Source organism: Bradyrhizobium sp., assembly GCF_030646015.1.
Classification (GTDB): domain Bacteria; phylum Pseudomonadota; class Alphaproteobacteria; order Rhizobiales; family Xanthobacteraceae; genus Bradyrhizobium.
Map to the genome: position 1 here is coordinate 1 of NZ_JAUSLT010000140.1, position 55,184 is coordinate 55,184.

At 64.5% G+C, this 55,184-nt stretch carries 59 protein-coding genes and 1 tRNA gene; 36 read left to right on the forward strand and 24 right to left on the reverse strand.

The window, feature by feature from the left end:
* On the forward strand, positions 1-852 hold an 852-nt coding region (locus Q7T45_RS21500), incomplete at its 5' end, for a DUF1499 domain-containing protein (protein ID WP_304873383.1).
* 46 nt (positions 853-898) lie between these two features.
* Here the strand turns inward: Q7T45_RS21500 and Q7T45_RS21505 are convergent.
* From Q7T45_RS21505 to ribB, 3 genes are all read right to left on the reverse strand, one after another.
* Positions 899-1,816, reverse strand: a complete 918-nt coding sequence (locus Q7T45_RS21505) for an MBL fold metallo-hydrolase (protein WP_304873385.1) — start codon at positions 1,814-1,816, stop codon at positions 899-901.
* A gap of 161 nt (positions 1,817-1,977) precedes the next feature.
* Positions 1,978-3,192 (reverse strand): acyl-CoA dehydrogenase, encoded by a 1,215-nt coding sequence (locus tag Q7T45_RS21510; RefSeq protein ID WP_304873386.1) that lies wholly within the window; start codon positions 3,190-3,192, stop codon positions 1,978-1,980.
* 125 nt (positions 3,193-3,317) lie between these two features.
* Positions 3,318-4,394 carry a 3,4-dihydroxy-2-butanone-4-phosphate synthase gene (gene ribB, locus Q7T45_RS21515; RefSeq protein WP_304873387.1) on the reverse strand — a complete coding sequence of 359 codons (1,077 nt, stop codon included), beginning with the start codon at positions 4,392-4,394 and terminating at the stop codon, positions 3,318-3,320.
* Positions 4,395-4,632: 238 nt separating this feature from the next.
* Here ribB and Q7T45_RS21520 point away from each other — a divergent pair, with 238 nt between their 5' ends.
* From Q7T45_RS21520 to Q7T45_RS21530, 3 genes are all read left to right on the forward strand, one after another.
* Positions 4,633-5,625 carry a tripartite tricarboxylate transporter substrate binding protein gene (locus Q7T45_RS21520; RefSeq protein WP_304873390.1) on the forward strand — a complete coding sequence of 331 codons (993 nt, stop codon included), beginning with the start codon at positions 4,633-4,635 and terminating at the stop codon, positions 5,623-5,625.
* Positions 5,622-6,125: a tripartite tricarboxylate transporter TctB family protein gene (locus Q7T45_RS21525; RefSeq protein ID WP_304873391.1), complete on the forward strand. Its 504-nt coding sequence runs from the start codon at positions 5,622-5,624 to the stop codon at positions 6,123-6,125. Before Q7T45_RS21520 ends, Q7T45_RS21525 begins: the two co-directional genes overlap by 4 nt.
* Before the next feature lie 145 nt (positions 6,126-6,270).
* Positions 6,271-7,788, forward strand: a complete 1,518-nt coding sequence (locus tag Q7T45_RS21530) for a tripartite tricarboxylate transporter permease (protein WP_304873393.1) — start codon at positions 6,271-6,273, stop codon at positions 7,786-7,788.
* Positions 7,789-7,916: 128 nt separating this feature from the next.
* On the opposite strand, the gene Q7T45_RS21535 is transcribed toward Q7T45_RS21530, so the two are convergent.
* Together Q7T45_RS21535 and Q7T45_RS21540 are read right to left on the reverse strand one after the other, a co-directional pair.
* Positions 7,917-8,213, reverse strand: coding sequence for an HU family DNA-binding protein (locus Q7T45_RS21535; protein ID WP_304873396.1), 297 nt, complete (start codon positions 8,211-8,213; stop codon positions 7,917-7,919).
* A gap of 237 nt (positions 8,214-8,450) precedes the next feature.
* Positions 8,451-10,166, reverse strand: coding sequence for a cation:proton antiporter (locus tag Q7T45_RS21540; protein WP_304873398.1), 1,716 nt, complete (start codon positions 10,164-10,166; stop codon positions 8,451-8,453).
* A gap of 333 nt (positions 10,167-10,499) precedes the next feature.
* Between Q7T45_RS21540 and Q7T45_RS21545 the strand changes: the two genes are divergently transcribed.
* A complete protein-coding gene (locus tag Q7T45_RS21545) occupies positions 10,500-11,735 on the forward strand; it encodes a PLP-dependent aminotransferase family protein (RefSeq protein WP_304873400.1) in 1,236 nt (411 codons plus the stop codon).
* Between the two features lie 195 nt (positions 11,736-11,930).
* Here Q7T45_RS21545 and Q7T45_RS21550 read toward each other — a convergent pair whose 3' ends face one another.
* Entirely contained in the window at positions 11,931-12,857 is a 927-nt protein-coding gene (locus tag Q7T45_RS21550) for a tripartite tricarboxylate transporter substrate binding protein (RefSeq protein WP_304873402.1), read from the reverse strand.
* A 110-nt stretch (positions 12,858-12,967) separates the two neighbouring features.
* Here Q7T45_RS21550 and Q7T45_RS21555 point away from each other — a divergent pair, with 110 nt between their 5' ends.
* Entirely contained in the window at positions 12,968-14,656 is a 1,689-nt protein-coding gene (locus Q7T45_RS21555) for an FAD-dependent oxidoreductase (RefSeq protein ID WP_304873510.1), read from the forward strand.
* A 43-nt stretch (positions 14,657-14,699) separates the two neighbouring features.
* Here the strand turns inward: Q7T45_RS21555 and hpaD are convergent, their stop codons facing one another.
* From hpaD to Q7T45_RS21570, 3 genes are all read right to left on the reverse strand, one after another.
* On the reverse strand, positions 14,700-15,554 hold the full coding sequence (gene hpaD / locus Q7T45_RS21560; protein ID WP_304873403.1) for a 3,4-dihydroxyphenylacetate 2,3-dioxygenase: 855 nt from the start codon (positions 15,552-15,554) through the stop codon (positions 14,700-14,702).
* A gap of 31 nt (positions 15,555-15,585) precedes the next feature.
* Entirely contained in the window at positions 15,586-15,864 is a 279-nt protein-coding gene (locus tag Q7T45_RS21565; protein WP_304873406.1) for a helix-turn-helix domain-containing protein, read from the reverse strand.
* 117 nt (positions 15,865-15,981) lie between these two features.
* Positions 15,982-17,271, reverse strand: a complete 1,290-nt coding sequence (locus Q7T45_RS21570) for an amidohydrolase/deacetylase family metallohydrolase (RefSeq protein ID WP_304873409.1) — start codon at positions 17,269-17,271, stop codon at positions 15,982-15,984.
* A gap of 312 nt (positions 17,272-17,583) precedes the next feature.
* On the opposite strand from Q7T45_RS21570, the gene Q7T45_RS21575 reads away from it, so the two are divergent.
* Positions 17,584-17,817 carry a hypothetical protein gene (locus Q7T45_RS21575; RefSeq protein WP_304873411.1) on the forward strand — a complete coding sequence of 78 codons (234 nt, stop codon included), beginning with the start codon at positions 17,584-17,586 and terminating at the stop codon, positions 17,815-17,817.
* Positions 17,818-18,023: 206 nt separating this feature from the next.
* On the opposite strand, the gene Q7T45_RS21580 is transcribed toward Q7T45_RS21575, so the two are convergent.
* A complete protein-coding gene (locus Q7T45_RS21580) occupies positions 18,024-18,842 on the reverse strand; it encodes an aldo/keto reductase (RefSeq protein ID WP_304873414.1) in 819 nt (272 codons plus the stop codon).
* Between the two features lie 172 nt (positions 18,843-19,014).
* Between Q7T45_RS21580 and Q7T45_RS21585 the strand changes: the two genes are divergently transcribed.
* On the forward strand, positions 19,015-19,143 hold the full coding sequence (locus Q7T45_RS21585) for a hypothetical protein (RefSeq protein ID WP_304873416.1): 129 nt from the start codon (positions 19,015-19,017) through the stop codon (positions 19,141-19,143).
* 31 nt (positions 19,144-19,174) lie between these two features.
* Here Q7T45_RS21585 and Q7T45_RS21590 read toward each other — a convergent pair whose 3' ends face one another.
* The 7 genes from Q7T45_RS21590 to Q7T45_RS21620 form a co-directional block, all read right to left on the reverse strand.
* Positions 19,175-19,567, reverse strand: a complete 393-nt coding sequence (locus Q7T45_RS21590) for a hypothetical protein (RefSeq protein ID WP_304873418.1) — start codon at positions 19,565-19,567, stop codon at positions 19,175-19,177.
* Positions 19,568-19,692: 125 nt separating this feature from the next.
* Positions 19,693-20,529 (reverse strand): energy transducer TonB, encoded by an 837-nt coding sequence (locus Q7T45_RS21595; RefSeq protein ID WP_304873420.1) that lies wholly within the window; start codon positions 20,527-20,529, stop codon positions 19,693-19,695.
* A gap of 15 nt (positions 20,530-20,544) precedes the next feature.
* Entirely contained in the window at positions 20,545-20,997 is a 453-nt protein-coding gene (gene exbD, locus Q7T45_RS21600) for a TonB system transport protein ExbD (RefSeq protein ID WP_304873422.1), read from the reverse strand.
* A 3-nt stretch (positions 20,998-21,000) separates the two neighbouring features.
* Entirely contained in the window at positions 21,001-21,747 is a 747-nt protein-coding gene (exbB, locus tag Q7T45_RS21605) for a tonB-system energizer ExbB (protein ID WP_304873511.1), read from the reverse strand.
* 97 nt (positions 21,748-21,844) lie between these two features.
* On the reverse strand, positions 21,845-22,360 hold the full coding sequence (gene hutX, locus Q7T45_RS21610) for a heme utilization cystosolic carrier protein HutX (protein ID WP_304873424.1): 516 nt from the start codon (positions 22,358-22,360) through the stop codon (positions 21,845-21,847).
* Positions 22,361-22,405: 45 nt separating this feature from the next.
* A complete protein-coding gene (locus Q7T45_RS21615) occupies positions 22,406-22,741 on the reverse strand; it encodes an antibiotic biosynthesis monooxygenase (RefSeq protein ID WP_304873425.1) in 336 nt (111 codons plus the stop codon).
* Between the two features lie 139 nt (positions 22,742-22,880).
* Positions 22,881-25,238, reverse strand: a complete 2,358-nt coding sequence (locus Q7T45_RS21620) for a TonB-dependent hemoglobin/transferrin/lactoferrin family receptor (protein ID WP_304873426.1) — start codon at positions 25,236-25,238, stop codon at positions 22,881-22,883.
* Between Q7T45_RS21620 and Q7T45_RS21625 the strand changes: the two genes are divergently transcribed.
* The 12 genes from Q7T45_RS21625 (at position 25,135) to Q7T45_RS21680 (ending at position 36,165) form a co-directional block, all read left to right on the forward strand.
* Positions 25,135-25,455, forward strand: coding sequence for a hypothetical protein (locus Q7T45_RS21625; RefSeq protein WP_304873521.1), 321 nt, complete (start codon positions 25,135-25,137; stop codon positions 25,453-25,455). The two genes, Q7T45_RS21620 and Q7T45_RS21625, sit on opposite strands and share 104 nt — an antisense overlap.
* Positions 25,456-25,498: 43 nt before the next feature.
* Positions 25,499-25,705: a hemin uptake protein HemP gene (gene hemP, locus Q7T45_RS21630; RefSeq protein WP_370691333.1), complete on the forward strand. Its 207-nt coding sequence runs from the start codon at positions 25,499-25,501 to the stop codon at positions 25,703-25,705.
* An 8-nt stretch (positions 25,706-25,713) separates the two neighbouring features.
* Complete coding sequence (locus Q7T45_RS21635) at positions 25,714-26,682, forward strand: hemin ABC transporter substrate-binding protein (RefSeq protein ID WP_304873427.1); 969 nt, start codon at positions 25,714-25,716, stop codon at positions 26,680-26,682.
* Positions 26,679-27,686, forward strand: a complete 1,008-nt coding sequence (locus tag Q7T45_RS21640; RefSeq protein ID WP_304873428.1) for an iron ABC transporter permease — start codon at positions 26,679-26,681, stop codon at positions 27,684-27,686. The genes Q7T45_RS21635 and Q7T45_RS21640 overlap by 4 nt, the downstream gene beginning before the upstream one ends.
* Positions 27,683-28,489: a heme ABC transporter ATP-binding protein gene (locus tag Q7T45_RS21645; RefSeq protein ID WP_304873429.1), complete on the forward strand. Its 807-nt coding sequence runs from the start codon at positions 27,683-27,685 to the stop codon at positions 28,487-28,489. The genes Q7T45_RS21640 and Q7T45_RS21645 overlap by 4 nt, the downstream gene beginning before the upstream one ends.
* 210 nt (positions 28,490-28,699) lie before the next feature.
* Positions 28,700-29,020, forward strand: coding sequence for a helix-turn-helix domain-containing protein (locus tag Q7T45_RS21650; RefSeq protein ID WP_304873430.1), 321 nt, complete (start codon positions 28,700-28,702; stop codon positions 29,018-29,020).
* On the forward strand, positions 29,017-31,035 hold the full coding sequence (gene hyfB, locus Q7T45_RS21655) for a hydrogenase 4 subunit B (protein ID WP_370691334.1): 2,019 nt from the start codon (positions 29,017-29,019) through the stop codon (positions 31,033-31,035). The genes Q7T45_RS21650 and hyfB overlap by 4 nt, the downstream gene beginning before the upstream one ends.
* Entirely contained in the window at positions 31,026-31,982 is a 957-nt protein-coding gene (locus tag Q7T45_RS21660) for a respiratory chain complex I subunit 1 family protein (protein ID WP_304873431.1), read from the forward strand. The genes hyfB and Q7T45_RS21660 overlap by 10 nt, the downstream gene beginning before the upstream one ends.
* Positions 31,983-31,987: 5 nt before the next feature.
* A complete protein-coding gene (locus tag Q7T45_RS21665) occupies positions 31,988-32,650 on the forward strand; it encodes a hydrogenase-4 component E (RefSeq protein ID WP_304740969.1) in 663 nt (220 codons plus the stop codon).
* Entirely contained in the window at positions 32,647-34,098 is a 1,452-nt protein-coding gene (locus Q7T45_RS21670) for a hydrogenase 4 subunit F (RefSeq protein WP_304873432.1), read from the forward strand. Before Q7T45_RS21665 ends, Q7T45_RS21670 begins: the two co-directional genes overlap by 4 nt.
* Positions 34,099-34,117: 19 nt before the next feature.
* Positions 34,118-35,629, forward strand: a complete 1,512-nt coding sequence (locus tag Q7T45_RS21675) for an NADH-quinone oxidoreductase subunit C (RefSeq protein ID WP_304873434.1) — start codon at positions 34,118-34,120, stop codon at positions 35,627-35,629.
* A 2-nt stretch (positions 35,630-35,631) separates the two neighbouring features.
* Positions 35,632-36,165, forward strand: a complete 534-nt coding sequence (locus Q7T45_RS21680; RefSeq protein ID WP_304873435.1) for an NADH-quinone oxidoreductase subunit B family protein — start codon at positions 35,632-35,634, stop codon at positions 36,163-36,165.
* Between the two features lie 169 nt (positions 36,166-36,334).
* Here the strand turns inward: Q7T45_RS21680 and Q7T45_RS21685 are convergent, their stop codons facing one another.
* A complete protein-coding gene (locus Q7T45_RS21685; RefSeq protein ID WP_304873436.1) occupies positions 36,335-36,646 on the reverse strand; it encodes a helix-turn-helix domain-containing protein in 312 nt (103 codons plus the stop codon).
* Between the two features lie 110 nt (positions 36,647-36,756).
* On the opposite strand from Q7T45_RS21685, the gene Q7T45_RS21690 reads away from it, so the two are divergent.
* The gene (locus Q7T45_RS21690) at positions 36,757-37,524 is read left to right on the forward strand and encodes a class I SAM-dependent methyltransferase (protein WP_304873438.1); all 768 of its coding nucleotides are present in this window, start codon (positions 36,757-36,759) and stop codon (positions 37,522-37,524) included.
* Here Q7T45_RS21690 and Q7T45_RS21695 read toward each other — a convergent pair.
* From Q7T45_RS21695 to Q7T45_RS21705, 3 genes are all read right to left on the reverse strand, one after another.
* A complete protein-coding gene (locus Q7T45_RS21695) occupies positions 37,510-38,424 on the reverse strand; it encodes an alpha/beta fold hydrolase (RefSeq protein WP_304873440.1) in 915 nt (304 codons plus the stop codon). The two genes, Q7T45_RS21690 and Q7T45_RS21695, sit on opposite strands and share 15 nt — an antisense overlap.
* Positions 38,425-38,504: 80 nt before the next feature.
* On the reverse strand, positions 38,505-38,783 hold the full coding sequence (locus Q7T45_RS21700) for a hypothetical protein (RefSeq protein WP_304873442.1): 279 nt from the start codon (positions 38,781-38,783) through the stop codon (positions 38,505-38,507).
* A 172-nt stretch (positions 38,784-38,955) separates the two neighbouring features.
* On the reverse strand, positions 38,956-39,687 hold the full coding sequence (locus Q7T45_RS21705) for a CBS domain-containing protein (RefSeq protein ID WP_304873443.1): 732 nt from the start codon (positions 39,685-39,687) through the stop codon (positions 38,956-38,958).
* A 187-nt stretch (positions 39,688-39,874) separates the two neighbouring features.
* Between Q7T45_RS21705 and Q7T45_RS21710 the strand changes: the two genes are divergently transcribed.
* From Q7T45_RS21710 to Q7T45_RS21735, 6 genes are all read left to right on the forward strand, one after another.
* A complete protein-coding gene (locus tag Q7T45_RS21710) occupies positions 39,875-41,395 on the forward strand; it encodes a DASS family sodium-coupled anion symporter (protein WP_304873445.1) in 1,521 nt (506 codons plus the stop codon).
* Between the two features lie 141 nt (positions 41,396-41,536).
* A complete protein-coding gene (locus Q7T45_RS21715) occupies positions 41,537-42,262 on the forward strand; it encodes a CBS domain-containing protein (protein WP_304873447.1) in 726 nt (241 codons plus the stop codon).
* A gap of 268 nt (positions 42,263-42,530) precedes the next feature.
* A complete protein-coding gene (locus tag Q7T45_RS21720) occupies positions 42,531-42,779 on the forward strand; it encodes a hypothetical protein (protein WP_304873448.1) in 249 nt (82 codons plus the stop codon).
* A gap of 75 nt (positions 42,780-42,854) precedes the next feature.
* Positions 42,855-43,691: a universal stress protein gene (locus tag Q7T45_RS21725; RefSeq protein WP_304873451.1), complete on the forward strand. Its 837-nt coding sequence runs from the start codon at positions 42,855-42,857 to the stop codon at positions 43,689-43,691.
* Between the two features lie 31 nt (positions 43,692-43,722).
* The gene (locus Q7T45_RS21730) at positions 43,723-44,718 is read left to right on the forward strand and encodes a zinc-dependent alcohol dehydrogenase family protein (RefSeq protein WP_304873453.1); all 996 of its coding nucleotides are present in this window, start codon (positions 43,723-43,725) and stop codon (positions 44,716-44,718) included.
* A gap of 26 nt (positions 44,719-44,744) precedes the next feature.
* Entirely contained in the window at positions 44,745-46,268 is a 1,524-nt protein-coding gene (locus tag Q7T45_RS21735; RefSeq protein ID WP_304873456.1) for a bifunctional aminoglycoside phosphotransferase/ATP-binding protein, read from the forward strand.
* Positions 46,269-46,391: 123 nt separating this feature from the next.
* Here the strand turns inward: Q7T45_RS21735 and Q7T45_RS21740 are convergent.
* A tRNA-Pro gene (locus Q7T45_RS21740) sits at positions 46,392-46,468 on the reverse strand.
* Positions 46,469-46,536: 68 nt separating this feature from the next.
* On the opposite strand from Q7T45_RS21740, the gene Q7T45_RS21745 reads away from it, so the two are divergent.
* The 5 genes from Q7T45_RS21745 (at position 46,537) to Q7T45_RS21765 (ending at position 50,827) form a co-directional block, all read left to right on the forward strand.
* Complete coding sequence (locus Q7T45_RS21745) at positions 46,537-47,529, forward strand: L-threonylcarbamoyladenylate synthase (protein ID WP_304873459.1); 993 nt, start codon at positions 46,537-46,539, stop codon at positions 47,527-47,529.
* Between the two features lie 39 nt (positions 47,530-47,568).
* Positions 47,569-48,999, forward strand: a complete 1,431-nt coding sequence (locus Q7T45_RS21750; RefSeq protein WP_304873461.1) for an FAD-binding oxidoreductase — start codon at positions 47,569-47,571, stop codon at positions 48,997-48,999.
* Entirely contained in the window at positions 48,996-49,457 is a 462-nt protein-coding gene (locus Q7T45_RS21755; RefSeq protein ID WP_304873463.1) for a GNAT family acetyltransferase, read from the forward strand. The genes Q7T45_RS21750 and Q7T45_RS21755 overlap by 4 nt, the downstream gene beginning before the upstream one ends.
* A gap of 15 nt (positions 49,458-49,472) precedes the next feature.
* Entirely contained in the window at positions 49,473-50,054 is a 582-nt protein-coding gene (locus tag Q7T45_RS21760) for an NUDIX domain-containing protein (protein WP_304873465.1), read from the forward strand.
* Between the two features lie 137 nt (positions 50,055-50,191).
* Positions 50,192-50,827, forward strand: coding sequence for an aspartate/glutamate racemase family protein (locus tag Q7T45_RS21765; RefSeq protein WP_304873467.1), 636 nt, complete (start codon positions 50,192-50,194; stop codon positions 50,825-50,827).
* A gap of 118 nt (positions 50,828-50,945) precedes the next feature.
* Here Q7T45_RS21765 and Q7T45_RS21770 read toward each other — a convergent pair whose 3' ends face one another.
* On the reverse strand, positions 50,946-51,710 hold the full coding sequence (locus Q7T45_RS21770; RefSeq protein WP_304873468.1) for an SOS response-associated peptidase: 765 nt from the start codon (positions 51,708-51,710) through the stop codon (positions 50,946-50,948).
* A 63-nt stretch (positions 51,711-51,773) separates the two neighbouring features.
* On the opposite strand from Q7T45_RS21770, the gene Q7T45_RS21775 reads away from it, so the two are divergent.
* The 4 genes from Q7T45_RS21775 (at position 51,774) to Q7T45_RS21790 (ending at position 53,622) form a co-directional block, all read left to right on the forward strand.
* On the forward strand, positions 51,774-52,289 hold the full coding sequence (locus tag Q7T45_RS21775; protein ID WP_304873470.1) for a hypothetical protein: 516 nt from the start codon (positions 51,774-51,776) through the stop codon (positions 52,287-52,289).
* Between the two features lie 4 nt (positions 52,290-52,293).
* Positions 52,294-52,719 (forward strand): NUDIX hydrolase, encoded by a 426-nt coding sequence (locus Q7T45_RS21780; protein ID WP_304873473.1) that lies wholly within the window; start codon positions 52,294-52,296, stop codon positions 52,717-52,719.
* 69 nt (positions 52,720-52,788) lie between these two features.
* Positions 52,789-53,178, forward strand: a complete 390-nt coding sequence (locus tag Q7T45_RS21785) for a TIGR02301 family protein (protein WP_304873475.1) — start codon at positions 52,789-52,791, stop codon at positions 53,176-53,178.
* Between the two features lie 177 nt (positions 53,179-53,355).
* Positions 53,356-53,622 (forward strand): hypothetical protein, encoded by a 267-nt coding sequence (locus Q7T45_RS21790; RefSeq protein ID WP_304873478.1) that lies wholly within the window; start codon positions 53,356-53,358, stop codon positions 53,620-53,622.
* Between the two features lie 197 nt (positions 53,623-53,819).
* On the opposite strand, the gene Q7T45_RS21795 is transcribed toward Q7T45_RS21790, so the two are convergent.
* A complete protein-coding gene (locus tag Q7T45_RS21795) occupies positions 53,820-55,154 on the reverse strand; it encodes a dihydroorotase (protein ID WP_304873480.1) in 1,335 nt (444 codons plus the stop codon).
* Positions 55,155-55,184: the final 30 nt, after the last annotated feature.

Below are 55,184 nucleotides of genomic sequence, written 5' to 3' on the forward strand. Positions count from 1 at the left end.
ATGGCCCGCAGGTTTTCCGCTCCCTATCAGTCGGAGCCCGTGTCCAGCCTCGCCACATGGGCGCGCAATCTCGCGGTGTTTTCGGTGGTCGCCGTGCTGGTTTCCATCGCCATCGTCCGTTTCGGTTTTCTCGAGGTCAAACCGGCGCTCACGACGTTTTTCGGCGCGCTGGCCTGCGCGGTGCTTTCCATTCTGACGGGCTTCGCCGCCTTCGCCGCGATCTGGCAGAATGGATCGCGCGGCATGGGCCGCATCCTGCTGGCGTTCATGATCAGCGCGGTCGTGCTGGCCTATCCCGCCTATCTCGGCCTGCAATACCGCAAGCTGCCGAAGATCCACGACATCACCACCGACCCGATCGATCCGCCGCGCTTCGAGGCGCTGGCGCGCTTGCGCAGCGGCGACGGCGCCAACCCCGCGGTCTATGCCGGGCTCTATTCCGCCGAGCAGCAGCGGCTGGCCTATCCCGATGTCGAAACCGTCGAACTCGAGGTCCCCGCGCTTCGGGCCTATGAGGTGACGCTCGCGCTGGTCAACAAGCGCAAATGGCGCGTGGTCGACGAGCGCCCGCCGCAGCCGCGCCGGGACGGCCGCATCGAGGCGATCGCGCAAACGCCGATCATGGGATTTCGCGAAGACGTCTCGATCCGCATCAAGCCGGACGGCGAAGGCTCGCGCGTCGATATCCGCTCCTCGTCGCGCTATTTCGAAAGCGACCTCGGCAGCAACGCCGCGCGGGTGACCAAACTGATCGAGGACATCAACACAGCCGCCGACCAGGCCAAGCCGGCGGTGAAGAAACCGCAGACGCCGGCCAAGGCGCAGGCGAAGAATGTGAAGAAGGAACGCTGACGGCCGTCATTCCGGGGCGCGCGTCAGCGCGAACCCGGAATGACAGCTACACCAACCGATAATTTCCGCCGATCACCGGATCGCCATCGGTCGCGACCACGCCGCGCCCGGCCAGATCTTCCAGATGCGCCAGCACGGAATAGCCGGCGGCATTGGTCAGTCGCGGATCGATGCCGATATAGACCGCGCGCACGATGGTCGGGATATCCGCCTCGCCCTTGGCGAGCCGATGCAGGATCGAGGCTTCGCGCGCGTGGCGATGCCTGGTCAGGAAACGCACATAGCGCTGGGCATCCGGAATTTCCGGGCCGTGACCGGAAAAATACAAATCCTCGTCGCGCGCCGCCAGCGTTTCCAGCGATGCCATGTAATCGACCATCGATCCATCCGGCGGCGCCACGATCGAGGTCGACCAGCCCATCACGTGATCGCCGACGAAATTGATCTTTCGCTCGGCCCAGGCGAATGCCAGATGATTGGCGGTGTGGCCCGGCGTCGCCACCGCTTCCAGCGCCCAGCCGGCGCCTTCGATCGTGTCGCCGTGCTTCACTTCGATATCCGGCTTGAAGTCGCGGTCGGCGCCGGATTCCGGATTGTGCTTCTCGCTCTCGTAGCGCGGCCGCGAAGCGCGATGCGAACCCTCGGCATAGACGGTGGCGCCGGTGGCGGCCTTGATCCTGGTGGTGTTGGGCGAGTGGTCGCGGTGGGTATGGGTGACCAGGATATGCGTCACGGTCTCATTGCGCACGGCGTCGAGCAACGCCGCCGCATGGGCCTCATCGTCCGGGCCGGGATCGATGATCGCGACCTTGCCGGTGCCCACGATGTAACTGACCGTGCCGGTAAAGGTGAACGGGCTCGGATTATTGCAGAGCACGCGCCGCACGCCGGGGCGGACTTCTTCGACCACCCCGGGTTTCAGGGGAAAGTCGCGGTTGAACGGGATGTCGTCGTTGTCGGCCATGGGGCTGCCTGTGTGGTACGCCGCGCTTCCCACCGAACCCTCATGCTGAGGAGGCCCCGTGGGGCCGTCTCGAAGCATCGGGCAAGATCTGTCGCGCGGCCATCCTTCGAGACGCCCGCTAAGGCGCGGGCTCCTCAGGATGAGGTCGGAGTGTGTTGAGCCTACGAAAACGCCTGAATGCCGGTGATCGCCCGGCCCAAAATCAGCGCGTGGACGTCGTGGGTGCCTTCGTAGGTGTTGACGGTTTCCAGGTTCTGCGCGTGGCGCATCACGTGGTATTCGATCTGGATGCCGTTGCCGCCGTGCATGTCGCGGGCCATCCGCGCGATGTCGAGCGCCTTGCCGCAATTGTTGCGCTTGACGATCGAGATCATCTCCGGCGCCATCTTGCCTTCGTCCATCAGCCGCCCCACCCGCAAGGAGGCCTGCAGGCCGAGCGCGATGTCGGTCTGCATGTCCGCGAGCTTCTTCTGCACCAGCTGCGTCGCCGCCAGCGGGCGGTTGAACTGCTTGCGGTCGAGCGTGTACTGCCGCGCACGGTGCATGCAGTCCTCGGCGGCGCCCATCGCGCCCCAGGAAATGCCGTAGCGGGCACGGTTGAGACAGCCGAACGGTCCCTTCAGGCCGGAGACGTTGGGCAGCAGCGCGCTCTCGGGAACCTCGACGCCTTCCATCACGATCTCGCCGGTCACCGAGGCGCGCAGAGAGAGCTTGCCGCCGATCTTCGGCGCCGACAGCCCCTTCATGCCCTTCTCGAGAATAAAGCCGCGGATCTGGTTGTTGTGCTCGGCCGATTTGGCCCACACCACGAACACGTCGGCGATCGGCGCGTTGGAAATCCACATCTTGGTACCGGTGAGCCGGTAGCCGTCCGAGGTTTTCTCGGCGCGGGTCTTCATACCGCCGGGATCGGAGCCGGCATCCGGCTCGGTCAGGCCGAAACAGCCGACCCATTCGCCGGTGGCGAGCTTGGGCAGGTATTTCTTGCGCTGGTTCTCGTCGCCATAGGCATAGATCGGGTGCATCACCAGCGAGGACTGCACCGAATTCATCGAGCGATAGCCGGAATCGACGCGCTCGATCTCGCGCGCCACCAGGCCATAGGCGACGTAGCTCGCATTGGCGCAGCCATATTCTTCCGGCAGGGTAATGCCGATCAGGCCGAGTTCGCCCATCTCGTTGAAGATCTCGCGGTCGGTCTTCTCGTCGAGATAGGCCTTGGTGATGCGCGGCAACAGCTTGTCCTGCGCATAGGCGCGCGCGGTGTCGCGGATCATGCGCTCGTCTTCGGTGAGCTGCTCGTCGAGCATGAACGGATCGTCCCACTGGAACTCGACCGAAGCCGGCTTGTCCTTGGTCTGAGGGCGCACGCTCATGAGAATTCCTTTCGATCCTTACGCATTTGGCCGACAAAATAGAGCGCTATGAGGCCAAGCGCAATTGGATTGGGTGTTTACCGTTGCGTCATTCCGGGTCGCACAACCGGCCTGAAATCACAACCTTAGCCTTCAAGCTGCTCGTTGGAGAGAATCTCGATGCCGAAACCGGACAGCCCCTTGTAGTCGTGCACCGACGACGTCAGATGACGGATCGAGGTGACGCCGAGATCGCGCAGGATCTGCGCGCCGACGCCGACCTCGCGCCATTGCTTGTTGCGGTCGGCTTCGGCGGATTTGTCTTCCGGCAAGGGCGCGACCGGAACGCCGGCGGCGCCGTCGCGCAGATAGATCAGCACGCCGCTGCCGTTCTTCTTGAAGTGTTCCAGCACCGCCTGCATGCGCTTCGGACCGGTGAAGATATCCTTGACGATATTGGGCTTGTGAAAGCGCGTCAGCACGTTTTTGCCGTCGCCGATGCCGTTATAGACGAACGCGACATGCGCGATGGAATCGAACGGCGAGCGATAGGCGTAGCCCTGCAGCAGGCCGATCGGGCTTTCGGTGGTGAAGGTCGAGACCCGCTCGATCAGTTTCTCGCGCGCCTGGCGATAGGCGATCATGTCGGCAATGGTGACGTGCTTGAGCTTGTGGGTGGCGGCGAACTTCGCCACCTGCTCGCCCTTCATGACCGTGCCGTCGTCGTTCATCAACTCCGAGATGACGCCGACCGGCGGCAGGCCGGAGAGCTTGCAGAGGTCGACCGCGGCCTCGGTATGGCCGGAGCGCAGCAGCACGCCGCCGTCGCGCGCGATCAGCGGGAAGATATGGCCGGGCCGGGCGAAATCATTGGCGCCGGCGTTCGGATTGGCCAGCGCGCGGCAGCAGGAGGCGCGTTCCTCGGCCGAAATTCCGGTGCCGTTGTCCGGCTTGTAGTCGATCGACACCGTGAAGGCGGTGGTGTGGTTGGACTCGTTGTGCGCCACCATCGGATCGAGCCGCAACCGCCGGGCATCTTCGGTGGTGATCGGCGCGCAGACGATGCCGGAGGTGTGGCGGATGATGAACGCCATCTTTTCGGAGGTGCACAGCGACGCCGCCACGATCAGGTCGCCCTCGCCTTCGCGGTCGTCGTCATCGGTGACGACGACGAGTTCGCCATTGGCAAAAGCCTGCAGAACTTCCTGGATCGGATCGGCCATTTTCATGCGTCTCGCTTTGGTGCCGGGCAGCATCAGCCGGACTTGTTCGCCGGACTTGTTAACCGGACTTGGGACCCCGCGCCAGCATCATTGCGCAGGGCAGAACGGCGCCGGAGGGGCAGCGCGGACCGTCCTGCGGCGGCGCGCCGGGCTGGAAAAATCGTTGACGAGGTCCGGTCTCGATCGTCATGGTCGGGTGCCGCAAAAAAACAACAAGCAGGCATCGGGAAGAAACATCATGCAGTTTTGCTTGAATTTCCGTCGGGCGGCATTGGCCGCCGTCGCGTTGCTGGCGGGGTCGGCCGGATTTTCAACCTCCCCGCAGGCCGCCGACGAATGGCCGACCCGTGAAATCACCTTCTACGTGCCCTACGCGCCCGGCGGCTCCACCGATCCGATCAGCCGTAAATATGCCGAGCTGCTGGAGAAGCAACTCAAGGTCAAGGTCATCGTCGAGAACAAGCCCGGGGCCTCGGCCACCATCGGCACCGGGGCGGTGATCCGCGCCGCGCCTGACGGCTACACGATCGGGCTCGGCTCGACTTCCTCGCTGGCCTATCAGCCGCTGGAAATGAAGGGCCTGGCGTGGAAATCGGCCAATGACTACCAGTCGATCGCCAAGCTTTCCGACCTGCCCGCGATCCTGGCAGTGCCGGCGAATTCCCGCTGGAAAACCTTCGACGATTTCATCGCCGAGGCCCGCGCCAATCCGCGCAAGCTGAAGGTTTCGGTGTCCGGATTGCGTTCCATCAATGACATTGCAGTCCAGCAGTTCAACAAGCTCGCCGGCCTGCGCATCGTCACGGTACCGTTCACCGGCGGCGGCGGCGAAGCCACGCTGGCGGCGCTGGGCGGACGGGTCGACGGCACCGTCGGATTCGCACCGGGCATGAAGGGCCAGATCGACGCCGGCAAGCTGCGCGTGCTCGCGGTGTTTCAGCAGGGCAAATACGACCTGCTGCCGGACGCCAGGCCGATCGGCGAGACGCCATGGAAAGAGACGTTTCCGGTCGGCTATTACGTGATCGCGCCGAACGGCCTGCCGAAGCCGGTGCTCGAGAAACTGATGGCGGCCTCCAAAATCATCGTCGCGAGCGACGAATTCAAGACCTTCCTCAGGACCAACGGCTACACATGGGATCCCAAATTTGGCGACGACATGAAGAAGGAGCTTGAGGACTACGACGGCAAGTTCCGCGCCGTCATCAAGTTCCTGGACGACGACAAGTGACCGCCAACAGCTTCCGGCTGCCGCCGGCGCGACGCATCGTCGGCGTGCTGGCGCTGCTGCTGGCGGCGGTTTACGCGATCGATGCCTGGCAGACGCTGTCGATGGGGCGCTGGCACAAGCCCGGCGCCGCGATCTTCCCGATCGCGCTTGGCCTGTTGCTGGCGATCGCGGCGATCTCGGTGCTGCTGGAGAAGCATGGCGGCGCCGGCGATCCGATGCCCGCAACATTTTCGCTGCCTGCCGGCGCCGATCTGCGCCGGCTGCTGAAAGTGATGGCCGCGTTCTCACTCTACTTCCTGGCGATACCGCTGCTCGGCAACATGATCGCCTCGGCGTTGTTTCTGCTGGCGACGATGTGGTTGCTCTCGGATGATCCCGACAAATCGGTGATGCGGCTGTCGCTCTATGCGGTGGCGATGGCGCTGATAATCGAGGTGTTCTTCGTGCGGCTGCTCAAGTTGCAGATGCCCGCGGGGGTGTTGAAGCCGTGGCTGTTTTAGATTTTTGCCAAGGAAACGGTGCGCGCCCTCTCCCATGGGGAGTGGGTTGGGGTGAGGGGGTACGGTCTATCGTTCGATAGTAACCCCTCACCCGGCGCTGCGCGCCGACCTCTCCCAAAGGGAGAGGTGAAGGAAGAAAGCAACAATGAACTCCCTGCAGGGCCTGCTCTACGGCCTCTCCATCGCCGCGACGCCCGCCAACCTGCTCGCCGCCTTCGCCGGAGCGTTCGCGGGCACGGCGATCGGCGTGCTGCCGGGTCTCGGCCCGGTCGCCGGCGTGGCGCTGATCCTGCCCCTGACCTTCTCGCTCGATCCGACCGCCGGCCTGATCATGATGGCCGGCATTTTTTACGGCTCGATGTATGGCGGCTCGACCACCGCGATCCTGCTCAACATTCCCGGCGAGTCCGCGTCCGTGGTCACCGCGATCGACGGTTATCAGCTCGCCAGGAAGGGCCGCGCCGGCGCCACGCTGACCATCGTCGCGGTCGGCTCGTTCGTCGGCGGCACGCTGGCCGTGATCGGCGTCATGATGTTCTCGTCGCTGCTGGCCAATGTCGCGATCCTGTTCGGCCCCGCGGAATTCTTTGCGCTCACCGCCGGCGGCCTGGTGGTGATGTCGCGCATATCCGGCGGCACGCTGGCGTCCGCGCTGCTGCCGATGACGCTCGGGCTGATGCTCGGCACCGTCGGCCAGGAGGCCGTCACCGGCGAAACCCGCTTTACCTTCGGCCTGCCCGAACTCGCCGAAGGCGTGTCGCTGGTGCCGGTCGTGGTCGGGCTCTACGGCTTTGCGGAATTGATGCTGCTGATCGAGGACCGGGTTCATGCCGCCGCCAAACCTGAGTCGGTATCGATGCGCCAGTTGCTGCCGACCCGCAGCGAATGGAAGCGCGCGGTGCCGTCCTGGCTGCGCGGCACTTTTTTGGGATTCCTGTTCGGCCTGGTGCCGGGGCCGGCAGCGACACTGGCCTCGTTTGCCGCCTACCGGTTGGAGAAGGCCACATCGAAATACGCCGCCGAGATCGGCACCGGCGCGATCGAGGGCGTCGCCGGACCGGAGGCCGCCAACAATTCCGCCGCCACTGCCTCGCTGGTGCCGCTGCTGGCGCTCGGCATCCCCTTCACGCCGATCGCGGCCCTGATGATCTCGGCGATGCTGGTGCAGGGCATCCAGCCCGGGCCGCTGTTGATCACGCAGCATCCGGAAATCTTCTGGGGCCTGATCGCCTCGGCCTATATCGGCAATGTGATGTTGCTGCTGCTCAACATCCCGATGGTCGGGGTCTGGGTCAGCCTGCTCAGGATCCCGCATTTCCTGTTCATTCCGCTGCTGCTGGTGCTGTCAGTGATCGGCACCTACAGCGTCCGCAACAGCGTCTTCGACGTCTGGGTGCTGCTCGGCGCCGGCATCGTCGGCTATGCCTTCAACAAGCTGAAATTCCAACTCGCGCCGCTGGTGGTCGGTCTGATCCTCGGCCCCAACATCGAAAAGCATTTTCGCGAGGCGCTGTTTCTCAGCCAGGGCGATCCCTGGATCTACCTGGAAAGCCCGATCGCGGTCACGGTTTGGCTCGCGGTCGCAGCCATCCTGATCGCCGGCTTTGTCGCGCGACGCCGCGCGGCGTTCAGGGATGCGATGGCGCAGGAGAGCAGTTTGTAGAAGTCGGATTCACGCAGTAGCCCGGATGGAGCGCAGCGCAATCCGGGGTAAGTGCATCATCTTGCGACGGCCCCGGATTACGCTGCGCTCCATCCGGGCTACAATTTGCCGGAAACCTTACGCCGTCTTCACACCGCGTCTTTGGCAACCTTCAGCGGCGACGCCTTGACGGACTTGCTGGCCGGCTTGGCCGCGAACTGCATGGGCTCTTTGGTGAAGGGATTGATACCGGCGCGGGCTTCAGTCGCGGGCTTGTTCACGACCGACATCTTGGCGAAACCGGGAATGACGAACTCGCCGGATTCATTCAGCTCCTTGTAACCGACGACTGCCATCTGCTCGATGACGGCCTTGACGTCTCCCTTTGAAACCTGGGTGCCCTCGGCAATTGCATCGATCAACTGATTCTTGGTCATCTTGGCCATCGTAAATTCCTTTATGTGTGGGGGATGGAACGGATCTGGAGCGCGCGGACTATGCTTAAGTAACTCGGTCCGGAACGCGGTAAAAACCACGCAGCGCGCTTCTCGTTCATGCCTGCGGTGATGAAGTTAGGAGGCTTAAAACCCATCGACGCCCAAAACGCAAGGTGCAACTGGGCATAAGTTCCGCATCTGAAGCCACAGCGTCGGCGTGGCACTCCCTGCAAGCGGGGAGCGGGTTTACGGCAGCACTTCCTTGCGTTCGGCGAGCTGCGCGTCCATTTCCGCGCGCTTGTCGTCCAAGAGGCCGGCGGCGGCGGCTTCGATCACGGTGTAGAGTTCCTGGGCATCGCTGATCCGGGTTACCGTCACGTAATCCGCGCCGGCGGCGTAGAGATCGGCGACGTCGGCCAACAGGTCGGCGGTGGCGACGATCTTGGCAGTCGGATTGAGCGTGCGAACGTGGCGGACCAGCTTTTCGTTATCGGCGCCCTTCAATAGCGAATCCGGCACACTGAGGATGATGAGCTCGGCCTTGCCGACGCCGGCATGCACCAGCGTGTCGACGTTGCTGATATCGCCATAGATCACGTGCAGGCCGCGATCCGCCAGGGTGCGGAACACGTTCGGATTGAAATCGATAACGGTGAGCTGATCGAGGAACACCGGATTGCGCCGCTCGATCTCGCTCAGCAGCGCGCTGGCGGCACGGAAGAAGCCGAGGATCACCACCCGCCTCGCCTCGCCGTGCCCCTCCTCGTGGCCGGCATCATGCGCATGGACATGATCGAGATCGCGGATCCCGATCCGCTTCAAGGGACCGATCGAGGCCCGCGTGATCTGGTCGCTGCGCATGATCGCGAACGTGCTCAGCACCGCCAGGATCACGAAGGCGAACGACACCGCGCTGGCGGTCTGGGTCTGGATGTGCCCGGCGACGACGCCGGTCTGAATCACGACCAGCGAGAATTCGCTGATCTGCGCCAGGTTGATCGCCGGCAGCAGGCTGGCGCGCAGGCCCTGCTTCATCAAATAAAGCGGCGTGAACGTGGTCGCCACGCGGCTGATCACCGTGAAGGCTGCGATGACCAGCGCGAGCCAGATCACCCCCATGCTCGGGATCGGGATCGTCATGCCGAGCGCGACAAAGAACAGCGTGATGAAGAAATCGCGAAGCGTGGTGACCTTGGCGGTGACATCGAGCGCATAGGGGAAGGTCGACAGCGACACCCCCGCCACCAGCGATCCCATTTCGCGCGACAGATGCAGCCGCTCGGCGATCTCGCCGATCAGGAAGCACCACGCCAGCGCGCCGAGCAGGATCAGTTCGGGACGGCGCGCGATCTGGTGAAACAGTTTTGGCAGGACGTAGCGGCTCAGCACCAAAGCGGTCGCCACCAGCACGCCGACCCGGCCGACCGAGAGCAGGATCACGCTGACCTGGAGGTCGGCGAGGCTCGGCTGCACCGCAAGGAACAGGATGGCGAAGATGTCCTGCAGCACCAGCACGCCGAGCGTGATGCGGCCGGGCAGCGTGTCGAGCTCGCGCTTCTCGTACAACACCTTGACGATGATGACCGTCGAGGAGAGCGCGCAGGCGATGGTGAGATACACGGTGTCGAAGCCGCCGAGGCCGATGCCCATGAAGAACACGACGCCGAGCACACAGGCGCCGACCAGCTGGCCGCCGGCGGCAAACAGGATCACCCGGCCGGCCCGCACGATCTTCTTCAGGTCGATTTCCAGCCCGATCATGAACAACATGAAGATCAGGCCGAGTTCGGAAATGACGGCGATCGATTCCTGCGACTTGACCCAGCTCATGCCGAATGGACCAATGACGAACCCGGCGATAAGGTAGGCGAGGATCAGCGGCTGGCGGAAAAAATGGGCCAGAAGGCCGATGCCCCAGGCGAACAGGATGCAAAAAGTGATATCGCGAATAAGCTCGTGCATAAATCCGGCCTTCCCCTCGCCGCAACCTAAAGGCCGGGGCGTCAACGTCAAACAAGTAATGTGTCGCATCCGGACCGGCCGGTTCTTTCCCGCGATTCTGGCTGATATGTCGATCATCTCCCGGCCCCGCGGCGCAAGCCCGGCCGGCCGCGGTCGGGCCGAATTTCGCCAGTTCCCGGACCGCGATACCCACCGAAGCCCCGGCGTGTCCGGGCCTTTACGATCCAGCGCCGGCCTGTGAAGGTGACCGGCAAGAAACCGGCAAGAACCAGCCCTCCGGCAAACCCGGGACATCCGGCCATAACCCAAGAAAATCAAACGGGGATGACGTCCATGACCTCAGCGCAATTCGACTTCGCACCCTTGCTTCCGGCCGGATTGCCGGCGCCGGCCGCGAAGTGGACGGGCCTGGCCAAGTACAGTTTCGTCGGTGGCAACAACGATCCGGACCAGGTCCCGGTCGATGAGCTGGCCGATGCCGTCAATGCCGTGCTCAGGCGCGAGGGCAGGACGCTCGCCACCTACGGGCTCGCCAGCGGCCCGCAGGGGTACCGCCCCCTGCGCGAATTCCTCACGACAAAACTCAAGCGCGACGCCGGCATCGACTGCGCCGCCGACGACATCCTGATCGTCTCCGGCTCGCTGCAGGCGCTCGATCTCGTCAACGCGACGCTGCTGGCGCGCGGCGACACCATCATCACCGAGCAGGACACCTATCAAGGCGCGCTGAACCGGCTGACCCGGCTCGGCGTCAACATGGTCGGCATCCCGCTCGACGAGAACGGCATGCGGATGGATGCGCTGGCGGAAGCGCTGGCCGCCCTCAAGGCCAAGGGCGTCACGCCGAAATATATCTACACCATTCCGACCGTGCAGAATCCGACCGGCACCATCATGCCGGAGTCGCGACGCGCCGAGCTCTTAAAACTGTCGCAGCAATATGGCGTGCCGATCTTTGAAGACGACTGCTACGCCGACCTGATCTGGGACGGCAAGCGCCCGCCCGCGATTTACGCGATGGACAAGACCGCCGGCGTGATCCACATCGGCTCGTTCTCGAAATCGATCGCGCCGGCGCTGCGGGTCGGTTACATCGTGGCGCCCTGGGCCATGCTGTCGCGGATGCTGGCGCTGAAGACCGACGCCGGTTCCGGCGCACTGGAGCAAATGGTGCTGGCGGAATACTGCGCGCCGCATTTTGCCACCCATGTACCAAAACTCAACCGCGGCCTGCGCGCCAAGCTCGAGACGCTGATGGAAGCACTCAACGAACAGTTCGGCACAGCGGCGGAATTCGAGGATCCCAAGGGCGGCATCTTCCTGTGGGTGAAACTTCCCGACAATGTCGACACGCTGAAACTCTATCAGGCCGCATTGGCGGCCGGCGTCGCCATCAATCCGGGACCGGAATGGTCCACCGACAAGGCCTATGCCGGCAGCCGGCTACGGCTGTGTTTCGCAAGCCCCTCGCACGAGCAGATCCGCGAGGGCGTCGCGGTGCTGGCCGAAGTGTGCCGGAAGGAGTTCGGGGTGCCGGCGAGAATCGCGAATGTGGAGAAGCACGCCTGAGGACGACACCCGTCCCCTCATGGTGAGGAGCGCGTCCGGCAGCGCCCTTGCGCTGCCCTGCGCGCGTCTCGAACCATCTGGCACATCGCTTGCTGCCATCCTTCGAGACGCCGCGCGAAAGTGCGCGCGGCTCCTCAGGATGAGGTCAGCATCTATTTACACGCTCTGAGGTTGAAACAGCGAGCGCCGCGGTCCCTATTCGCTCTTGATCCCAGCGTCGGCGATCAGCTTGCCCCATTTGGCGCTTTCGCTCTGGATGAACTGCGCGAAAGCTTCGGCCGAAGACGGCGCGGGCTCGGCGCCGAGAATGCGGATTTTCTCGATCGCCGCGGGATCCTTCAAGGCCTTCACGAAAGCCGCATTCAGCCTTTTGACGATATCAGGCGGCGTAGCAGCGGGTGCGACGATGCCAAACCAGCCGACGGATTCAAATCCGCCCAGGCCCTGCGCCGAAAGCGCGGGAACCTCAGGCAAGAAGACTACCGGCTTGGCGGCGGACACGCCCAGCGCCTTCAGCTTTCCATCGAGGATCAATTGCCGTGACGCCGGGATATCCAGCACGGCCAGCGGGATGTGACCGGCGAGAACGTCGACCGAAGCCGGCGCGGTGCCGCGATAGGCGACGAGCTGAATGCGCACGCCGGCTTTCTGGTTGAACAGCGCCGATGTCAGATGCATGGCGGTGCCGTTACCGCCATGGCCGATCGACAGCTCGGCCGGGCGCGCCTTGGCCGCCGCGACGACGTCCGCCACCGAGGCGAAGCCCGATTGTTGCGACGCCACCAGCACGAAGGGAATTTCGGCAAGCATCGTGACCGGCGCCAGATCCTTCACAGGATCGAACGACATCGCCGCCCGATTGAGATGCGGGTTGACCGTCAGCACGCCGGCAGCGGCGACACCGAGCGTATATCCGTCCGGCGCTGCCTGGGCGACGGCGCCGATGCCAATGTTGCCGCCGGCCCCCGCGCGGTTCTCGACCACGATCGGCTGACGCAAATCTTCCGCGAGCAGCGGCTGCAGGGCGCGGATCACGATATCGGCGCTGCCACCGGGCGGAAACGTGACGATGATCTTGATCGGCTGATCCGGGTATGCGAATGCCGAACCGGGCGCAAGCAACGGCAGGCTCAACAACGAAGCAAGAATGCAAAGGGCTATTTGCCGGGCCGCCTGGAGCATCTATCCTCTTTCCGCCATTTTCTGGAATACTGCACAGGCGAGCATCGATTATGCACGATCATCCCGCAGCGACAAGCCAGCCGGTCAAGACGCGCGTCCTGATCGTCGGGGCAGGTCCCGTCGGCCTCACCCTGGCGATGGATCTGGCGCGCCGCGGCATTGCCGCTGTCGTCGTCGAAATCAGGAGCGCCGGGGAGCCACCAAGCGTGAAATGCAATCACGTTTCGTCACGCTCGATGGAAGTATTCCGCCGGCTCGGCGTGGCGCCACAGCTGCGCGATGCCGGCCTGCCGGCGGACTACCCGAACGACTGCGCCTATCGCACCACGACGACCGGCATCGAACTGTCGCGCATCCCCATCCCCTGCCGCCGCGATCGCTATACCGCCACGGACGGACCGGATACCGATTGGCCAACCGCGGAACCGCCGCACCGGATCAACCAGATCTACATGGAGCCGGTGCTGTTCGCGCATGCGACCGGCATCGACGGCCTGACCATCCTGAATCGGACGGCGTTCGAGGATTTCCATGAGACTGCCGACGGCATCGTCGCGACCGCGCGCAATCTCGACACCGACACGACCTTTCAGATCGATGCCGAGTTCATCGTCGGTTGCGACGGCGCGCGCTCCATCGTCCGCAAGATGATCGATGCCACGCTGCAGGGCACGCCCGTCATCCAGCGTGTCCAGTCGACCTATGTCCGCGCCCCCGCTTTGCTCGCCCTGATGGACGAGCCCGCCTGGATGACGCTGTCCCTCAATCCGCGGCGTTGCGGCACCGTGGTGGCGATTGACGGCCGTGAAAACTGGCTGATTCACAATCACCTCAATCGCGAGGAGGAGACCTTCGAGTCGGTCGACCGCGACCTGTCGATCCGCGCCATCCTCGGCGTCGGCCCCGATTTCGAATACAAAATCCTGAGCAAGGAAGACTGGGTCGGACGCCGGCTTGTCGCCGACCGGTTTCGCAAGGGACGCGCCTTCATTTGCGGCGATGCAGCGCATCTGTGGATGCCCTACGCCGGATACGGAATGAATGCAGGGATCGCCGACGCGACAAACCTGGCGTGGCTGCTGGCCGCTTGCCTGCAGGGCTGGGCGGACCCGGCCATCCTGAACGCGTATGAGGCCGAAAGGCTGCCCATCACCGAGCAGGTTTCCCGCTTTGCCATGGACATGGCCGGCAAGGTGCTGGGCCAGCGCCGGGCCGTGCCCGACGAAATCGAGCAGCCGGGCGCCGCTGGCGATGCCGTTCGCAGCCAGGTGGGACAGGCAGCCTATGATTTGAACGTGCAGCAATATTGCTGTGGCGGCCTCAACTTCGGCTATTTCTACGATCGCTCGCCGATCATCGCCTATGATGGCGCCGAGCCGCCGGCCTATACGATGGCCGACTTCACGCCATCGACCGTACCCGGTTGCCGGGTGCCGTTCTCGACCTTGCCGGACGGCCGCCCGGTCTACGACGCGCTCGGGCCGGGCTACACCCTGCTGCGGCTTGATTCAGACATCGTGATCGCACCTCTCATCGAAGCGATGCGCGACGGCGGGATTCCGGTCGAAGTGGTCGATGTACAAAGCGGCGATTCAAGGCATCTCTACGATCGCAAGCTGTTCCTTGTCCGAACCGACCAGCACGTGGCATGGCGCGGCGACGCCATTCCCGACAGGCTACAAGACCTCGTCGACACCTGGCGCGGCAGAACGAACCCTCGTTCGGCAGTCACGGGATAGACGGAATTGAACGCCGGCGCGCGGCCCGTGCGCCCGGTCCGGATCATGCGCCGACGTGAAACTCGACGTTGACCTGGCCGCTGCCGCTGGACGGAAAATAGTCGCACAACTGCTCGGCGGCGCCGTCAAAGCCGTCCCAGCCGAGCGCCGCGAACAGCATGATGGTGTCGGCCATGCCGCCCTCGCCGTTGCACTTGACGGCGTAGTCCGGGAGCATGTCGGTAAATTCGCGATAGCGGCGCTGCTGCCACAGTTCGAGTACGCGCAGGTCGACCTGACGGTTGAATTCGCTTGCCACCGAGGTCCAGGCCTCCGGCCCGAGTTTCCTGTTGGGCCACAGCCGGTGCGACAGCGATCCGCTGGCGAGCACGGCCACCCGCTCGCCGGACCGGTCGATGGCGCGCCGCGTCGCCTCGCCGAGAATGCGGCTCTCCTCCACCGAGGTGAACAGCGGCGTGGCGACCGAGACCACCTTGGCCCAGCCGTCGGGGTTCATGTAGTGCATCGGCACGATGGTGCCGTATTCCAGCCCGAGGCTCGCGACCTTGTGCGCGATCACGCCAAGCCCGGCCTCGCCGGCCTCCTTCGCGATTGCTTCGGCGAGCGCGGTATCTCCCGGCACGTCGTAGCCCAGATCCTGGATCATCTGCGGGGCTTCGTGGCTGGTGAACGAGCCGTGATGCCGCGGATTGGCGTTGATGTGGTAGCCGAAGTTGGAGAGCCAGTGCGTATCGAACACCACGAAGGTCGAGACGCTGCGCTCTCGCGCGCGGCGGCCAAGCTCGCGCAACGCCCGCACCGCGCTTTCGCGCGCCGACCTGAGCGGGCTGCCCTCGGCCTCCGACAGCATCAGCGACGGGACGTGGCTGACCTTGGCGGCAAGAACGAGCTGTCCCATCGGCGTCTTCTCCTGTTGGCGGCTGGGTTCGCTAGTTCACACGGATCGCATGGGCGATCCGCAGCAGCAGCACGATCGACACGTTGCCCTTGCCCGCCTCGATCTGGGCCAGGTAACGCTCGGAAATGCGGGAACGGCGGGCAAGCTCCCGACGCGACATGTTGCGGAGCATGCGCGTGTCGCGGACACGATCGCCGAGTTGGGCGAGAAATTCGCTTTCCGAATAGCCGGACGCTTCGCCCGACGCCGTCGCCTCGGCGGCAAAGCCGGCGGGTGTATCCGCCGCCATCCGGGTTGCGCAGTTTGCCACGATTCCAAGCCCTCGCAACTGGCATGGTCGCCAGCCGCCACGGCGCTTGCATTGATACAAATCAAATCGCCGTCCGGCCCCCCGCCCGCCCGGGGAAGCGGCCGGCTCTTCCGCGCCTTACCGCACTGCGAACGGCGCCTGATAGGGCCTGCCGAACGGCACGCCGTTGATCACGGTCTGCACCGGTTTGAGCAGCGCCTTGCCGTCGCGCTTGTTGTTGCGGGTATCGACGAACGAGGCCGGCCCCTCCACCAGTTCCATGACCGCGACGTCGGCGGGCGCCCCGATCTGCAGCGTGCCGAGCTTCGGCGCCCGGTTGATGATTTTGGCCGGCGTCGCCGTCGCCATCGTCACCACCTGCTCCAGCGAAAAGCCCAGCGCCATGAACTTGCTCATGACGTTCGGAAGGTACGGCATGCCCGGCGAATTGGCGGAATAGACGTGGATGTCGGACGAGATGACATCGGGCGCGCAGCCACCGGGAATCGCCACTTGGGCGACGGTGAAATCAAAGCTGCCACCGCCATGGCCGACATCGAACATCACACCGCGCTGCTTGGCGGCGAGCGCTGCCGGCAATAGCTTGCCGTCCTGCACGATGTTGGTGAAGACGCCCGCGATGTTCGGCGCACCGGAATAGGCGTGGGTCAGCACGTCGCCGGGCCGCAGCAGATCGAGTATCTGCGACATCAGCTCCTTGGTTTCGACGCCGCCGATATGCACCATCATCTTGGCCGGCCAGCCGCATTTCTCGCAGGCCTGGATCGCCCGCTTCAGCGGCTCCAGGCCGTGCTTGGCGATCACATTCTCCGACATCCGCACCTTGACCCCGAGCAGGAAATCCTGGTTTTCCGCCAGCGCCATGGCGCAGGCTTCCATCTGGGCGTGGTCGATATTGTAGAGTTCGGCGACCGGGAATCCTGACAGCCCATGATTGGCGATGTGGACGAATGCATAGATCCGCGTCCGCGACTGCGCCACGATGTAACGGCGCAACGCCGCGAGGTTGTTGACGCCGGCATCGCCGGCCGAAACCGTGGTGGTCGTGCACTGAAACTGCGCCAGTTCGTCGGCGGGAATCCCGATCGCCGAGCCATAGGGGTAAACGTGGCTGTGCAGGTCGATCAGGCCGGGCGTCACCAGTTTACCCGATGCGTCCAGCGTCTTCGCCGCGCGCGCGGCCGGAATCTCCGTCTCGATCGCCTCGATCATGCCCCAGCGAATACCGATATCGCGTTTTCCCCGCAGCGACTGGCTGGGATCGAGCACGTCGCCGCCCTTGATGACGAGGTCGAATTTGTCGTTCGGACCCATCGCGGCACTGGCCGAATTGGTGTAGCGCGGGGACAGCGCCGCGGCGGCCGCCCCGGTTAGCGCAAGGAAATTCCGGCGTGACAATGCGGTCATGGCAAACCTCCCCCTGATATTGTTTTTATCGGTGGATGATGCTCCGGACACAGGCGTTGCGCAAGCCACACCGGCAATGGGCATTCGCCCACGCCAGCCTCGATACTCAGTGGCCACTCGGCACATCGACCGGAGAGCCGCTGCGCGCGGACCGATTCCGCGGGTGCTGTCGCGAAAAGATCGATGCCCGTCGCAACGGATGCGCGCAACATGCGTTAACCGTGGCGGAATGGCTGTTCAGAACTCTCTTCGGGTTCCCCCGGAACATTCTTCGCGATGCGATGTTTTATTCCCGCTCAACCGGAGGAAAGCATGAAGAAATTTGCATTAATGATCGCGGCGCTCGCCACCATCTTCATGGCGGCACCGTCGTCGAATGCCGACGCGCAGACCGTCGTCATCAAGCGCGGCGGCCATCATCACGGCGGCTATCATCGCGGACACGGCGCCCGCGCCCAGATACACCGCCCCCATCGCGGCTATCACCGCGGCCGTGGCCATGGCAGCAAGGTCATCGTGATCAAGAAGCGCCATCATCACTATTGAGGCGAGACGACAATGGCCCCGCGAGGGGCCATTTTTCGTTAGCGATAAGGCAAACGACGAGCTCTTCCCTTCTCCCCTTGTGGGAGAAAGTGGCGCGGACGCAGTCCGCGCCGGATGAGGGGTTCTCGCGAACCCAAGAACCCCTCACCCGTCGCCTCACTTCGTGAGGCGCCACCCTCTCCCACAAGGGGAGAGGGTAAGAAACATCAATCCCACACCGGCGCGAAGCCGGGATTGACGCAGCGTCTGTCTTTCGGCAGCGCCGCGATGGCTTTCATGTCTTCATCATCAAGCCCGATATTCTGCGCGTCGAGATTGGCCTGCTGGCTTTCGGCGCGTGACGCTTTCGGGATCGCGGCGACGCCGTCCTGATCGAGCAGCCATTTCAGCGCCACCTGGGCTGCGCTGGCGCCATGCTTGCGGCCGATCGCCATCAGCGTCGGGTCCGACGCCACCCTGCCCTGCGCCAGCGGGCAATAGGCCACCAGCGGGATGGCTTTGGCGGCGAGATACTGGCGCAGCGGCGTCTGGTCGAGCATCACATGATATTCGACCTGGTTGCAGGCGATCGGCGCCTTGATGTCCTCGACCACGGTCTTGAGCAGCGCGAGGTTGAAATTGGCGACGCCGATGGCGCGGGTGAAGCCTTCCTGTTTCAGCATGGCCAGGGTTTCGAACATCGCCGGCAGGTTCATGCGCTTCGACGGCCAGTGCACGAGATAAAGATCGACGTGGTCGAGCTTCAGCTTCTTCAGGCTGGCGTCGAAGGCGTGGCGGATGCCATCCGGCGCGAGATTTTCATGCCAGACCTTGGTGGTGACGTGCAGGTCTTCCCGCGCCACACCGGAGGCGGCGATGGCATCGCCAATGGCTTCCTCGTTGCCGTACATTTCCGCGGTGTCGATATGCCGGTAGCCGAGGCCGAGCGCGCCTTCGACAGCCACGCGGCAGGCATCGCCCTGCAGGCGAAAGGTGCCGAGGCCAAGCCGCGGCAGGCGGATGCCCTGGGTTTGCAGATATTCCATGGAGTGCTCCTGACGACTTGAAACCGCCGGATCGGCAAGCCGCGATGCCGCTTGATGGAAGGGCGGTTTAGGGAAAGTCGGTTGAAGGATAATCTAGGACACCGGGCGCGCTGTTTGATAGCCTGCCCGCCAGCCAAACTGCAAATCGGGATCGGGTCGCATAGCAATGAGAATGGGCAACGCGCTACAACGATGGCTGGATTCCCACGGACTGCTTGCGATCGCCGCCGGCGTCCTCGGCGTGATCACGGTGCTGTCCGTGCTGCTGGTGCTCGCCGGCTATCTGTTCGTGGCGCCCTGATACGCGTGCGCCTGACCACGGCCAGGCCGGGTCACTTCCAGTTGCAGATGGCGCCTGACTTGCACGGCCACACCTGAATCCGCGTATCGGATGCCTGCGCATCGAGCGGGTTGCCGTGCCGCCGGGCCAATTTCGTGCGCGAGGCCCCGCGCGGTTTGTCCACAGTCTGATGCGCGACATGGGTTTTCGCCGGGATGCCGCGTGCGACACGGGCTGACGGCGCCGGGATGGCGCGTTCGGCGCGCGCCTCGATCCGGACCGGCGCGAATTGCGTGGCGGGTCCCAGTGGTTTTGGCGAAAGCACCGCCTTGGAGAGGTCGAGAGTGAGCAGCTCGCCCGGACGGTATTCGTCCGCGGCCGACATACCGCTCCATGCCACCAGCATGGCGCCGAGGATAGCAGCGAAAATCTTGTTCAGGCCCATGCGAGCCTCCTGAAATACCCGAAAAGAACCCTACACCCCATTTAGGAAGTGCGGCGGGTAAGTCCAGCCGTTATTGGCCGGCAAGGTTACCGGGCCGGTTCCCTTTTTCGGGAACAATTCGCGTGCTAGCGGACCGAAAACTGGATCGGCACGCTAAAACTCATCGAGGCCTGCTTCATATCGGGCGGGAACGCCGGGAACGGCTGAGCGCGGCGCACCATCGCCAGCGTCTCGGCATCGAGTGCCGCGTGGCCGGACGATCCCCCGAGCCCGCTCGACAATACCTGGCCGCTACGACTGAGGCTGAAACGCAGGCGCGAGACACCCTGCTGGCCGGCGGCCTTTGCCGCGGGCGGATATTGCTTGAAGCGCTGCAGATGCGCCGCGACCATCTGGTTATAGGAGGCTACCGCGGCAGCGCTCGCCCCCGCGCTGATGGCGGAAGCTGCCGGCGCCTGCCTTTCGGCCCGGGGCGTCGCGGTGGTGCGCGGCGCCGGCGGGGCCTCCGTCGGCTTCCTGGCTTCCTTGCGAACCGGCCTCGGTTTCTCCTGCACGGGCTTCGCGGGGTCCGGGACGATCCTGGCGGGCTCGGGTTTCGGCGGCGCCGGCTCCGGCTTCGCTTCGGGCGGCGCCTCGACTTCGGGTGTCAGTTGCGGCGGGGTCGCTTCGAGTTGTTCCCGCACCGTCTCCGGCGTCGCCTGCTCGACCGGCGGCGAGGCGTCGGCCGCCTGCATCTCGGGCCCCGGCGCGATATCCATCGGCGTCGGCTGCGGCGACGCCGTCACCGGCGCCATGTCCACCAGGATGGTCGGGATCATCACCCCCGGCGGCGGCCGCTGCGTGTACCAGGCCATGCCGAGCGCGATCAGCGCCGCATGCGCTGATACGATCAGGGTCGCGGAGGTGCCCCAGCGCAGCGCCCCGTTCGCGTCGGATGTGTCGTGCAGAACGAAAGCGTTCATGTCAGTTCTTGCCAATCAGCTTCGGCCGTCGAGGCCGACCAGCGCGATCTTGAGATAGCCGGCGTTGCGCAACAGGTTCATCACCTCCATCAGGTCGCCATAGCTGACGGCCTTGTCGGCGCGCAGGAAAATTCGTTCGTCTTTCCTGTTGCTGGTAGCGCTGTCGAGCGTGCCGGTCAGGGCATCGCGGGCGATGATGTCCTCGCCGACGGCCACCGTGAGGTCCGGCTTGACGGTGACGAACACCGGTTTGTCCGGCCGCGGCGCCGGCTCGATGGCGCTGGCCGGCAGCTCGACGCCGAGATCGACGGTGGCGAGCGGCGCCGCCACCATGAAGATGATCAGCAGCACCAGCATGACGTCGATGAACGGCGTGACGTTGATCTCGTGGACCTCGGCCAGATCGTCGTCGGTGCCGCGCTGGCGTCCGCCGAATCCTCCCGATGGGGTGCCAAATCGCGCGCCCATGATCTACTCCGCGGCCCGCGATAGGCGAAAGCCGCGGCGGTCGCCTTCCCTTGATATCAGCAGCATCACCTGCACCGAGGCGTCGCCGAGCAGCGCGCGGTAGGCCCCGATCGAGCGTCCGAGACGATTGTAGATCACGACCGCCGGAATCGCCGCGACCAGGCCGAGTGCGGTCGCCAGCAGCGCTTCGGCGATGCCCGGCGCCACCACCGCGAGATTCGTGGTCTTCGCTTCGGAGATGCCGATGAAGGCATTCATGATGCCCCACACCGTGCCGAACAGGCCGACGAAGGGGGCTGTGGCGCCGATGGTGGCGAGCACGCCGGTGCCGCGCGCGATCCGGCGCGACATCGCGGCCTCGACCCGCTCCAGCCGCAGCACGATGCGTTCCTTGAAGCCGTCGTCGGTCCCGCCGTCGGACAGGCTGGCCTCGCGCGCCGCGGACTGGATGATCTGCGCGACGGCGTCGCGGCCGTCGCGGCTGTCATGCCCGGCATCGGCCAGCAGGCGCTCGCTCTCGAGCTGGGCCAGCCTGCGCTTCGCGATCGATGTCGCGCGGCTGATCTCGATGGTCTTGGCCAGCCATACCGTCCAGGTGATCAGCGACGCCACGGCCAGCCCGGCCATGACCGCCTGCACCACGATATCCGCATTCACGAACATGCCCCACGGCGACAGGTTGCGCGGCAGCAGCACTTTATCGGTGGCAGCGACGCCCGCGCCGGGCAGCGAGGCTGCGCCGAACGCCATCAGGGCGACGGCTTTCCGGACCCGGCCGATGGTGGTGTCGATCGTGGTTGGCTGCATGGGGCTGCTCCGCGAATGAGGCTGCGGCCTGGTTGGGCCTTCAGGCGATGGCGGGCGCGGCGATCTGCTCGGCCAGCGCCCTGAACCGTTCGAGCTGGTCCTGCCGCAACGCCCGGGTCTCGTCGCGTCCGACGAACACCTTGAACATGACGCCGCCATCGACATTGAGGAATGCGATGAACGCCGAGGACTTGCCCATGAACGGCCGCTCGACAAAGGCGACCGCGCCGCAGCGATCGTGCCGGAAGTGGCCGTGCAGGCCTTTCGGCTGCATCAGGTTGAAATAGCCGCGGCTTATTTCGCCGGCCGGGATCGCGCCGGTGAATTCGAAGATCGCGTCGTCGGTGTGCACGATCAGCGTCACCTCGCCCCATTGCGCAACGTCCTGCATCGCGGCAACGAACGCGTCGCCGCGGCCGATCCGCACCATTTCCGCGGGCAGCGCCTCGATCACGGCGCGGGGCGCGATTTTTCGCTCCCGCGCCACGTCCTCGATGACCGCACCCGGATTCTGCGCCATATGCGCCCTGAGGTCGGCGAGCTCCGTGCTCAACATGGTCAACTCCTTGTGCTGGTCAATTTATTGTATCAGTCGCAGGGCTCAGGCCGCTGCGCTCGCTTTGCGCTCGCTCTGGATCACCTCGAACCCCTCGAATTTGGGGTGGCCGAGATAGACGCTTTCGCCGGTCTTGTTGTCGGCGCGGGCATGGGCGCGGCGGAATTCATCCGACCTGGTCCAGGCTTCGAACGCGGCCTTGTCGGCCCAGGTCGTGTGCGTCGAATACAGCGTATGGTCGTCGGCCACCGGACCCTTGAGGAGATGAAACTCGACGAAGCCGGCCATACTGCCGAGATAGGATTCGCGGGTCGCCCAGATCGTCTCGAAGGCCTTTTCGGAGCCGATCTTCACCTGGAAACGGTTCATTGCGATAAACATCAAGACTCTCCTGCTGTGGGGCATCATCGCCCGATGGAACGAATGGGGTTGGTCGGCGAAACCAAAACGCGCCGAGGCCGCGCTGGGGACATCAGCGCGGCGCCGGAGCGATCAGTTCTGAAATTTCAGTCCGTCCGATTCATGCTCCGCCAAAATGAACTTTCAGTCCGGCCTTGTAGACCGTGCCGGGACCGGGGCTCGAGAACAGCACGTCGTTCTGCGTGGTGCCGTCGGTCGAGGATCCCGGGATCGCATAGGGCCGGTAGTACTGGTTCAACAGATTGTCGACCGACGCAGTGAAGACGATGTCCTTGGTCGCCTGCCAGCTCAGGTACAGGTTGACCAGTTCGTATCCCGTCGACGGCAGATAGCCTGTCGGCAGGTCGTTGTTGGCGCCGAACGACGACCATTGCGCCGACAGCACCAGCGTGCGGTCGAGCAGCCTGACACCGCCCGTGGTCGTCACCTTGCGCGGCGTGATGGTGGCCAGGCCGACATTGGTCTGTGTGTTCTTGCCGCGGATCAGGTGGCCGGCGACGCCGACGAACCAGGTGCCCGCATCGTACATCGTCTCGGCTTCGAAGCCCTCGATCCTGGCATGGGCAATGTTCTGGTACTGGTAGTGCCTGGAGTACGAAACGAACGGCGGCACCGGTTCCGGCGCCGAGGCGACCAGATCGATATAATCGTCGACATCGTTACGGAACACGTTGAACTTGCCGCGGAAGCTGTCGCCAGTCGTGAACACATCGTTGTACTTCAGGTTAAGTCCCGCTTCCTTGTTCTTGCCGACCTCGGGGCGCAGGTTCGGATTGGGCAGGAAGCAGAACAGTCCGCTGCTACCGTCCGCGCAGGTAAAGAAATTCGGCCCCCCACCGGTGGCGTGCGCACCGGCGATCAGCGTCTCCGTGATCGAGGGGGCGCGATAGCCTTCGGCATAGCTGATATAGGGTGTGAAGCCTGCCACCGGCGTCACGCCGACGGTGATCTTCGGCGAGAAACGATCGCCGCCCGTCGATACGGTTGCCGAATCCAGATCGTAACGGTCGTAGCGGATCGCGCTGACGACTTCGAGCCAGGTCGAATAGTTGTTCTTCAACTGGACGAAGCCGCCGGAAACCGTGCGCAAGCCGCCCGGCGTGGTGATATTCGAATTGCCGCGGCTGTCGCTGGTCTTGACGTCATCCTGAAACGCATCGACGCCGTAGGTCAGGGCATTGCGCCAATCGCCGACATTGAAGCGGGTGGTATTGTTGACATCGATCCCGATGGTGTCGAGCACGTAGCCGCGCCTGTCGCCGACGCAGCCCGAGATATTGTTGCCGAAATTGCCCGCCCCGCACAGCGCCGCGCCGGCGGTGCTGCTGTGATAGGTCTTGACCTGATTGTTCTCGGTGCGATTGCCGTACAGCGTGGCGTTCCAGTCGAACCACATATCGTCCGGCCTGGAGTATTTCCAGGTCAGCGTGCCGGTATAGTTCCTGGTATCGGACGCATAGACCGACGAACCCTGATACAGCGCGCGCTGTGCCGCCGTCAGCACCGGGCCGCGGTTGAACTGCCCGATGTCGTACTGGTAGTCCTGAAACACCGTGCCGAACTTGATCTCATGGCCTTCGGCGGGACGCACCGTCAGCTTCATCAGGCCGCCGGCGATTTCGTTGCCGGTGTTGCCGATTTCGGTGCCATTGCCATCCTTGTAGTTGGATTGTTTGCGATAGACCACGCCACCGAATATATCGACGTTCGGATCGGCGCGAACGCCTGCGAACACCGAGCCCAGCCAGCGATCCTTGTTGGTGCCATAGGAGCCGGTCATGTCCACGCCCCAGCGTTCGCCGGGGCGAAGCGCGTCATTGATATCCTTGGTGCGGAACGAGACTACGCCGCCGATCGCGCCCGAGCCGTAGATGTTGGCGGTTGGGCCGCGCACGATATCGACGCCACCAACCAGTTCCGGATCGAGGAAGAACGAGCCGTTGGCGTTGTGCCCGGAGCGCTGATAGTTCTGCCGCGCGCCGTCGACCACCACGGCAACGCGGCCGAAATCCTGCAAGCCGCGAATATTGATCGCGGTCGCCGGATCGTCGCCGCGATCCTGGAACGACACGCCGGGCACGTTGTAGAAAATATCCGCCAGCCGCTTCGGCTGCAGCCCCTGGATCTGTTCGAGCGTCACGACGCTGACCGGAGCCAGCGCATCGATGGCGCGCTCTTCGGTCTTCGAGGCGGCGACCGTGATGGTGTCGAGCGACTGCACCGGCGTCCCGCCGATCTGGGCGCGCGCGTTCAGGACCGGCGCTGGCGCGACCTGCACATTCTGCGGCTTCGGCTGGCGCCTGGACTGTCTCTGCGCTTGTTTTTGCCGATCCGGGGAACGGCCGGCGCCATCCGTGGCTGCAGCCTGGGCGAAACCAGCATCCGCAAAACCCAACGACAATGAAAATATCGACGCGCCCAAAATCAAGGCGCGCGAACGCCCAGCCCTGTCAGCCATCATAACCCCAACCCTGTTTTATCTGTTGTGGGCTCGGCTGGCGGGCGCCGCATCCGAATGCAGCTGCTTGCTGGCTACCAATTCGAGGCGCGGGCACCCCGCCCGCATCTCGCCATCATTGGTTACGGGCCGGCGTCTGCACGGTCAAGAAAAAGACTGCGCAGTTTATATCGATTGTAAATTGCAACAGTTGGATTGCGGTTCGATCGACCTGTAAGACTGCAGCTCCCATCGGCTGGTGCAAAGGTGCAAGCAACGAAATGTCCGCAGCTTCTCGAGACGATATGGAGCGCGGGGGCCAGCATGCCGTCACCACCTCTCCCGCGACGCGATCCCTGACCATCACCGGCAATCGACTGGACAGCCGCGATCTGTTTTCGGGCGACCGCGAGATCATCATTGCGCATGGCGAGGACGCCTACCGTCTGCGGCTGACGTCCCAGAACAAACTGATCCTGACCAAGTGAGACCGGCAATGAGCTTTTGTCGCAATCATATGCTTCCGGTGATCCGGTCCGTGGTCGTGGCCTGTTGTCTCGCGAGCGGCGGCACCGCCCTCGCCGCCGGCGTCACGGTGCACGACGCGCGCGACCGCGACGTGACCATTGAAAATTCGGCGCGCATCGTATCGATCGGCGGCGCCATCACCGAAATTCTCTACGCGCTGGGCTTTGAAGACCGCCTCGCCGGTGTCGACGCGACCAGCCTGTTTCCGACCGCCGCGCTGCGCGACAAGCCCAATGTCGGCTACATGCGGCAGCTTTCGGCGGAAGGCGTGCTCGGTCTCAATCCCTCGCTGGTGCTGGCGATGCAGGGGTCCGGCCCGAAGGAAACCATGGACGTGCTGGAGGCGGCGAAAGTGCCGCTGGTGCTGGTGCCGGAAATCATTTCGGAACAAGGGCTGCTCGACAAGATCAGGCTGATCGGCCACGCCATGGGCGCGGATGCGCGCGCGACCTGTCTCACCACCGCCGTGTCGAGCGATCTGACACAATTGCGCGAGCTTCGTGCCAAGGTGACAAAACCGGTGCGGGTGATGTTCGTGATATCGCTGCTGAGCGGCCGCGCGATGGTCGCCGGGCGCAGGACCGCCGCCGACGAGATCATCAGGCTGTCAGGCGGCGTCAACGCGATCGACGGCTATGACGGCTACAAGATGATCAACGACGAGGCGATCGTCGCGGCCAGGCCCGACGTGGTGCTGTCGATCCAGCGCGGCAAGGATTCGGTGGAGGACGAAGCCGTGTTTGCCCATCCGGCCTTCGCGATGACCCCGGTCGTGGCCAACAAGGCCTTCATCTCGATGGACGGGCTCTATCTGCTCGGTTTCGGACCGCGCACCGCAGCAGCCGCGCGCGATCTGTCGGTCAAGCTCTATCCGGCGCTGGCGCCGCAAGCCGAAGCCTTTGCGCCTGCCGCGCTCACGGCCAATTGCCGGCAATGACCGTGCTTGCGGGAGCCGCCCTCGTCGCGCTGACGGTGGGTGCCGCGGGCATTCCGCTCGGCCGGCTCCCCGCGGCCCTCGGCTTCTGGCCGGAGCACCCGGTTGGTCCGCTGGCGTCGCGCGACCAGCTGGTGCTGTGGTCGATCCGGATTCCGAGAATAGCCGCGGCCGCCATGGTCGGCGCCCTGCTCGCGGTGTCCGGCGCCATCATGCAGGGCCTGTTTCGCAATCCGCTGGCCGATCCGGCGCTGGTCGGCGTGTCCTCCGGCGGCGCATTCTTTGCCGCCGCCGCGATCGTGTTCACCGACAGCCGGCTCGGCGAAAGCCTTCGCTTCATGCAGAATGAATTGCTGCCGCTGGCGGCGTTCGCAGGCTCGCTGGCGACCACCGTGATCCTCTATGCCATCGCCAGCCGCGCCGGCCGTACCTCGATCGCGATTTTCCTGCTCGCGGGCCTTGCGATCGCCGCCATCGCCAATGCCGGCATCGGCCTTCTGGTGTTCGTCGCCGACGATCGCCAGTTGCGCGACATCACGTTCTGGCTGCTGGGATCGCTGAGCGGCGCGACCTGGACCAAGGCTACCACCATCGCGCCGGTGCTGGCGCTCGGTCTGATGGCGTGCCTGTGGATCGCGCGCGGGCTCGATGTGCTGGTGCTCGGCGAAGCCGAAGCCTTTCACAGCGGCGTCGACGTCGAGCGGCTGAAGCGAATCTCGATCGTGCTGGTCTCGGCGATGACCGGCGTCGCGGTCTCGATCTGCGGCGTGGTGGGGTTTGTCGGCATCGTGGTGCCGCATCTGCTGCGGCTGGTGATCGGACCGGCGCACCGGCTGCTGCTGCCGGCCTCCGCTTTGCTCGGCGCCACCCTGCTGGTCGGCGCCGACACGCTGGCCCGCACCATCGTGGCGCCCGCCGAAATGCCGATCGGCATTCTGACCGCGGCGATCGGCGCGCCGTTCTTTCTCGTGATGCTGCTGCGCCAGCGCGGGCTGGTGGCGCTGTGACCGCCCTGCTCGAGGCCCGCGCGGTTTCGATGGATATCGGCGGCGCGACGCTGGTCGAAAATGTCGACCTGCGCGTCGAGGCCGGCGAGACGGTCGCCATCGTCGGGCCGAACGGCGCCGGCAAGTCGACGCTGCTGCGGCTGATCTCCGGCGACCTGCGCGCCAGCAGCGGCGCGGTGCGGCTGAAGCAGCGCGATCTGCCCAGCTACCCGTCGCATCAACTTGCCCTGCATCGCGCGATGCTGTCGCAACATGTCAGCGTCAGCTTTCCCTTTACGGTGGAAGAGATCGTCCACATGGGTGCCGGCGACCATGGCAGCGCGTTCGCCCGGCCGCTGGTCGACGCCGCCTTGCACGAGGTCGGCCTGGAAGAATTCCGCCATCGCAAGCTGCCGACACTATCGGGGGGCGAACAGCAGCGCGCGCACTTTGCCCGCGTGCTGGTTCAGCTCGCTTGCGGCGAGGCCGTGCATGGACCCGGCCTGCTACTGTTGGACGAACCGACCTCGAGCCTCGATTTGCGTCACCAGATCGACCTGGTGGAGACCGCGCGGCGCCGCGCGGCCAACGGCACCGCCGTCGTCGCGATCCTGCACGATCTCAACCTCGCGGTCCGCTTCGCCGACCGGATCGTCGTGCTGCACCGGGGCGCGAAGGTGGCCGACGACATCCCCGAGCGAACGGTGACCGATGATTTGATCCGGACGGTGTTCGAGATCGAGGTCAGGGTGCAGCGGCATTCCGACGGCACGCCGCTGCTGCTGCCGCAACTGATGACGGCCATCGGCTCGCGCGCGAGCTAAAATCCCTCAACGCCAGGCTTCCGCTTCCGTCCGGCCGCCGCATCGGACCGGCACGACATCGCCAGCTTCGCGGCGCGGTTGCCGGATCACCCCGAAGGCATTCCTTAGAATAGATATCCTAAACATCATTTGTTGACACTTTAACATCATTAGTTATGATGCAATGGTGACGTTTGATATCGGCTGAAGTCCCGGCAGCGAGGCAAGGGGATGATCACAGCGGCGCAATTGCGGGCTGCCAGGGTGTTGCTCGGCATCGATCAACGCCAGCTCGCAGAGCTGTCCGGGCTTTCCGCGCCCACCATTCAGCGCATGGAGGCCAGCGAATCGATGGTCCGGGGCAATGTCGATTCGCTGGTAAAGCTGATTACGGCGCTCGAAGGCGCCGGCATCGAGTTGATCGACGAAGGGGCGGTCAGCAATGCCGGGGGACGCGGGGTGCGGCTGAAGGTCAATTCCGGATCGTCACGGACCTATCTGGACCATCAGATCGAGACCAAGGCATCGAGCGGAACGAGGGCGCGCAGATGATGTCGGCGGTCGCTCTGCAAATGGCTTGTGTTGCCGGATTGCTTGGCCTGGCAATTCTGGCGATCGCATTGAGCCGCAGCAAGATCGCGACCGCGGTCATCTACACCATCACTCTGATCATTTGCCTCGCCGCCCTGGCGGGGTCGCTGCGCTGGCTGCTCGGCGGCCCGGCCGATGCCACCGGCCTGATCCTGCCGATCGGATTGCCGTGGCTCGGCGCGCATTTCCGCATGGATGCGCTGGCGGCGTTCTTCCTTGTCGTGGTCAATCTCGGCGGCGCAGCGGCCAGCCTCTATGGCCTCGGCTACGGCCGCCACGAATCGTCGCCGCACCGCGTGCTGCCGTTCTTCCCCGCCTTCCTCGCCGGCATGAACCTGGTGGTGCTGGCCGATGACGCGTTTTCCTATCTGCTGTGCTGGGAATTCATGTCGCTGGCTTCCTGGGCGCTCGTCATGGCGCACCACCGCGAGGCTGGCAACGCCCGGGCGGGGTACATCTATCTGGTGATGGCGAGTTTTGGGACGCTGGCCCTGCTGCTGGCATTCGGCCTGTTGGCGGGGCCAACCGGAGACTACGGCTTCGCCGCCATCCGCAACACGCCGCATACGCCGTACGTGGCAGCTTTGGTGCTGATCCTGATGCTGATCGGCGCCGGCTCGAAGGCCGGCCTGGTGCCGCTGCACGTCTGGCTGCCGCTGGCCCACCCGGCGGCGCCGAGCCACGTCTCGGCGCTGATGAGCGGCGTCATGACCAAGGTCGCGATCTACGGTTTCATCCGCGTCGTGTTCGATCTGCTGGGCCAGCCGAGCTGGCCGGCCAGTGTGATCGTGCTCGGCCTCGGCAGCATCACCGCCGTGATGGGCATCCTCTATGCCATGATGGAAACCGACCTGAAGCGCCTCCTGGCCTACAGCACCATCGAAAACGTCGGCATCATCTTTGTCAGCCTCGGGCTTGCGCTGGCGTTTCAGGCCAACGGCCAGAAGCTGCCGGCGGCGCTCGCCTTCACCGCCGCACTGTTTCACGTGCTCAACCACTCGTTCTTCAAGAGCCTGCTGTTCTTCGGCGCCGGCGCCGTGCTGACCTCGACCGGTGAGCGCGACATGGACAAGCTCGGCGGCCTGATCCACCGCATGCCGCTGACCAGCTTCGTCGTGCTGATCGGCTGCGTCGCGATCTCGGCGCTGCCGCCGTTCAACGGCTTCGTTTCGGAATGGCTTATTTTCCAGGCCGTGCTGCAAAGCCCGGAGTTGCCGCAATGGGCGCTGAAGATCATGGTGCCCGCGGTCGGCGCAATGCTGGCGCTGGCGGCGGCGCTGGCCGCGGCGTGCTTCGTCAAGGTGTTCGGCGTGACCTTCCTCGGCCGGCCGCGCAGCCCGGCGGCGGAAACCGCCGTCGAGGTCGACCGCATCTCGCTGGCGGCGATGTTCATCCTCGCCACGCTTTGCCTGCTGGCCGGAATCCTGCCGGGACCGGTGATGGACGCGCTCTCACCTGTTGCCGTCGAAATCCTCGGCGGCCGCCTGCCGGTGCAGGCCCATGTACCCTGGCTGTCGATCGTGCCCGTCAGCGAAAGCCGCGGCTCCTATAACGGATTGCTGGTGATGGTGTTCATCGCGATCTCCGCCTCGCTGGCGGTCTACTTCATCCACCGCTTCGCCTCGCATGCGCTGCGCCGCGGCCCGGCCTGGGGCTGCGGTTTTGACGATGCCGTTCCTGCCGCGCAGTATTCCGGCGGCAGCTTCGCGCAGCCGATCCGCCGGGTGTTCGGCACGCTCTTGTTCCACGCCCGCGACCATGTCGACATGCCGGCTCCCGGCGATACCAGGCCGGCGCGGCTTCGGATCGAATTGCACGATCTGGTCTGGGAGAGACTGTATCAACCGGTCAGCGGCGCGGTCGGGTTCTCCGCCGACCGGCTCAACGCCCTCCAGTTCCTGACCATCCGGCGCTACCTCAGCCTGGTGTTCGCCACCCTCGTCACCCTGCTTCTGGTGCTCGCGATATGGTCGTGATCTCGGACATCATCGTGCAGGGACTGCAGATGCTGCTGGTGCTGCTGATGGCGCCGCTGCTGACCGGCTTCGTGCGCAAGATCAAGGCGCGGCTGCTGCGCCGCCAGGGCGCCTCGATGTTTCAGCCGTACCGCGACCTGTTGCGGCTGCTCCGCAAGGAGGTGGTGCTGGCCGACAACGCCTCGTGGCTGTTCCGCGTCACGCCCTATGTGACCTTCGCGGCGATCTGGGTCGCCGCCGCGCTGGTGCCCACCTTTGCCACCGGCCTGGTGTTCAATTGGACCGCCGACCTGATTGCCATCGTGGCCCTGCTGGGAAGCGCACGCTTCTTTCTGGCGCTGGCGGGCATGGACGTCGGCACCAGTTTCGGCGGCATCGGCTCCAGCCGCGAGGTCATGATCGCCGCACTGGCGGAGCCGGCGATGCTGCTGATCGTGTTCTGCATGGCGCTGGTCGCCGGCTCGACGCAGTTGTCGACCGTCGCCAACTTCATGGCCTCGTCCTATGTCGGGCTGCGGGTGTCGCTGGGCATGGCGGTCATCGCGCTGATCATGGTGGCGCTGGCCGAGAATGCGCGCATCCCGGTCGACAATCCGGCCACCCACCTCGAACTCACCATGGTGCATGAGGCGATGGTGCTGGAGTATTCCGGACGCCATCTGGCGATGATCGAATTCGGCGCGTTTCTCAAGCTGCTGCTCTATGTCTCGCTGATCGCCTGCGTGTTCTTCCCTTTCAACATCGCTCTGTTCGGCACCGGAGCGCTGGCCTACGCGACCGGCGCCGCCGCCTATGTCGTCAAGCTCGCGGTCGCCGGTTTGCTGCTGGCGCTGTTCGAGACCGCCACGGCGAAGATGCGGGTGTTTCGCGTTCCGCAGTTTCTCGGCGCGGCCCTGATGCTGGGCCTGCTCGGGACGCTCCTGCTGTTCGTGTCAAGGAGCTTCTGATGCAGATGCACAGCCTCGCCTTCGACGTCTCGCATACGCTGGCCGGCGGCCTCGTGCTGATCAGCTTCATGATGCTGTACCAGGACCGGCTCTATTCGCTGCTCAACGTGTTCGCCCTGCATGCCCTGGTGCTGGCGCTGTCCGTCGCGTGGCAGGCCTACATCCAGGACGCGCCGCATCTCTACGTCACCGCTGTCATCGCGCTGGTGTTCAAGGCGATCGTGATTCCGGTCGGGCTGCACCGCATCGTCAAGCAGCTCGGCATTCACCGCGACATCGAGTCGGCGGTGGGAATCGGCATGACCATGCTGGCCGGAATGGGCCTGGTCGCGCTCTCGATGGTGTTGATGCTGCGGGTGACCGCCGACGCCGATCCGCTGGCGCGCGAGGATCTCGCCTTCGCGCTGTCGGTGGTGCTGCTGGGGTTGCTCGTCATGGTGACGCGCCGCAACGCCGTCAGTCAGGTGGTCGGGTTCATGTCGCTCGAGAACGGGCTGGTGCTGGCGGCGACCGGCGCCAAGGGCATGCCGCTGGTGGTCGAGATCAGCGTGGCGTTCTCGATCCTGATCGCGTTCATCGTCATCGGCATCTTCCTGTTCCGGATCCGCGAACGCTTCGATTCCGTCGACGTCTCCGCCCTCGACGACTTCCGGGGCGAGCGGCGATGAATCTCGGTTCCTTCAATCCCGTCTCGGCCGTCCTGCTGATCCCGATCGGCGCTGCGGCATTGCTGGCCGTGCTGCCCGGCTACCGGTTGACCGCGCGCCTCAACGTGGTCGCCAGTCTGGCGACTTTTCTCGCCGCACTTTCCTTGTTCGCGATCGACCGCCCGCCGCCCGGTCCCTACGTGCTGGTCGACGACCTCAACATCGTGTTCATCGTACTCAACACCTTCGTCGGTTTCACCACCAGCATCTTCTCAGCCAGCTACATCGCCCACGAACTCGATACCGGCCGGCTGACCCCGGCGTACTTACGTTTCTACCACGCCATGTACCAGATCATGATGTTCGGCATGAACCTCGCGTTCGTATCGAACAATATCGGGTTGATGTGGGTCGCGGTGGAGATCGCCACCCTGTCCACGGTGCTGATGGTCGGCATCTATCGCACCCATGCCGCGCTGGAAGCGGCGTGGAAATATTTCATCCTCGGCAGCGTCGGCATCGCGCTCGCTCTGTTCGGCACCATCCTGGTCTACATGGCGGCGCGACCGGTGGTCGGCGAAGGCCAGGACGGCATGATCTGGACGCTGCTGATCGAGCATGCCGCACAATTCGACCCGGCCTTGCTCAACGTCGCCTTCGTCTTCCTGTTTCTCGGCTACGGCACCAAGATTGGCCTGGCGCCGCTGCATGCCTGGCTGCCCGACGCCCATGCCGAAGGTCCGACGCCGATCTCGGCGGTGCTGTCCGGACTGCTGCTGAACGTCGCGCTCTATGCGCTGCTGCGCTTCAAGATCCTGCTCGCCGCCAATCCGGAGGCGATCGCGCCCGGCCCGCTGATGGTGACGATGGGGCTGGTCTCGGTGGTGTTCGCGGCGTTCATGCTGTACCGGCGGCGCGACATCAAGCGGCTGTTCGCCTATTCCTCGATCGAGCACATGGGCATCATCGTCTTTGCCTTCGGCATGGGCGGCCCGCTCGCCAATTTTGCCGGACTGCTGCACATGGTGATGCACAGCCTGACCAAGTCGGCGATCTTCTTTGCCGTCGGCCATATTTCGCAGATCAAGGGCACGCAGCGGATCAACCGGATCCGCGGCCTGACGGTGACCCATCCGGCGCTCGGCTGGGGGCTGGTGGTCGGCGTCGCCGCGATCGCCGGATTGCCGCCGCTCGGCATCTTCATGAGCGAGTTTCTGGTGGTGACCTCCACCTTTGCGCGGCAGCCGCTGCTGGCAATCGTGCTGGTGTTCGGGATCCTGCTGGCGTTCGGCGCCTTGCTGCTGCGGCTGACCAGCGTCGCATTCGGCCGGCCGCGCGGAAGCACGGCATCAGCCGAAGCTTCCTACGTTCCGATGTTCGCCCATCTCGCGCTGGTGCTGGGCGCGGGCATCTATCTTCCCGCGCCGCTCGTGCTCTGGTTCCAGAATGTCGCCCGCCTGCTTGGATAGTCCAAAGGATTAACCGGATATGCCGTCGCTGATCGATCTCATGCTGGAGGGCCGCGGGGTGGCGCATCACGGCCCGTGGCCGCGCGCCGTGGTCGACGTATCAGTATGGCATTTCGCCGCCAGTGAAATCGCGCACGGGCGCTGGAGCCTGCTCGGTCTGTGGGGCGAACCGTCGGCGGTGCACATGGCGATCATGGATGCTCTGACCGCCGAGATCGCCGTCGTCAGCCTGGATTGCCCCGACCGCGTCTATCCCTCGGTCGGCTTGCACCATCCGCCGGCACTCCGGCTGGAGCGCAGCATCCGCGATCTGTTCGGCTTGACGGCGGAAGGCCTGCCCGATCCCCGCCCCTGGCTCGATCACGACCAGTGGGGCGTGCGTTTTCCGCTCGGAGACCGCATCGACGCGCCGCCGAAGGCCGCGCCCTATCGTTTCCTAGCCGCGGAAGGCCATGGCATGCACCAGATCGCGGTCGGTCCGGTACATGCGGGCATCATCGAGCCCGGCCATTTTCGCTTCACCGCCAGCGGCGAAACCGTGGTCCGGCTGGAGCAGCGGCTAGGATATACCCACAAGGGTATCGAGGGGCTGATGTCAGGCGCCAGTCTCGAGCGCGCCGCAACGCTTGCCGGCCGCGTCTCCGGTGACAGCACCGTCGCCTATGCCTATGCGTTTTCGCGCGCGGCCGAGGCGGCGTTGCAGCTGGTGGTGCCCGATCGCGCGGTGTGGCTGCGCGCTTTGCTGGCCGAACTCGAGCGGCTCGCCAACCATCTCGGCGACATCGGCGCGATCTGCAACGATGCCTCCTTCAGCCTGATGCACGCCCATTGCAGCGTGCTGCGCGAGAGCGTGCTGCGCGCATCGCATAGCGCGTTCGGCCATCGGCTGCTGCGGGACGTTATCGTGCCCGGCGGCGTCACCCGCGACATCAGCGAGGAAGGGACCGAAGCCATCCAGACCGTGCTGGACAACATCCGGCTACGCTTCCCGGCCCTGATCGAATTATACGACAACACCGCATCGCTGCAGGACCGCACCGTCGATACCGGCATACTCACGCCGGCATTGGCGAGACAGTACGCCGCTGGCGGCACCATCGGCCGTGCCTCCGGCCGCTCGTTCGACGCGCGCCGCGCCCTCGCCTATCCGCCCTATGACAGCCTGCGCTTCGAGGTACCGGTGCTGAACGAGGGCGACGTCAATGCCCGGGTCTGGATCCGCGTGCGCGAGGTCGAACAGTCGCTTGCCCTGATCGACCAGATATTGAGCCGGCTGCCGCAGGGCCCGCTCGGCACCCATGCGGCGCACCGCCGCGAGGCGCGCGAAGGCATGGCCATCGTCGAAGGCTTTCGCGGCGACGTGCTGGTCTGGCTCCGCCTCAGGGACGGCCTGATCGAGCGCTGCCATTTGCGCGACCCCTCATGGTTTCAATGGCCGCTGCTGGAAGCCGTGATCGAGAACAACATCGTCGCGGATTTTCCGCTCTGCAACAAATCGTTCAACTGTTCCTATTCGGGCCAGGATCTCTAGCGATGCGCAAACTGCTGTTCGAAAGCCTGTTTCGCCGGCCGTTCACCGAACTGCCGCCATTGCCTGATGATGCCGCGGTGACCGAACTTGCAGGCGCGGTCGGCCGCGCGGCGCGGCGGCGGCTCGGCCGCAGTCTCTCGATCCGCGAGATCGACGCCGGGTCCTGCAATGGATGTGAACTGGAAATCCACGCGCTCAACAACGCCTATTATGACGTCGAGCGCTTCGGCCTCAAATTCGTGGCGTCGCCGCGCCATGCCGATGTGCTGATGGTAACCGGGCCCGTGACCAAGAACATGCGCGAGGCGCTGGAGCGCACCTATCATGCGACCCCCAACCCGAAATGGGTGGTCGCGGTCGGCGATTGCGGCCGCGACGGCGGCTGTTTCGCCGGCAGCTATGCGGTGGTCGGCGGCGTCGCCGGGGTGATCCCGGTCGATCTGCACATCCCCGGCTGTCCGCCGACGCCGACGGCGATGCTGCGGGGTCTCCTCGCGCTGCTCGAACGGGTGGATAGCAATGCCGTTACGCCTTGAAGCGAAACTTCTTCCCTCTCCCCTTGTGGGAGAGGGTGGCGCCTCACGAAGTGAGGCGACGGGTGAGGGGTCTGTCTCAGCGGATAGAGACCCCTCATCCGGCGCGGACTACGTCCGCGCCACCTTCTCCCACAAGGGGAGAAGGAAAAAAGAGAAGACTCGCGCGACCTTATCGCGCCCGCTCCAGCGCGCGCGTCGACGCCTTCGGTGGCCGGATCGCCTTCGGTTTTGCAGCCTGCTCGCGGAGACGGACGCCGCGGCCGCCGGTGGCGCTCGCAACTCCCGGACCGATCAACTCGATGCCGGCACTCTCGAGCGCGGAAACCAGTTTCATCAGCGAATCGACATTGGCGCGGATGACGCCGTCGCTGGCTTCCATGCGCTGGATCGTCGGCACCGAAAGGCCCGCCAGATCCGCGGTCTGCCGCTGATCGATGTTCAGGAGCGCGCGCGCGGCCCTGAGTTGATTGGCGGTAATCATGAAGGTCGCTCCGGTTCCTGGATAATATCTATAACATACAAATTACTGCTTCAAGCATCTATTTACAGGTGCCGTATATCATGCAGGCGAGCGTCGCCGCATGCTATTTGATGCATGAACTCGATAAGGAATCGGCTGTGCGGCTGTTGGGACGTTATCAGGGAAGAAGCGGCGAGATCGAGATCGTCGAATGCTCGTGGGATGGCACCCGGATCTATTTCGAGGAAGGCGTGCGGCAAAGCCAGGCGACGCCGGACGGCGAAAGCGTCTTCACCTATGTGAAGCTGATGGATGAGCTGCTGCACCGGGCGGCCAACATCCTGGTGCTCGGATGTGGCGGCGGCAACCTTGCCACGCGGCTGGCCCGGCTGGGAAAACAGCTGACCATCGTCGACAACAACCCGATCAGCTTCGTGATCGCGCAGAAGTTCTTCGGGCTGCCCGACGATCTCCACTGCATGGTGTCCGATTTCCGTAAATTCATCTTTCAGGACGACGCGCTTTACGATGGCATCGCCATCGATATCGGCGGCCCGGGTTTTCGCTTCAACGACGAATTCGATGTCGAAACCTGCGACGCGATCCGCGCCAGGCTGGCGCCGGGCGGCCGCATCGTGATGAATGTGACGGTCATGAACGACATCGATCCCTTGCCCGACCGGATCGCGGCGCGGCTCGCCGGCGACAGCATGCGGGTATGGATCGTCGACGAGCAGGGGATCGAAGAGCGCAACGCCATCATCGCCTGCCTGCCGGAACGGCAATTGAACCCGCGTGCGGCGCTCAACGATGCGATGCGACACAATCAGGAACGGTGGTCGATCCGGCGCGGCCGGCTGCGCAGCCGCGATCTGGCGTTCGGATCACGCCACGGGTGATGGGCCGAGGATCGCCGCTTCGCCCGTCACCGGCACCTCAAGGAACGTTTTCAGCGCGCCGATAACCTCGGCCGGCTTGTCGTGCTGCACCCAGTGCCCGGCGCCCTCGATCTTCACCAGTTCAGCTTGCTTGAAATGCCCGAGCACGCCGGCGGTTTGGGGATCCGGCAGAAAACTCTCGCTGCCGGCCACCAGCAGCGTCGGACAGGCAATGCGCGACCACAGCGCGATGTTGTCTTCCAGCGACAGCCGGTACGGCGCGCGGGCGCGCAAATACGGATCGAACTTCCAGCTGTAGCCGCCGTCCGCATTCGCTTTCAGGGCATGGGTGGCGAGATGCATCGCCTGCTCGCGGGTCAGCCGCGCATTGCGCCCGAGCATGCGATCGGCGCCATCGGCCACCGAGGCATAGCGCTGGGTCTTGCGCTGCGCCGTCTTGTCGAGGTCGCCGACCCAGTCAGCAATCCTGATATCGATCGGCTTCACCCGTCGCGCCGGAAAGTTGGTCACGCCGTCGAGCACGATCAGCCGCGATAGTTTTTCCGGAAACGCCCCGGCAAAGGTCAGGCTGACCATGCCGCCCATCGAGTGGCCGACGATAGCGACGTTTTCCAGGCCTTCGGACTTCACCAGGCAGGCCAGATCGTAGACGTGATCGGCCAGGCTGTAGCTGCTGCCTTTTGCCCACTCGGAATCGCCATGACCGCGCAAATCGGGCGCGATGACGTGAAAATTCGCCCGCAACGCCCGCGCCACGTGGTCCCAGCTGCGGGAGTGATCGAGGCCGCCATGGACCAGCAACAGCGGCGGCGCCGATGCGTTGCCCCAGTCGGTGTAGTGCAGCCGAAGTCCGTGGGACTGGTAGAAGCGCGCCTGCGGCGCGTCCGATAAAGGGTTCATGACGGTCTAGATAGGGGCTGGCGGCGCGCAGGTCCAGCATTCCGGAATGCGGAATTCGCTGCCGGCGCGCTTGATCCCGCCTACCGAAGCCCGAGCAGGGAGCGGCGATAACCGTTGCTGCGCACTTCCTCCAGGCACGCGAAGCTGCTGTTGCTGCCCCGCCCGTAAAACTTCTGACGCTTGGCGTAATAGATGCCCTTGCGGAAATCCAGCCAGACCACCGTATCGCCGGGGCAATGGCGCTGCGCCTGCGCCTCGTAACGAAACGGCGTGAGCGGCGTGGCGGCAGCGATGTTCGCGCCGCCTTCGACCAGCAGAATGGTCAGGAGAAAGATCGCGCGCTTGAGAGAATCTGGCATCGGAATACCGCGTCAATGATGCAGCTGTCGGCAAGCGACGTTCCGGAAATCTACTTCAGATACTCTTCGACCATAACCCCGCCGGTTGCGCTCCACATCACGGGGACAGGCGACGACGTGCCGCGACCTGACCGGCAAGCGCGCCACCCAGCCGTCAGTCCGCCATTGCCCCCTACCCGGCCTTTGTCCAACCCTCGTCTTCCGGCGAGGGGAACGAAAGTCCCGACGTCGCGTCAAACAAATAGAGATGATCGTGAACCAGTTTGACGCCGGCAACATTTTCGGCTGCCACGATCGCGGCCTGCCTGAATCGCTCATCGGTGATCATGCCGTTGAGATGCACAATCCCGTCCCGCACGGTGACCCCAAGCTGAATCGGGTGCCATTCATTCTGTTCGATGGATGAGATCACGCGGTTGCGAATGTGGTCGTCATCGGCGGTTGGATCCGGAACGTCGCGAGCGAGGCTTGCGACGGCACGCAGGAGATCGGAGCGAGTCACAATTCCGACCAGCGCATCTCCGCGGAGCACGGGCAAACGTTTGACGTCTTCACGCTCCATCAGCCGCACCAGTTTCTCGAGCGGCATGTCCTCTGTCGCGGTGAAGAGACTGTCCTGCGTCATGATCTCGCCGACCTTGCGGCCGTACGCCTGCACGAAGTCCACGGCGGATTTTCCAGCCCCCATGAGGTAATCCAGCCATCGGATACGTGGCCCTTGCGTCCCGATCTCGCTCCGGCGCATGAAGTCGCCTTCAGAGACGATGCCAACCAGTTTGCCTGCAACGTCGACCACCGGAAGGCCACTGATGTGATGCTGCAGCATCAGGTCTGCAGCTTCCCGAATGGATGTATCGGATTTCACCGTGATGACCTTGCGGGTCATGATTTGATGTGCGCGCATTGCTGCCTCCGATTTCAGGTCAAGGCTATTTCGAGAACCCCGCCGCCCGATTGATGCATGTCAACGATTTTGCAGGGCTACCCAGCGGAGCCCCCAAGGCCGCGGCACCGGCTTTGACATCGCTCAAATGGCCGTCCCCCAAAAGCTGATCGACTGCCATTTGGCTGTTGCAGCGGGGGAAATTCTCATGGCTACGATCGACGCGGTATCCGGTCCCTCGGGGGCCAACGTGCCATCTCCGGCGAAGCCCTCGTGGTTGCGCTCCAATTGGGGCGTTTTGCTCGCTGTCGCAGCCCTTGTCGCCGTCATATGGCTGCCGACCCCGGAGGGGCTTTCCATCGCCGGCCAGCGCATGCTGGCGGTGCTGGCCTTTGCCGTCATCGTTTGGATGACCGAAGCCCTCGACTATGCCGTCTCCGCCGTGGTGATCGCCGCCCTGATGGCGTTTCTGCTCGGGCTGGCGCCGAATCCAGCCAATCCCAAGGTGCTGCTCGGCACCAGCGCCGGCCTCGGCCTCGCCTTCAGCGGTTTTGCCAATACCGCGCTGGCGCTGGTGGCGTCGGCGCTGTTCATCGCCGCCGCCATGACCGCGACCGGCCTCGACAAGCGTATCGCGCTGACGATCCTCTCCCGCGTCGGCGGCGAGGTCCATCACGTCGTGGTGGGCGCGATCCTGGTCGGCTTCGTCATGGCGTTCCTGGTGCCCTCCACCACCGCGCGCGTCGCCTGCCTGGTTCCGATCATGCTCGGCATCATCTCGGCATTCGGCGTCAACAAGAAGGGCGCCTTCGCCGGCATGCTGATGATCACCACGGTGCAGACCGCCAGCATCTGGAACGTCGGCATCAAGACCGCCGCGGCGCAGAACATGGTCGCGGTCGGCTTCATCGAAAAGACGCTGCAGAAATCCATCACCTGGCTGGAATGGTTTATCGCCGCGGCCCCCTTCGGCATCCTGATGTCGATCGCGCTCTACTTCGTGATGACGTGGATGATGCCGGCCGAGGTCAAGGAAATCCCCGGCGGCCGCGAGCAGATCCGTCAATCGCTGGCCGACCTTGGGCCGATGAAGACCGCGGAGAAGAAGCTGCTGGCGATCTCGCTGACGCTGCTGCTGTTCTGGTCCACCGAGGGCGTGCTGCACAAGTTCGACACCTCGTCGACCACCTTGGCGGCGGTGGCGCTGATGTTCCTGCCGGGCATCGGAATCATGACCTGGAAGGACGCCCAGCCGCGGATCCCGTGGGGGACGATCGTGCTGTTCGGCATCGGCATCAGCGTCGGAACGGCGCTGCTGCAGACCAAGGGCGCGGCATGGCTCGCCGACCTCGCGGTGGCGCAGTTCGGCCTCAAATATGCCACCGCGCTGTTCATCCTCGGCACGCTCAGCCTGTTTCTCACCTTGATCCATCTCGGCTTTGCCAGTGCCACGGCGCTGGCTTCCGCCATGATCCCGATCGTCATCGCGGTGCTGCAAAGCGTCGCAACGCCCGGCATCAATATCGTCGGCATGACGATGCTGCTGCAATTCGTGGTCAGCTTCGGCTTCATCCTGGTGGTCAATGCACCCCAGAACATGGTGGCCTACGGCACCGAGACCTTCGATGCGAAAGACTTCGTGCGCACCGGTCTTGTGCTGACCGTGATCGCGCTGGCGCTGGTCATGCTGCTTGGCGCCACCTACTGGCGGTGGCTCGGCTACATCTGAGCCAGGGATGGCGCGGCGTCATCCCCTGGCGCTTGAATCTCGCGGGCACGCCGTGCCTGGGCCGGCTGGAGCGGGCGCCTTTGATGAAGATCAAAAAGGGCTTCGTTCATCTCCCTATGTTTCCAGGGAAAGGAGATCACCATGCGCGCGCACCAGATCATGACCCGAAACGCCATCACCGTGCTGCCCGAGACACCCATTCTGGAGGCCGCCCACAAGATGCTCCAAAATCACGTCAGCGGGCTGCCCGTGCTCGATGCATCGGGCAAGCTCGTCGGCGTCGTCTCGGAAGGCGACTTCTTGCGACGTTCGGAAATCGGCACCCAGCAAAAGCGGCCGCGGTGGCTCCAGTACTTTCTCAGTCCGGCTCATTCGGCCAACGACTTCATTCATGAACGCGGCCGCAAGGTCGAAGACGTCATGACCCGTGACCCCATCGTCGCGAATGAAGATGCGTCGCTCGACGAAATGGTACACCTGATGGAGAAGAACGGCATCAAGCGCCTGCCCGTGTTGCGGGACGGCAAGCTGGTCGGCATCATCACCCGTGCGAACCTGCTTCAGGCCGTGGCCGGCATCGCCAGGGAGATTCCGGATCCAACGGCGGATGATGAACACATCCGCGACCGGATCATCCGCACCCTGGAAGCCACCGACTGGCGGCCGACCGGGCTTCAGGTCGCCGTCCGCAACGGCGTCGTTCACCTGCACGGCCTCATCATCAATGACGACAGCGCGCGCCGGGCTGCGATCGTCGCGGCGGAAAACACCGCGGGCGTCAAGGAGGTCCACGACCATCTGTGCTTTGTCGACACCTGGTCGGGCTTCTACATGGAATCGCCCGAGGACATCAAGGCTGCCAGCTGACGCCGTTACCATACCGACATGTAAACGACTCCTTCGCCGCGCCCTGCGGCAGGATGGAATTACTCATTCCAGGAGCGCGCACGTCGGGATCGCCGCTTGATCTATGACAAATTTCTTACCTCCGCTTGGACTAATCTCAATTCGCGTAAGGGACGTTCGCGGCTGATGGATTCGGAGCCTGCTTTCCTGGACGCTCGACTTTCGGATGCTCCCGGACTGGGCAAGCCCGGGGCATCCGCCCGCTCTATTCCCATTCCGAAAGTGGCCGATGCAAACCTACTATTTTGACATGAAGGATGGAGTACCGATCAGGGATCGGGCGGGACTTGAATTTCGAACGGACTCACAAGCGATCGAGCACAGCAAGGAACTCGCGCGCCGGTTCAGCCACGAGCGCCCGGTCAGGGACGACAATCTCTTTGTCGTCGTGGTCAATGAGTCTGGCGCTGAAATCCATCGGGAACCGGTTTACCCTGATGCCACCAGGCCGCCTCCGCCGGAGCAGCCCGTGATTTGAATCAATCTCGTTGCCGACGCTGGCTCTTGCCGGGCGACACAGCGGCGACCGACGTTTCTGAGGAGCGGAGAGATCATGTTGAAGAATCTTCTGGTTTACATTCCGTCAGAGCGTTCGATACGCCCCGTGGTCGACGCCGCAATCTCGCTGGCGGTCTCATACGCCGCACATCTCCGGGCGATTTCGGTTGGATATGAAACGACGAACGTCGCGCTCCCGATCGACGCTGGCGGTGCAGCCGCAGCCGCGGTCTTTGAGATCGAGCGGGAGCGAGCGCTGGCCCGGGCCAATGCCGCGCTTTCCGTATTCGAGATCGAAGCCCGCAACGCCGGCATCGCCCACGATTCCCAGGCGATGGCAAGCGTGCCGGTGGACGCCGCGGCAAGCGTGATCGCCGCGGCGCGGCTGCACGATCTGACGATCGTGCTGCAACCCGAGCCTGAGCGCCAGACCTTCGACAACGTGATGCCTCAGGAAATACTGTTTGAATCGGGAGGACCGGTCCTCTTTGTCCCCTATGTGCACAAAGGTCCCCTGGAGACCAAGCGGATCGGAATTGCATGGGATGGCAGCCGCCTCGCTGCGCGGGCACTTCGCGACGCGGCACCGTTCCTCGCTCGGGCGCAGGCCATCACCGTCATCAGCATCAATGAAGGAAAAGCGCCGGCTGAAGCATCCGCGAAGGCCGTATTGGCCCATCTGGCGCGCTATGGCGCGACCGTGCGGATCCAGGAGATGGATGCCGACCGCGCTGATATCCAGCCGAGCATCCTGTCGATCGCGGCGGACGACGGTCTCGATCTGATCGTCATGGGCGGCTATGGTCACTCGCGACTGCAGGAACGCATTCTGGGTGGCGTCACGCGTGGCATGATTCAATCCATGACGGTGCCGACACTGATGTCGCACTGACGGCCGGGTGCGGGGAGCCGGGAGAAGCAGCTTGCAGGCGATGGCCCTCACCTCTCCCGGATCGCTGCTCCGGCTTCAGGAGCGCGATGATCCGCTTCCACGCGCCGACGAAATTCGCGTCAAGGTCAGCGCGTGCGGAGTCTGCCGAACCGACCTCCACGTCGTCGATGCCGAACTGCCGGGCATCAAGTATCCGATCATTCCGGGCCATGAAATCGTCGGCCGTGTCGATCTCGTCGGGGGCAACGTCACGAGCCACCGGATCGGCGACCGGGTTGGAATCCCCTGGCTCGGCTACACCTGTGGCGTCTGCCGTTTCTGCAGGGAGGGCATGGAGAATCTTTGCGATCGTCCCTTGTTCACCGGCTATACGCGGGACGGCGGTTTCGCCACGCATGCCGTCGCCGATGCCCGTTACGCCTTCCCGCTCGGCGAACAGGGCGACGATGTCTCGATCGCCCCACTGCTGTGTGCCGGCTTGATCGGCTGGCGCTCCCTGGTGATGGCGGGCAATGCCGAGCGGCTCGGTATCTATGGTTTCGGCGCCGCCGGGCACATCGTCGCGCAGGTCGCGCGCTGGCAGGGCCGGTCCGTCTACGCCTTCACGCGGCCCGGTGACGATGCGGCGCAGGATTTTGCCCGAGGTCTCGGCGCGATATGGGCCGGCGCATCAGACGAGTTGCCCGAGGCGCCGCTCGATGCCGCGATCATCTATGCCCCATCAGGACCATTGGTGCCGGCTGCGCTGCGCGCGGTGCGCAAGGGCGGCCGGGTCGTATGCGCCGGCATTCACATGAGCGACATTCCGGGCTTTCCTTACCATCTGCTGTGGGGAGAACGACAACTGGTGTCGGTCGCCAACCTGACGCGCCAGGACGGGCTGGATTTCTTCAGGATTGCCCCGCAGGCGGGGATCCGGACCCAGACGACGGCGTTTCCGCTGGTCGAGGCCAATGAGGTGCTCGAGAAGCTGCGGACAGGACAGATCCTGGGCGCGGCGGTCCTCCAACCCTGGATCTCGACATGACGAGTTCAGCGGCAGAGCAAGCTTCAATGACGGCCGACTCCCGCATCCAGGAGCGCGTCTTTGCCTTTCTGAGCGACCCCGCCACCCATCCGCGGGTTCACCGGATCGATACCCATGCGGCGTCGGTGTTTCTCGAAGGCGAACGCGCGCTGAAGATCAAGCGCGCCATCCGCTTTCCCTATCTCGATTATTCGACGCTGGCGAAGCGGAAAGCGGCCTGCGAACAGGAGATAACGGTCAACCGCCGGTTCGCGCCGCAGATCTACCGCCGCGTCGTACCGATTACCAGGGACAGCGAGGGTTCGCTTGATATCGATGGCGAAGGGACGCCGGTCGAATTTGCGATCGAGATGACCCGCTTCGATGAAAACCGGACCATCGATCATCTGGCGGAAGCCGGACCGCTGGCTTCCGATCTGATCGACGCCATCGCCGATGCGATCGCGGCGTCCCACCTCGCTGCCCCGCCCGTGTCCGCCGTCCCCTGGATCCAGTCGATTCCAGGCATCATCGCCGGCAATACCACGGCATTCCGGGCCGCGACCGGCTTCCCCGAACGTGACATCGACGCACTCGACGACGCATCGCGTTCCGCACTACGCCGGATTGGCGGGCTACTGGAGCAGCGCGGCAAAGCGGGGTTTGCGCGGCATTGCCATGGCGATCTTCATCTGGCGAATATCGTGTTGATCGAGGACCAGCCCGTTCTGTTCGACGCCATCGAGTTCGACCCGACGATCGCATCCACCGATGTGCTCTATGACCTTGCATTCCCGTTGATGGATTTCATCCGGTACGACCGGCACGCTGCGGCGAACGGCCTCATGAACGGATATTTGAGCAGGTCGCCGCCGGAAAATCTCGATGCGCTCGGAACGCTTCCCCTGTTCATGTCGTTGCGCGCCGCCATCCGCGCCAATGTGATGCTGGCCCGGCTTGGTCCGGGCTGTCGCGACGAAGCCGGTATCAGGCAATCGGCCCGCGTCTATTTCGAGCTTGCGCTGCGCCTGATCCAGCCCGCTGCGCCGACGCTGACCGCGGTCGGCGGCCTGTCCGGAACCGGAAAATCCGTTCTGGCGCGCGCGCTCGCGCCCCATGTGAACCCTGATCCTGGAGCTGTCGTGCTCCGCAGCGACGTGCTGCGAAAGCGGCTCCTGCACGTCAGCGAAACCGATCGGCTCCCGGAGAGCGCATACCGGCCGGAGATGACCCGGCAGACTTATGAAGCGCTCGGACAACACGCCATTCGCATTCTTTCGCAGGGTCACTCTGTTGTAGTCGACGCGGTCTTCGCCGACCCAAGCGAACGAACTGCGATCCGCGACGACGCCGGCAGATTGGGCGTCAGGTTCGTCGGCCTCTATCTCCAGACCGACCTTGCGACGCGCCAGCGCCGCGTCGGCGCCCGCAGAAACGATGCGTCGGACGCCACGCCCGAAATCGCCGCATTTCAGGAAAAATTCGAGATCGGCTCGGTCGACTGGACCCCGATCGATGCGTCGGGAACGCCGGAGCAGACCCTGCAACGGTGCCGGTCCGCCCTCGCCTGAGCCGCCGGGTGCCGATCAGGACGGTCGGGCGCGCCGCGACAATACGGCGTGCATTTTGCGTGCAAAAACGGGATTTTTGGTCAATAAGGGCCCGCGAAAGGGTCGCGCAAGCCATTTTAATCTTGGTCGGAGTGGCAGGATTTGAACCTGCGACCCCTGCGTCCCGAACGCAGTGCTCTACCGGGCTGAGCCACACTCCGACAAGAACGCGGCTTATAGCCTTGGGTTTCGCATACCGCAAGAAGCCGAATTGAAGGTAGTTATCCCTGTGAATTTAGACCTGAAAACGCGGATTTGGCCCGCCGGCGAGGCTGCCGTGGCCGAGGCCGGCCGCTGCCTGGCCGGGGGCGGGCTGGTCGCGTTCCCGACGGAGACCGTTTATGGCCTGGGAGCGGACGCCACCAACCCGGCCGCGATCGCCCGGCTTTATCAGGCCAAGGGCCGCCCCGCCTTCAATCCGCTGATCGCCCATGTCGGGGACCTCGCCGCCGCCATGCGAATCGGCCGGTTTGACGCCCAGGCCACCGCGCTGGCCCGGGCGTTCTGGCCGGGGCCGCTGACGCTGGTGGTCCCTAAATCGGGGGATTGCGCTGTGGCCGATCTCGCCACCGCCGGGCTCGACACCATCGCGATCCGGGTGCCCGCCCACCCGGCCGCACTGGCCATCCTGCGGGCCTTCGGCGGGCCGGTGGTGGCGCCCTCGGCCAATCTGTCGGGCCATGTCTCGCCGACCACGGCAGCCCATGTGCAGGGCGACCTCGCGGGGCGGATCGACCTGATCATCGACGGCGGGCCGGTCGCGGTCGGGGTCGAATCCACCATTGTCGGCTGTTTCGAGGAGCCGATGCTGCTGCGCCCCGGTGGCCTGCCCCGCGAAGACATCGAACGCGTGCTCGGCCGCGCGCTGGTGGCGCCGCCGGATGATCCCGACGCCGACTTGGGGCAGCCGCTGGCGCCGGGCATGCTGGCCTCGCATTACGCGCCGCGCACGCGGGTCAGGCTCAATGCCGAAGCGATTCTGCCCGGCGAGGCGCTGCTGGCGTTCGGCCCCGCTATCCTGCCCGGCGTCGATGCTGCTGCCGCGGTGATGAATCTGTCAGCTCGGAGCAATGTCGATGAAGCCGCCGCCAATCTTTTCGGTTATCTTCGCACGCTCGACCTGACCGGCGCGCGCGCCATCGCGGTCATGCCGATCCCGCATCACGGGCTCGGCGAAGCCATCAACGACCGGCTGCGCCGCGCCGCGGTGGGACGGGACTAGCCACACAAGAACAACAAGCGACAAGAACAAGTGACCGAAATGAATATCGTCCAGCCTTCCGCGCCGCCGCCGCTCTCCTCCGACCTGATCGCACGCTTCCGCGCCATCGTCGGCGACAAATACGCGGTGACCGAAGCGGCCGACATCGCGCCTTACGTCACCGAGGAACGCGACCTGTTTCGCGGGCGCTCGCCGCTGGTGCTGCGGCCGGGCTCGACGGCGGAAGTCGCCGCGATCTGCAGGCTCGCCAGCGAATTCAGGATCGCGCTGGTGCCGCAGGGCGGCAATACCGGCCTGGTCGGCGGCCAGACCCCGCATCATGGCGAAGTCGTCGTCTCGATGCGGCGGATGGACAAGGTCCGCGACATCGACATCGCATCCAACACCATGACCTGCGAGGCCGGCGTCGTGCTGCAGGTCGCGCAGCAGCGCGCCGCCGAGGTCAACAGGCTGTTTCCACTGTCGCTCGGCGCCGAGGGAAGCTGCACCATCGGCGGCAACCTCTCCACCAATGCCGGCGGCACCACGGCGCTGGCCTATGGCGTGGCGCGCGAGATGGCGCTCGGGCTCGAAGTGGTGCTGGCCGACGGCCGCATTCTGAACGGGCTGTCGAAGCTGAAGAAGGACAACACCGGCTACGATTTGCGCAACCTGTTCATCGGCGCCGAAGGCACGCTCGGCATCGTCACCGCGGCGACCCTAAAGCTGTTTCCGAAGCCGCGCGCGGTGGAAACCGCCTTTGTCGGCCTGCAATCGCCTGATGCCGCGCTGAAACTGCTGTCGATCTCGCAGAACGAGGCCGCGGGCACCCTCACCAGTTTTGAACTGCTGGCCGACATCGCGGTCGATTTCAGCGTGCGCCACGGCATCGACATCCGACATCCCCTCAGCGACCGATATCCCTGGTACGTGCTGATGGAACTGTCGTCGCCGCGCGACGACGCCCGTGCCACGCTGGAAGCGATCCTGGCAAGGGGATTTGACGACGGCATCGTCGACGATGCCGTGATCGCGGCGAATCTCAGCCAGCGGGCAGCATTCTGGAAGCTGCGCGACGAGATGTCGGCGGCGCAGAAGCCGGAAGGCGGCTCGATCAAGCACGATATTTCGGTGCCAGTCGCAGCTGTCCCCGATTTCATCGAAGCGGCCAATGCCGCCGTGGTGAAACTGATCCCGGGTTCGCGCCCGGTGCCGTTCGGCCATCTCGGCGACGGTAATATCCATTACAATGTCAGCCAGCCCATTGGCGGCGACACCGCCGATTTCATGGCACGCTGGCACGAGGTCAACGCCGTGGTGTTCGAGATCGTGCTGCGGATGGGCGGCTCGATCTCCGCCGAGCACGGCATCGGCGTGCTCAAGCGCGACGAACTGCCCGAGGTCAAGGACAAGGTCGCGATCGAGCTGATGCGCGGCATCAAGGCGATGCTCGATCCGCTCGGCATCATGAATCCCGGCAAGGTGCTGTGAACGCTCCCCCGCCAAAGCCGGTCGCCGCGCTCGCCATCGCGCCGATCGAGGACGCCGATACTGCCGCCGTCGTCGCGCTGTGGCAGCGCTGCGGCCTGACGCGGCCGTGGAACGATCCCGCCGCCGACATCGCGCTGGCCCGCAAGGGAGCGAACGCGACCGTGCTGGTCGGCCGTGACGGCGGCGCGATCGTCGCCACCGCGATGGTCGGACATGACGGCCATCGCGGCTGGGTCTATTACGTCGCCACCGATCCCGACCATCGCGGCAAGGGCCATGGCCGTGCCATCATGCATGCGGCCGAAGACTGGCTGCGCCAGGCAGGCATCGAAAAGATGCAGCTGATGGTGCGGCCCGACAACAGCAAGGTTCAGGCGTTCTACCAGTCGATCGGCTATGGCGAGCAGCAGCGTATCATCTACGCGAAGTGGCTCGACGGCCGCGAGCTGACGCCGTAGGCGAAAGTCAGTTGCATGACCATTTCGGACCGCATCCGCGTCAAGGACGTCCGCGTCCTCTCGGACAACTACTACACGCTGAAGACCACCACCTTCGAATGGCGGCGCGGCAATGGCGAGTGGCAGACGCAGCATCGCGAGACCTACGACCGCGGCAATGGCGCGACGCTGCTGCCCTACAATCTGGCGCAGCGTACGGTGGTGCTGGTGCGGCAGTTTCGCTATCCGGCCTATGTCAACGGCCATGACGATCTCATGATCGAGGCCGCAGCCGGCCTGCTCGACGACGAAACCCCGGAAGTGCGGATTCTCGCCGAGGCCGAGGAAGAAACCGGCTATCGGCTCGGCAAGGTGCAGAAGGTGTTCGAAGCCTTCATGAGCCCGGGCTCGGTCACCGAGAAACTGCACTTCTTCGTCGCGGAATACGAACCGCGCATGAAGGTCGGCAGCGGCGGCGGCATCGCCGACGAAGGCGAGGACATCGAGGTGCTGGAGCTGCCGATCGACCAAGCGCTGGCCATGATCGCCGACGGCCGCATTGCCGATGCCAAGACCATCATGCTGCTGCAATATGCGGCGCTGAATCTTTTTCGTTGAGGTATGACATCCAATCTAACAGGCGTCATGGCCGGGCTTGACCCGGCCATCCACGTCTTGGCTGTTAAAGAAGAAAGACGTGGATGCCCGGGACAAGCCCGGGCATGACGAACGATAGGACGTAAGGATTGAACACGATGCGCATCGCCCTGATCCACGCCCTGAAGCATTCGATTGTGCCGATCGAGGCCTCGTTCGCGCGGCTGTGGCCGGACGCCAGTCTGATGAATCTGGTCGACGACAGCATGTCGGCGGATCTGGCGCGCGACGGCCGCCTTACCGATGCGATGACGGAGCGCTTCCTGTCGCTCGGACGCTATGCGGCCTCGACCGGCGCCGACGCCATCCTGTTCACCTGCTCGGCGTTCGGCCCCTGCATCGAGGCGGTCGCGCGCGCGCAAGCGCCGATGCCGGTGCTCAAACCCAATGCCGCGATGATCGAACAGGCCGTGGCAAAAGGCGGCCGGATCGGCCTGCTCTCGACCTTCGCGCCGACGCTGGTGTCGATGCCGCCGGAATTTCCTGGCTCAGTCGAACTCGTGCCCAAGCTGGTGGAAGGCGCGCTGGCGGCGCTGGATCGCGGCGACCGCGCCGAGCATGATCGCCTGGTCGTGGAAGCCTCGCGCGATCTGCGCGACTGCAACCTGATCGCGCTGGCGCAGTACAGCATGGCGCCGGCGGCGGAGCTGGTCGCAACCGCGACAGGCCGGCCGGTGCTGACGACGCCGGATAGCGCGGTGATGAAGGTGAAGGCGTTGCTCGGCGTTGCCTGAGTAATTCGTAGGGTGGGCAAAGGCGCGATCTTCGCGCCGTGCCCACCAGTTTATTAGCGATGGAAAGAAAGTGGTGGGCACGGCGCAAGCGCGCCTTTGCCCACCCTACGAATTCACCTCAAAACAAAAACCCCAGCCCCACATACACGGGCGCTTCCGCCGCGACCTTGCGCGGGGCCTTCTTCGCCGGCTTCGGCTCCGCCGCCGCCCGCTCCTCGTCTGTGATCGGCAGGATCAGTTGCGCGTCGTCATTGGCGACGCGGTTGACCCGCGTCGACACCTCGTGCCAGGCGAACTCGCCCGCGGCGGGCGCGGCCAGCAGCGCCATCACGGCCTCGGCGCTGTCATCGCTGCAGTCGAGCCAGCGCTCGAAATCGCTCGCATGGATGGTCACGGGGACACGATGGTGCAACACGCTGAGATCGGCGCTGGCCGCCGCGGTGACGATCGCCACGGTGTCGAGTTCTTCGCCGTTCGGACCGACCCAGGTTTCCGCCAGCCCCGCCAGGCCGATCGGCTGGCCGTCGCGGCGATGGATGAACCAGGGTCGCTTGGGCTTGGCCGAGCCCTGCCATTCATAATAGCCGTCGGCTGGAACGAGGCAGCGCCGCCGCCGGATCGCGTTCTTGAAGGCCGGTTTTTCCGCCACGGTTTCCGCGCGCGCATTGATCAGCAGGCTGAATTTCCCGGGGTCCTTGACCCAGGCCGGCAACAGCCCCCAGCGCATCAGCCGGAAATGCCGGACACCGTTTTCCACAATGACGACAGGTATAGGCTGCGTCGGCGCAATATTATGTCTTGGCGGGAAATTGGGCTGCTCAAGGTAGCCGAAAATCTGCCGCAAGGCCGCCGGGGGCGATGTTATGACGAAGCGTCCGCACATTCTGTGGCCTAAAATAGGGTTCCGTTCAGGTCCTTTTAACCCCAAACGTTAAGACTGCGCCGGATGACCACGACGGCTGCCACATCCGCATTATCAGATCTCTCGGCACCAGGCACGGCTGGCGGCGGTGATGCCGCCGCGCGGGCTGCGCTGTTGCGGGCCGCCAACATCAACCCCCGTACCGGGCTCGCCACCGATTATCTGAATCACTTCAACGAAGCCATCATGCTGCTGGAGATGGTTCCGGACATGCCGGAATGCGCCGAGGATTTTCTCGAATGGCATCCGCTGTCCTATGCCGAACACTTCACCGCCTCGAACTTCAAGGCCCGCGACCTCGCCATCTCGGCCTATGAATCCGCCGATCCGAAGATCCGCAGCGAGTTCGACAATGTCACCAGCGCCATGACCTCGATCCTGTCAGCGGTGAGCGATGCGATGCGCCAGGCCAAGCAGGACAAGACCCGCGCCACGCTGGCGGAACAGGCTACCGGCTGGGTCAAGCCGCTGGTGATGCAAACTGCCGGCATCATCAATGGCGACCGCGAGGCCGACGTCGACTACATCATGACCCACTGAGCCCGTGACTTCCCCGGCCCAGCCGTCGCATCCCCAACTGGCCGTTTCGGCGGCGATCTTTCGTGACGGCAGGGTCTTGCTGGTGCGACGGGCCAAATCGCCGGCCAGCGGCTTTTATTCGCTGCCCGGCGGCCGGGTCGAGTTCGGCGAGACGCTGCACACCGCCCTGCATCGCGAGGTCGACGAGGAAACAAGCTTGCGAATCGAGATCGCCGGCCTCGCCGGATGGCGCGAAGTGGTGCCGGGCGCAGGCGGCGGCGGCCATTATCTGATCATGTCATTCGCGGCGCGCTGGAGCTCCGGTGAGCCCGTGCTGAACGATGAGCACGACGATTTCAGGTGGCTGGCGCCGGAGGCCCTGGGCGATCTGAAGGTCACCGACGGGCTGCCTGAGATCATCGAGGCGGCCCGGCGCCTGCTCCAGGCCTAGTCTGCGGGGGCCCGACGCCTTGCTTCCAGCGCATTGAAAAGGCATATCAATGCGGTCCCGGAACCCTTCATGTCCAAGCACTTTTCCAAGCATTTGCTGGCCGCTCTCATCCTGGTCTCGGCGTGCATTGCCGGCCCTGCGCGGGCCCAGGATGCGGCCGCGCCATTCGACGGCGAGTTGCAGCGGCTGGCCGAGATCCTCGGCACCCTGCACTATCTCAGGGGTATTTGCGGCACCAATGAAGGCCTCAAATGGCGCAACGAAATGCAGGCGCTGGTCGATGCCGAAACCCCCTCCGGCGAACGCCGCGCCCGCATGATCGCAGGCTTCAATCGCGGCTATAACGGCTTCCAGCAGACCTACCGGACCTGCACGCCGGCTGCCTCGATCGCGATCCGCCGCTATATCGAGGAAGGCTCGAAAATCTCGCGAGACCTGACCGCGCGTTACGCCAACTAGCACGCCAAATTCGTGCCCAACGCCGGCGAAATTCGAACCGGTTCCCGGTGCAACACCAAATGGAAACCGCCGTTAACCTTTCTTAAAGAACTGGTCTAGGCAGTCCGCGGCCTCATGCTACACCTCGCGCGTCAGACGCGTTCCGCCCTGGATCGCGCGCAATGCTGCCAGAGTGCCATGAGCCATCCAGTGTCCTTCACGTCAGCCCGCGACCCGCTGCCCGATCACGAACAGAAACAGGCGGCGCTCGGCTATCTCAACGAGGCCTGGGCGGAAGCGCGGCACGACGGCGTCGATGGCGACTGCCTGGCGCAGGCCAGCCTGTTCGCGGCGTTCGCCGAACTGGTCGGCACTTACGGCGAAGACGCGGTGGCGAAGTTCGTCGAGGGACTGCCGACCCGTGTTCGCAACGGCGAGTTTTCGATTCGGATGGCGAAGCAGTAAAGCCCGCTCGCGTCTGTAGCGCAGTACGACCACAACCACCGCTGTCATCGCCCGGCCCCGACCGGGCGAATCCGCCCAGTATTCCAGAGACGTCAAAGATCCATCGAGAAGCCGCGGCGTACTGGATCACCCGGTCAAGCCGGGTGACGACAAATGAAATTGGCGCGACGGCGCTGGCTCCGTCTGGCTGCGTCACCTCACGCCTTCAGCGTCTCCAGAAACCGCACCGGCTCGCCGCTCGACGGCCCGACCAGTTCGCCCTGCCACATCACGCGACGCGCCCGCACCAACGTGCCGACCGGCCAGCCGGTGACGCGCACGCCGTGATACGGCGTCCAGCCGGCGCGCGAAGCTGTCCACTCGTCGGTGATGGTCTCGCTGCGCTTCAGATCGACAATGGTAAAATCCGCATCGTAACCGGCGGCGATGCGGCCCTTGCAGGCGATGTTGAACAGCCGCGCCGGGCCGGCGCTGGTGAGATCGACGAAGCGGGCAAGCGACAACCGTCCGGCGTTGACGTGATCGAGCATCAAGGGCACCAGCGTCTGCACCCCGGTCATGCCCGACGGCGAGGCCGGATAGGTTTTGGCCTTTTCCTCCAGCGTGTGCGGGGCGTGATCGGAGCCGAGCACGTCGATGATGCCCTGCTCGATGCCGCGCCAGATGCCCTGGCGGTGATCGGCCGAACGCACCGGCGGATTCATCTGCGCGCGGGTGCCGAGCCGCTCGTAGCATTCGGGCGCCGCCAAGGTGAGGTGATGCGGCGTCGCTTCGCAGGTGGCGACGTCCTTGTGGTCGCGCAGAAACTCGATCTCCTCCTTGGTGGAGATGTGCAGCACGTGAATCCGCTTGCCGGTTTCACGGGCGATCCTGACCAGGCGCTGCGTCGCCATCAGCGCCGCGATTTCGTCACGCCACACCGGATGCGATCGCGGATCGCCCTCGATGCGCAGGCCCTTGCGATCGTTGAGGCGATACTCGTCCTCGGCATGAAAGGCGGCCCGGCGCTGGATCACCTTGAAAATCCGCCGCAGGCTTTCGTCATCCTCCACCAGCAGCGCGCCGGTGGAGGAGCCGATGAACACCTTTACGCCGGCGCATCCGGGCGCGCGTTCCAGCTCAGGCAAATCGTCCACATTGTCGCGGGTGCCGCCGATGAAGAACGCGAAATCGCAATGCATGCGGTGGCGGCCGGCCTTCACCTTTCCGGCAAAGGTCTGCGCGGTCACGGTCAGCGGATCGGTATTCGGCATTTCGAACACCGCGGTGACGCCGCCCATGACAGCGCTGCGCGAACCGGTTTCGAGATCTTCCTTGTGGGTGAGACCCGGCTCGCGAAAGTGCACCTGGGTGTCGATCACGCCGGGCAGGATGTGCAGGCCCTTGCAGTCGATCACCTCACCGGCCAGTGCCTGGCCGAGCGAGCCGATCTCGGCGATGCGGCCGCCCACGAGGCCGATATCGCGCACGCCCTCGCCGTCCTGATTGACCACGGTGCCGGATTTTAGAATGGTATCAAATCGCTGACTCATGAAACCTCGGTGCCCGCTCTACGGAACTTG

Coding starts and splice junctions, on each gene's coding strand:
- Q7T45_RS21505 (WP_304873385.1), bottom strand. CDS start 1,816: ATGGCCGACAACGACGACATCCCGTTCAACCGCGACTTTCCCCTGAAA.
- Q7T45_RS21510 (WP_304873386.1), bottom strand. CDS start 3,192: ATGAGCGTGCGCCCTCAGACCAAGGACAAGCCGGCTTCGGTCGAGTTC.
- ribB (WP_304873387.1), bottom strand. CDS start 4,394: ATGGCCGATCCGATCCAGGAAGTTCTGCAGGCTTTTGCCAATGGCGAA.
- Q7T45_RS21520 (WP_304873390.1), top strand. CDS start 4,633: ATGCAGTTTTGCTTGAATTTCCGTCGGGCGGCATTGGCCGCCGTCGCG.
- Q7T45_RS21530 (WP_304873393.1), top strand. CDS start 6,271: ATGAACTCCCTGCAGGGCCTGCTCTACGGCCTCTCCATCGCCGCGACG.
- Q7T45_RS21535 (WP_304873396.1), bottom strand. CDS start 8,213: ATGGCCAAGATGACCAAGAATCAGTTGATCGATGCAATTGCCGAGGGC.
- Q7T45_RS21540 (WP_304873398.1), bottom strand. CDS start 10,166: ATGCACGAGCTTATTCGCGATATCACTTTTTGCATCCTGTTCGCCTGG.
- Q7T45_RS21545 (WP_304873400.1), top strand. CDS start 10,500: ATGACCTCAGCGCAATTCGACTTCGCACCCTTGCTTCCGGCCGGATTG.
- Q7T45_RS21555 (WP_304873510.1), top strand. CDS start 12,968: ATGCACGATCATCCCGCAGCGACAAGCCAGCCGGTCAAGACGCGCGTC.
- hpaD (WP_304873403.1), bottom strand. CDS start 15,554: ATGGGACAGCTCGTTCTTGCCGCCAAGGTCAGCCACGTCCCGTCGCTG.
- Q7T45_RS21570 (WP_304873409.1), bottom strand. CDS start 17,271: ATGACCGCATTGTCACGCCGGAATTTCCTTGCGCTAACCGGGGCGGCC.
- Q7T45_RS21575 (WP_304873411.1), top strand. CDS start 17,584: ATGAAGAAATTTGCATTAATGATCGCGGCGCTCGCCACCATCTTCATG.
- Q7T45_RS21580 (WP_304873414.1), bottom strand. CDS start 18,842: ATGGAATATCTGCAAACCCAGGGCATCCGCCTGCCGCGGCTTGGCCTC.
- Q7T45_RS21585 (WP_304873416.1), top strand. CDS start 19,015: ATGGGCAACGCGCTACAACGATGGCTGGATTCCCACGGACTGCTTGCG.
- Q7T45_RS21590 (WP_304873418.1), bottom strand. CDS start 19,567: ATGGGCCTGAACAAGATTTTCGCTGCTATCCTCGGCGCCATGCTGGTG.
- Q7T45_RS21595 (WP_304873420.1), bottom strand. CDS start 20,529: ATGAACGCTTTCGTTCTGCACGACACATCCGACGCGAACGGGGCGCTG.
- exbD (WP_304873422.1), bottom strand. CDS start 20,997: ATGGGCGCGCGATTTGGCACCCCATCGGGAGGATTCGGCGGACGCCAG.
- exbB (WP_304873511.1), bottom strand. CDS start 21,747: ATGGCGTTCGGCGCAGCCTCGCTGCCCGGCGCGGGCGTCGCTGCCACC.
- hutX (WP_304873424.1), bottom strand. CDS start 22,360: ATGTTGAGCACGGAGCTCGCCGACCTCAGGGCGCATATGGCGCAGAAT.
- Q7T45_RS21615 (WP_304873425.1), bottom strand. CDS start 22,741: ATGTTTATCGCAATGAACCGTTTCCAGGTGAAGATCGGCTCCGAAAAG.
- Q7T45_RS21620 (WP_304873426.1), bottom strand. CDS start 25,238: ATGGCTGACAGGGCTGGGCGTTCGCGCGCCTTGATTTTGGGCGCGTCG.
- hemP (WP_370691333.1), top strand. CDS start 25,499: ATGTCCGCAGCTTCTCGAGACGATATGGAGCGCGGGGGCCAGCATGCC.
- Q7T45_RS21635 (WP_304873427.1), top strand. CDS start 25,714: ATGAGCTTTTGTCGCAATCATATGCTTCCGGTGATCCGGTCCGTGGTC.
- Q7T45_RS21640 (WP_304873428.1), top strand. CDS start 26,679: ATGACCGTGCTTGCGGGAGCCGCCCTCGTCGCGCTGACGGTGGGTGCC.
- Q7T45_RS21650 (WP_304873430.1), top strand. CDS start 28,700: ATGATCACAGCGGCGCAATTGCGGGCTGCCAGGGTGTTGCTCGGCATC.
- hyfB (WP_370691334.1), top strand. CDS start 29,017: ATGATGTCGGCGGTCGCTCTGCAAATGGCTTGTGTTGCCGGATTGCTT.
- Q7T45_RS21660 (WP_304873431.1), top strand. CDS start 31,026: ATGGTCGTGATCTCGGACATCATCGTGCAGGGACTGCAGATGCTGCTG.
- Q7T45_RS21665 (WP_304740969.1), top strand. CDS start 31,988: ATGCACAGCCTCGCCTTCGACGTCTCGCATACGCTGGCCGGCGGCCTC.
- Q7T45_RS21670 (WP_304873432.1), top strand. CDS start 32,647: ATGAATCTCGGTTCCTTCAATCCCGTCTCGGCCGTCCTGCTGATCCCG.
- Q7T45_RS21675 (WP_304873434.1), top strand. CDS start 34,118: ATGCCGTCGCTGATCGATCTCATGCTGGAGGGCCGCGGGGTGGCGCAT.
- Q7T45_RS21680 (WP_304873435.1), top strand. CDS start 35,632: ATGCGCAAACTGCTGTTCGAAAGCCTGTTTCGCCGGCCGTTCACCGAA.
- Q7T45_RS21685 (WP_304873436.1), bottom strand. CDS start 36,646: ATGATTACCGCCAATCAACTCAGGGCCGCGCGCGCGCTCCTGAACATC.
- Q7T45_RS21690 (WP_304873438.1), top strand. CDS start 36,757: ATGCATGAACTCGATAAGGAATCGGCTGTGCGGCTGTTGGGACGTTAT.
- Q7T45_RS21695 (WP_304873440.1), bottom strand. CDS start 38,424: ATGAACCCTTTATCGGACGCGCCGCAGGCGCGCTTCTACCAGTCCCAC.
- Q7T45_RS21700 (WP_304873442.1), bottom strand. CDS start 38,783: ATGCCAGATTCTCTCAAGCGCGCGATCTTTCTCCTGACCATTCTGCTG.
- Q7T45_RS21705 (WP_304873443.1), bottom strand. CDS start 39,687: ATGCGCGCACATCAAATCATGACCCGCAAGGTCATCACGGTGAAATCC.
- Q7T45_RS21710 (WP_304873445.1), top strand. CDS start 39,875: ATGGCTACGATCGACGCGGTATCCGGTCCCTCGGGGGCCAACGTGCCA.
- Q7T45_RS21715 (WP_304873447.1), top strand. CDS start 41,537: ATGCGCGCGCACCAGATCATGACCCGAAACGCCATCACCGTGCTGCCC.
- Q7T45_RS21720 (WP_304873448.1), top strand. CDS start 42,531: ATGCAAACCTACTATTTTGACATGAAGGATGGAGTACCGATCAGGGAT.
- Q7T45_RS21725 (WP_304873451.1), top strand. CDS start 42,855: ATGTTGAAGAATCTTCTGGTTTACATTCCGTCAGAGCGTTCGATACGC.
- Q7T45_RS21735 (WP_304873456.1), top strand. CDS start 44,745: ATGACGGCCGACTCCCGCATCCAGGAGCGCGTCTTTGCCTTTCTGAGC.
- Q7T45_RS21750 (WP_304873461.1), top strand. CDS start 47,569: ATGAATATCGTCCAGCCTTCCGCGCCGCCGCCGCTCTCCTCCGACCTG.
- Q7T45_RS21760 (WP_304873465.1), top strand. CDS start 49,473: ATGACCATTTCGGACCGCATCCGCGTCAAGGACGTCCGCGTCCTCTCG.
- Q7T45_RS21765 (WP_304873467.1), top strand. CDS start 50,192: ATGCGCATCGCCCTGATCCACGCCCTGAAGCATTCGATTGTGCCGATC.
- Q7T45_RS21770 (WP_304873468.1), bottom strand. CDS start 51,710: ATGTGCGGACGCTTCGTCATAACATCGCCCCCGGCGGCCTTGCGGCAG.
- Q7T45_RS21775 (WP_304873470.1), top strand. CDS start 51,774: ATGACCACGACGGCTGCCACATCCGCATTATCAGATCTCTCGGCACCA.
- Q7T45_RS21785 (WP_304873475.1), top strand. CDS start 52,789: ATGTCCAAGCACTTTTCCAAGCATTTGCTGGCCGCTCTCATCCTGGTC.
- Q7T45_RS21790 (WP_304873478.1), top strand. CDS start 53,356: ATGAGCCATCCAGTGTCCTTCACGTCAGCCCGCGACCCGCTGCCCGAT.
- Q7T45_RS21795 (WP_304873480.1), bottom strand. CDS start 55,154: ATGAGTCAGCGATTTGATACCATTCTAAAATCCGGCACCGTGGTCAAT.